Source organism: Streptomyces sp. NPDC058701 (assembly GCF_042715295.1).
Taxonomy (GTDB): Bacteria; Actinomycetota; Actinomycetes; order Streptomycetales; family Streptomycetaceae; genus Streptomyces.
Genome location: NZ_JBHXSY010000047.1, coordinates 1 through 53,271, shown reverse-complemented (window position 1 = coordinate 53,271; position 53,271 = coordinate 1). Strand labels below are relative to the sequence as shown.

51 protein-coding genes are annotated in these 53,271 nt (G+C 72.4%); 18 read left to right on the top strand and 33 right to left on the bottom strand.

Going from position 1 to position 53,271, the window contains the following annotated elements; translation table 11 throughout:
• Positions 1-69: 69 nt before the first annotated feature.
• On the bottom strand, positions 70-2,133 hold the full coding sequence (locus ACFWW8_RS32425; protein ID WP_386534737.1) for a discoidin domain-containing protein: 2,064 nt from the start codon (positions 2,131-2,133) through the stop codon (positions 70-72).
• Positions 2,134-2,361: 228 nt separating this feature from the next.
• Positions 2,362-2,862, bottom strand: a complete 501-nt coding sequence (locus ACFWW8_RS32420) for a LysR family transcriptional regulator (RefSeq protein ID WP_386534735.1) — start codon at positions 2,860-2,862, stop codon at positions 2,362-2,364.
• 107 nt (positions 2,863-2,969) lie between these two features.
• Between ACFWW8_RS32420 and ACFWW8_RS32415 the strand changes: the two genes are divergently transcribed.
• Positions 2,970-4,385: an MFS transporter gene (locus ACFWW8_RS32415; protein ID WP_386534732.1), complete on the top strand. Its 1,416-nt coding sequence runs from the start codon at positions 2,970-2,972 to the stop codon at positions 4,383-4,385.
• An 86-nt stretch (positions 4,386-4,471) separates the two neighbouring features.
• On the opposite strand, the gene ccsB is transcribed toward ACFWW8_RS32415, so the two are convergent.
• The 7 genes from ccsB to hemL form a co-directional block, all read right to left on the bottom strand.
• The gene (ccsB, locus tag ACFWW8_RS32410) at positions 4,472-5,560 is read right to left on the bottom strand and encodes a c-type cytochrome biogenesis protein CcsB (RefSeq protein ID WP_386534729.1); all 1,089 of its coding nucleotides are present in this window, start codon (positions 5,558-5,560) and stop codon (positions 4,472-4,474) included.
• Positions 5,557-7,269, bottom strand: coding sequence for a cytochrome c biogenesis protein ResB (locus tag ACFWW8_RS32405; protein ID WP_386534727.1), 1,713 nt, complete (start codon positions 7,267-7,269; stop codon positions 5,557-5,559). Before ACFWW8_RS32405 ends, ccsB begins: the two co-directional genes overlap by 4 nt.
• A gap of 13 nt (positions 7,270-7,282) precedes the next feature.
• The gene (locus ACFWW8_RS32400; protein ID WP_386534725.1) at positions 7,283-8,068 is read right to left on the bottom strand and encodes a cytochrome c biogenesis CcdA family protein; all 786 of its coding nucleotides are present in this window, start codon (positions 8,066-8,068) and stop codon (positions 7,283-7,285) included.
• A 4-nt stretch (positions 8,069-8,072) separates the two neighbouring features.
• Positions 8,073-8,717, bottom strand: a complete 645-nt coding sequence (locus ACFWW8_RS32395) for a TlpA family protein disulfide reductase (RefSeq protein ID WP_386534723.1) — start codon at positions 8,715-8,717, stop codon at positions 8,073-8,075.
• 66 nt (positions 8,718-8,783) lie between these two features.
• On the bottom strand, positions 8,784-10,007 hold the full coding sequence (locus ACFWW8_RS32390; RefSeq protein ID WP_386534720.1) for a hypothetical protein: 1,224 nt from the start codon (positions 10,005-10,007) through the stop codon (positions 8,784-8,786).
• Between the two features lie 146 nt (positions 10,008-10,153).
• Positions 10,154-10,924: a histidine phosphatase family protein gene (locus tag ACFWW8_RS32385; RefSeq protein ID WP_386534717.1), complete on the bottom strand. Its 771-nt coding sequence runs from the start codon at positions 10,922-10,924 to the stop codon at positions 10,154-10,156.
• The gene (gene hemL, locus ACFWW8_RS32380; protein ID WP_386534714.1) at positions 10,921-12,243 is read right to left on the bottom strand and encodes a glutamate-1-semialdehyde 2,1-aminomutase; all 1,323 of its coding nucleotides are present in this window, start codon (positions 12,241-12,243) and stop codon (positions 10,921-10,923) included. The genes ACFWW8_RS32385 and hemL overlap by 4 nt, the downstream gene beginning before the upstream one ends.
• Before the next feature lie 304 nt (positions 12,244-12,547).
• Here hemL and ACFWW8_RS32375 point away from each other — a divergent pair, with 304 nt between their 5' ends.
• From ACFWW8_RS32375 to ACFWW8_RS32365, 3 genes are all read left to right on the top strand, one after another.
• On the top strand, positions 12,548-12,985 hold the full coding sequence (locus ACFWW8_RS32375) for a hypothetical protein (protein ID WP_267724140.1): 438 nt from the start codon (positions 12,548-12,550) through the stop codon (positions 12,983-12,985).
• Positions 12,986-13,187: 202 nt separating this feature from the next.
• Positions 13,188-13,712 (top strand): GNAT family N-acetyltransferase, encoded by a 525-nt coding sequence (locus ACFWW8_RS32370; RefSeq protein WP_386534713.1) that lies wholly within the window; start codon positions 13,188-13,190, stop codon positions 13,710-13,712.
• Positions 13,713-13,877: 165 nt separating this feature from the next.
• Complete coding sequence (locus ACFWW8_RS32365; RefSeq protein WP_386534711.1) at positions 13,878-14,621, top strand: Mut7-C RNAse domain-containing protein; 744 nt, start codon at positions 13,878-13,880, stop codon at positions 14,619-14,621.
• A gap of 370 nt (positions 14,622-14,991) precedes the next feature.
• On the opposite strand, the gene ACFWW8_RS32360 is transcribed toward ACFWW8_RS32365, so the two are convergent.
• Complete coding sequence (locus ACFWW8_RS32360) at positions 14,992-15,471, bottom strand: hypothetical protein (RefSeq protein ID WP_386534745.1); 480 nt, start codon at positions 15,469-15,471, stop codon at positions 14,992-14,994.
• A 161-nt stretch (positions 15,472-15,632) separates the two neighbouring features.
• On the opposite strand from ACFWW8_RS32360, the gene ACFWW8_RS32355 reads away from it, so the two are divergent.
• Complete coding sequence (locus tag ACFWW8_RS32355) at positions 15,633-15,968, top strand: YnfA family protein (RefSeq protein WP_386534708.1); 336 nt, start codon at positions 15,633-15,635, stop codon at positions 15,966-15,968.
• Positions 15,969-16,053: 85 nt separating this feature from the next.
• Entirely contained in the window at positions 16,054-16,821 is a 768-nt protein-coding gene (locus ACFWW8_RS32350) for an SDR family NAD(P)-dependent oxidoreductase (protein WP_267844122.1), read from the top strand.
• 81 nt (positions 16,822-16,902) lie between these two features.
• Here the strand turns inward: ACFWW8_RS32350 and ACFWW8_RS32345 are convergent, their stop codons facing one another.
• On the bottom strand, positions 16,903-17,634 hold the full coding sequence (locus tag ACFWW8_RS32345; RefSeq protein ID WP_386534705.1) for a polysaccharide deacetylase family protein: 732 nt from the start codon (positions 17,632-17,634) through the stop codon (positions 16,903-16,905).
• A gap of 159 nt (positions 17,635-17,793) precedes the next feature.
• Complete coding sequence (locus ACFWW8_RS32340; protein ID WP_386534703.1) at positions 17,794-18,987, bottom strand: RtcB family protein; 1,194 nt, start codon at positions 18,985-18,987, stop codon at positions 17,794-17,796.
• Between the two features lie 200 nt (positions 18,988-19,187).
• On the opposite strand from ACFWW8_RS32340, the gene ACFWW8_RS32335 reads away from it, so the two are divergent.
• From ACFWW8_RS32335 to ACFWW8_RS32325, 3 genes are all read left to right on the top strand, one after another.
• A complete protein-coding gene (locus tag ACFWW8_RS32335) occupies positions 19,188-20,075 on the top strand; it encodes a DUF3558 domain-containing protein (protein WP_386534701.1) in 888 nt (295 codons plus the stop codon).
• A 114-nt stretch (positions 20,076-20,189) separates the two neighbouring features.
• Complete coding sequence (locus ACFWW8_RS32330; protein ID WP_386534698.1) at positions 20,190-20,969, top strand: DUF3558 domain-containing protein; 780 nt, start codon at positions 20,190-20,192, stop codon at positions 20,967-20,969.
• 204 nt (positions 20,970-21,173) lie between these two features.
• Positions 21,174-22,586 (top strand): DUF2637 domain-containing protein, encoded by a 1,413-nt coding sequence (locus tag ACFWW8_RS32325; protein WP_386534695.1) that lies wholly within the window; start codon positions 21,174-21,176, stop codon positions 22,584-22,586.
• A 94-nt stretch (positions 22,587-22,680) separates the two neighbouring features.
• Here ACFWW8_RS32325 and lysS read toward each other — a convergent pair whose 3' ends face one another.
• Positions 22,681-24,444, bottom strand: coding sequence for a lysine--tRNA ligase (gene lysS, locus ACFWW8_RS32320; protein ID WP_386534693.1), 1,764 nt, complete (start codon positions 24,442-24,444; stop codon positions 22,681-22,683).
• A 141-nt stretch (positions 24,445-24,585) separates the two neighbouring features.
• Between lysS and argS the strand changes: the two genes are divergently transcribed.
• Together argS and ACFWW8_RS32310 are read left to right on the top strand one after the other, a co-directional pair.
• Complete coding sequence (gene argS / locus ACFWW8_RS32315) at positions 24,586-26,355, top strand: arginine--tRNA ligase (RefSeq protein WP_386534690.1); 1,770 nt, start codon at positions 24,586-24,588, stop codon at positions 26,353-26,355.
• A 161-nt stretch (positions 26,356-26,516) separates the two neighbouring features.
• Positions 26,517-27,314 (top strand): VOC family protein, encoded by a 798-nt coding sequence (locus ACFWW8_RS32310; protein WP_386534742.1) that lies wholly within the window; start codon positions 26,517-26,519, stop codon positions 27,312-27,314.
• A 62-nt stretch (positions 27,315-27,376) separates the two neighbouring features.
• Here the strand turns inward: ACFWW8_RS32310 and ACFWW8_RS32305 are convergent, their stop codons facing one another.
• The 4 genes from ACFWW8_RS32305 to ACFWW8_RS32290 form a co-directional block, all read right to left on the bottom strand.
• The gene (locus tag ACFWW8_RS32305; RefSeq protein WP_386534687.1) at positions 27,377-28,645 is read right to left on the bottom strand and encodes an ABC transporter permease; all 1,269 of its coding nucleotides are present in this window, start codon (positions 28,643-28,645) and stop codon (positions 27,377-27,379) included.
• Entirely contained in the window at positions 28,642-29,373 is a 732-nt protein-coding gene (locus tag ACFWW8_RS32300) for an ABC transporter ATP-binding protein (protein ID WP_386534685.1), read from the bottom strand. The genes ACFWW8_RS32305 and ACFWW8_RS32300 overlap by 4 nt, the downstream gene beginning before the upstream one ends.
• Positions 29,370-30,992 (bottom strand): peptidoglycan-binding protein, encoded by a 1,623-nt coding sequence (locus ACFWW8_RS32295; RefSeq protein ID WP_386534682.1) that lies wholly within the window; start codon positions 30,990-30,992, stop codon positions 29,370-29,372. Before ACFWW8_RS32295 ends, ACFWW8_RS32300 begins: the two co-directional genes overlap by 4 nt.
• 123 nt (positions 30,993-31,115) lie before the next feature.
• Complete coding sequence (locus ACFWW8_RS32290) at positions 31,116-31,574, bottom strand: ATP-binding protein (RefSeq protein ID WP_386534679.1); 459 nt, start codon at positions 31,572-31,574, stop codon at positions 31,116-31,118.
• 113 nt (positions 31,575-31,687) lie between these two features.
• On the opposite strand from ACFWW8_RS32290, the gene ACFWW8_RS32285 reads away from it, so the two are divergent.
• Together ACFWW8_RS32285 and ACFWW8_RS32280 are read left to right on the top strand one after the other, a co-directional pair.
• Complete coding sequence (locus ACFWW8_RS32285) at positions 31,688-32,512, top strand: helix-turn-helix domain-containing protein (RefSeq protein WP_386534677.1); 825 nt, start codon at positions 31,688-31,690, stop codon at positions 32,510-32,512.
• On the top strand, positions 32,509-32,751 hold the full coding sequence (locus ACFWW8_RS32280; RefSeq protein ID WP_386534674.1) for a DUF397 domain-containing protein: 243 nt from the start codon (positions 32,509-32,511) through the stop codon (positions 32,749-32,751). Before ACFWW8_RS32285 ends, ACFWW8_RS32280 begins: the two co-directional genes overlap by 4 nt.
• On the opposite strand, the gene ACFWW8_RS32275 is transcribed toward ACFWW8_RS32280, so the two are convergent.
• Positions 32,732-33,493, bottom strand: coding sequence for a TetR/AcrR family transcriptional regulator (locus ACFWW8_RS32275; protein ID WP_386534671.1), 762 nt, complete (start codon positions 33,491-33,493; stop codon positions 32,732-32,734). The genes ACFWW8_RS32280 and ACFWW8_RS32275 overlap by 20 nt on opposite strands.
• Positions 33,494-33,598: 105 nt before the next feature.
• On the opposite strand from ACFWW8_RS32275, the gene ACFWW8_RS32270 reads away from it, so the two are divergent.
• Positions 33,599-34,525, top strand: a complete 927-nt coding sequence (locus tag ACFWW8_RS32270; protein WP_386534668.1) for an ATP-binding cassette domain-containing protein — start codon at positions 33,599-33,601, stop codon at positions 34,523-34,525.
• 65 nt (positions 34,526-34,590) lie between these two features.
• Positions 34,591-35,334, top strand: a complete 744-nt coding sequence (locus ACFWW8_RS32265) for an ABC transporter permease (RefSeq protein WP_386534739.1) — start codon at positions 34,591-34,593, stop codon at positions 35,332-35,334.
• A 73-nt stretch (positions 35,335-35,407) separates the two neighbouring features.
• Here the strand turns inward: ACFWW8_RS32265 and ACFWW8_RS32260 are convergent, their stop codons facing one another.
• From ACFWW8_RS32260 to ACFWW8_RS32230, 7 genes are all read right to left on the bottom strand, one after another.
• Positions 35,408-35,680 (bottom strand): DUF1876 domain-containing protein, encoded by a 273-nt coding sequence (locus tag ACFWW8_RS32260; protein WP_384129636.1) that lies wholly within the window; start codon positions 35,678-35,680, stop codon positions 35,408-35,410.
• A 79-nt stretch (positions 35,681-35,759) separates the two neighbouring features.
• A complete protein-coding gene (gene hemB / locus ACFWW8_RS32255; protein ID WP_386534665.1) occupies positions 35,760-36,761 on the bottom strand; it encodes a porphobilinogen synthase in 1,002 nt (333 codons plus the stop codon).
• A gap of 215 nt (positions 36,762-36,976) precedes the next feature.
• The gene (locus tag ACFWW8_RS32250; RefSeq protein ID WP_386534662.1) at positions 36,977-38,647 is read right to left on the bottom strand and encodes a uroporphyrinogen-III synthase; all 1,671 of its coding nucleotides are present in this window, start codon (positions 38,645-38,647) and stop codon (positions 36,977-36,979) included.
• The gene (gene hemC / locus ACFWW8_RS32245) at positions 38,644-39,609 is read right to left on the bottom strand and encodes a hydroxymethylbilane synthase (protein WP_386534660.1); all 966 of its coding nucleotides are present in this window, start codon (positions 39,607-39,609) and stop codon (positions 38,644-38,646) included. Before hemC ends, ACFWW8_RS32250 begins: the two co-directional genes overlap by 4 nt.
• Complete coding sequence (locus tag ACFWW8_RS32240; protein ID WP_386534659.1) at positions 39,606-41,312, bottom strand: glutamyl-tRNA reductase; 1,707 nt, start codon at positions 41,310-41,312, stop codon at positions 39,606-39,608. The genes hemC and ACFWW8_RS32240 overlap by 4 nt, the downstream gene beginning before the upstream one ends.
• Positions 41,309-42,118 (bottom strand): redox-sensing transcriptional repressor Rex, encoded by an 810-nt coding sequence (locus tag ACFWW8_RS32235; protein WP_267723936.1) that lies wholly within the window; start codon positions 42,116-42,118, stop codon positions 41,309-41,311. The genes ACFWW8_RS32240 and ACFWW8_RS32235 overlap by 4 nt, the downstream gene beginning before the upstream one ends.
• Positions 42,119-42,391: 273 nt before the next feature.
• Positions 42,392-42,670, bottom strand: a complete 279-nt coding sequence (locus ACFWW8_RS32230; RefSeq protein WP_383910457.1) for a glutaredoxin family protein — start codon at positions 42,668-42,670, stop codon at positions 42,392-42,394.
• Between the two features lie 118 nt (positions 42,671-42,788).
• Between ACFWW8_RS32230 and ACFWW8_RS32225 the strand changes: the two genes are divergently transcribed.
• The 3 genes from ACFWW8_RS32225 to ACFWW8_RS32215 all read left to right on the top strand — a co-directional run bounded on the left by ACFWW8_RS32225 (position 42,789) and on the right by ACFWW8_RS32215 (position 46,416).
• Positions 42,789-43,781 (top strand): HAD family hydrolase, encoded by a 993-nt coding sequence (locus ACFWW8_RS32225; RefSeq protein WP_386534655.1) that lies wholly within the window; start codon positions 42,789-42,791, stop codon positions 43,779-43,781.
• Between the two features lie 360 nt (positions 43,782-44,141).
• The gene (locus tag ACFWW8_RS32220; RefSeq protein WP_386534652.1) at positions 44,142-44,960 is read left to right on the top strand and encodes an ECF subfamily RNA polymerase sigma factor, BldN family; all 819 of its coding nucleotides are present in this window, start codon (positions 44,142-44,144) and stop codon (positions 44,958-44,960) included.
• 244 nt (positions 44,961-45,204) lie between these two features.
• A complete protein-coding gene (locus ACFWW8_RS32215; RefSeq protein ID WP_386534649.1) occupies positions 45,205-46,416 on the top strand; it encodes a DUF5667 domain-containing protein in 1,212 nt (403 codons plus the stop codon).
• A gap of 58 nt (positions 46,417-46,474) precedes the next feature.
• On the opposite strand, the gene ACFWW8_RS32210 is transcribed toward ACFWW8_RS32215, so the two are convergent.
• From ACFWW8_RS32210 to ACFWW8_RS32175, 8 genes are all read right to left on the bottom strand, one after another.
• On the bottom strand, positions 46,475-47,461 hold the full coding sequence (locus ACFWW8_RS32210) for a lysophospholipid acyltransferase family protein (RefSeq protein WP_386534647.1): 987 nt from the start codon (positions 47,459-47,461) through the stop codon (positions 46,475-46,477).
• Positions 47,461-48,537 (bottom strand): NAD-dependent epimerase/dehydratase family protein, encoded by a 1,077-nt coding sequence (locus ACFWW8_RS32205; RefSeq protein ID WP_386534644.1) that lies wholly within the window; start codon positions 48,535-48,537, stop codon positions 47,461-47,463. The genes ACFWW8_RS32210 and ACFWW8_RS32205 overlap by 1 nt, the downstream gene beginning before the upstream one ends.
• Before the next feature lie 102 nt (positions 48,538-48,639).
• Positions 48,640-48,738 carry a 30S ribosomal protein bS22 gene (locus ACFWW8_RS32200; RefSeq protein ID WP_003948845.1) on the bottom strand — a complete coding sequence of 33 codons (99 nt, stop codon included), beginning with the start codon at positions 48,736-48,738 and terminating at the stop codon, positions 48,640-48,642.
• 132 nt (positions 48,739-48,870) lie between these two features.
• Entirely contained in the window at positions 48,871-49,080 is a 210-nt protein-coding gene (locus tag ACFWW8_RS32195; RefSeq protein ID WP_008738568.1) for a helix-turn-helix domain-containing protein, read from the bottom strand.
• Positions 49,081-49,194: 114 nt separating this feature from the next.
• A complete protein-coding gene (locus ACFWW8_RS32190; protein ID WP_386534641.1) occupies positions 49,195-50,025 on the bottom strand; it encodes a phosphatase in 831 nt (276 codons plus the stop codon).
• Between the two features lie 78 nt (positions 50,026-50,103).
• Complete coding sequence (locus tag ACFWW8_RS32185; protein WP_386534639.1) at positions 50,104-51,273, bottom strand: acetoin utilization protein AcuC; 1,170 nt, start codon at positions 51,271-51,273, stop codon at positions 50,104-50,106.
• On the bottom strand, positions 51,224-52,450 hold the full coding sequence (locus ACFWW8_RS32180; protein ID WP_386534637.1) for an MFS transporter: 1,227 nt from the start codon (positions 52,448-52,450) through the stop codon (positions 51,224-51,226). Before ACFWW8_RS32180 ends, ACFWW8_RS32185 begins: the two co-directional genes overlap by 50 nt.
• 43 nt (positions 52,451-52,493) lie before the next feature.
• Positions 52,494-53,147: an HAD family hydrolase gene (locus tag ACFWW8_RS32175; RefSeq protein ID WP_386534634.1), complete on the bottom strand. Its 654-nt coding sequence runs from the start codon at positions 53,145-53,147 to the stop codon at positions 52,494-52,496.
• Positions 53,148-53,271 lie beyond the last annotated feature (124 nt).

Here is a 53,271-nt window from a genome sequence, read left to right as displayed (position 1 = left end):
AGCTGGCGGCGTCGCTCGGGCAACGGCGTGCGTGCCATGCGGTTCCTCCGGTGGGTCGAACCGTGCCCGTCAGCGGCTGTAGACGCCGACCTCGTGGAGCGAGTAGCCCCACTGGGTGCCGCGCCCCACGCCGTGGACGCGCACGTAGCGCGCCGGCACGCCGGTGAACTGCGCGGTGTCCAGGCCTCCGTCGCCGGCGGTGGTGGACCAGGCGGTCCGCCAGTTCGTGCCGTCGGCGGAGAGCTCGATGCGGTACGCCCGCGCGTGGGCGCGTTCCCAGTCGAGGGTGACGCGCCCGACCAGGGTCGGGGACCCGAGGTCGATCTGGAGCCACTGGTCGTCGCTCCAGTCGCTGGCCCAGCGGGTGCCCCGGTCGCCGTCCACGGCGCGGCCGGGGGCGTAGCTCGTGAACGGGTTCCACTCCGCGGAGCTGGCCGCCGCGGGCGCGCGGGCGGCGAGGTTCACGCCGGCCTTGTGCTTCTCCGAGCCTCCCCAGGTGCCGAGGTAGGACTCGGCGCCCTTGAAGAGGTCGTCCACGACGCCCTGTCCGCCGGTGATCCGGACGTCCTCGATCCAGTCGGGGACCAGGCCGTAGTGGGAGGCGCCGTCGGTGTTGAGGTCCCAGGTGCGCTGGCCGGTCGTCTGCTTGTCGATGACGGATCCGCCGTCGGTGCTGCGGAAGGGGTACCGCACCGGGTTGGGGGTGTCGGCGCCGCGGGGGCCGGGCCAGCCGCCGACGCCGTTCATGTCGGTGCCGTATCCGTAGCCGACGCCGTACTTGTCGCGCAGGGCGTCCGTGCGCTTGGCCTCGGCGCTGAACGCCTCGGAGCCGCTCATGTACTGGGCGGCGAATCCGCCGAGCTTGTAGAGGCGCTCGGTCCAGTCGATGTCCATCCAGCTGTGCGAGGAGATGACGCCGGGGTAGGACTCGGACTCCAGGATGTCGAAGGCCCGGCCCGCGGCCTTGACGCTCATGTGGTCGATCTCCAGCATCATCTTGCGTTTCATCATCCCGCGGACGGCGTACTCGCCGAGGTCGGTGAGGCCGCGGGTGTTGCACTGCGCGTCGGCGGCGTACGCGGGTACGGACACGCCCGCGGGGAGCTGCTTCTCGGCGGAGGGGGCCGCCGCCAGGCCGATCGGGTTGTCGTGCTGCGGGCCGGTGCACCGCTCGGTCTGCCAGAACGTGCCGGTCGACAGGAACTGGCCGACGTTGATGGCCGTGCCCAGGGCGCCCGAGTCGAAGCGGACCCCGCACAGCGCGTTGTCGAACTTGTGGCAGAGGAACATGCTGCGCACGCCCAGGGCGTGCAGCTCGTCCAGGCCCCGGTCCACGTCGGCGCGGCTGCACTGGGCGATGTCGAGGATCTGCTTGCAGCCGAACGGCTCGGAGGTCTCGACCCCGAGGACGACGGCCAGCTTGCCCTGTTCGATGACCTGGCGGGCCTGCGTGGAGTCGGTGACGATCCGGAACCAGCCCTTGCCGGCGCCGCCGTACATCGTGTCGATGTAGGCCTGCATGTCGTACGTCTTCCGCGCCTCCAGCCGGATGGCGGTCATCTCGTCGCAGCCGCGGTCCTTGAAGAAGTACACCGAGCAGATGACCCCGTTGGTGACGAGGTCGTTGACGAGGATGCGCTGGCCGCCGCGCCAGGCGCGCTCGACCCAGGCGTAGTAGTTCTGCTGGTGGGTCAGCGAGTCGTGGGCGGGCCAGTCCTTGAAGGTCGGCCAGCCGTCCGGGTCGTGCTTGCCGTCGCCGCCGTTGGTGATGTAGTCGAAGATCGCGAGGGTGCCGTCGGGGTAGTGCTCCGGACAGTCCTTGAGGGCGTCGGTGATGCCCTGTTCGGAGAACGGCTTGCCGCAGATCAGGCGTCCGCCGAAGCCCTCGTTCGACATCAGGTGGTCGTGGGCGTCGACGAAGCCGCGGACTTTGCCCTGGGCGTCGGTGCCCTTGAAGGGCTCGCCGGTGACGTTGATGGCGGAGTCGGGGGCGGGGCGCGCGGTCGGGTTCCACCAGCCGGGGTCGGCGGAGGAGGCGGGTGCGAGGCCGAGCAGCAGCGCCGCCACGGCGAGGCACAGCGTCAGCAGGCCGAACGGGCCCGGTCTGCGGCGGGCGGGGTGGGTCATCGTCATCACCGTGTCTCGGTCGGCGGAGCGCGCGATCCGGGGGTACCGGAACCGTCCGGGGACGCGGCCAACCCCGGACAAGGCGTTGACATGTTCCCCACAATCGGTGCGTCGAGAATGGCTACCGCCGGGTACGGAGTCAAGGGTCCGGGACGAATGACCTGACGGATCGTCGGATCTGCGGGGACGGAGACGGATCCCCGACGGATCCCCGACGCATCCCCGCACGCCCCGCTAAGCCGTCCCGCCCCCTGCGCCGCCCCGCCCCGCCGGTCCGCCGCCCGCCGCTTCGAGCGCCGCCCGCGCGAAGGCCCGTACCGCACCGGAGTTGTCGGCGGCGCGCAGCGGCACCTCGCAGACCTCGACGGCGAGCCCCGGATGGGTGGCGCGCATCGCGTCGGCGGCCTTGAGGACGAGCTCCCCGGCGGGCGGGGTGGTGAAGCCGACGTGCAGGACCCCGTCGGCGGCGCGGGCCGTCGCCGCGGCCCGCTCCAGCGCCCGCGCGATGCCCCGGTGGTGGGGTTCGAGGTCGGCGCGCAGCTGGCGGCCGAGGGCGGTGAGGGCGACACTGCGGCTGGTGCGCAGGAACAGCGGCGCGCCGACGCGCCGCTCCAGCCGCTGGACGAGCTGGCTGACGCGGGCCCGCGAGAGCAGCATGCGTTCGGCGGTCCGGCCGAAGTGCAGTTCCCCGGCGAGGATCAGGAAGCAGTCCAGCTCGTCGCGGTCGGTAAGCATGACTGAACGAACGTTGCGTTCTTCGGCGTTGTTCCCCGCGGGACGGCGGGCGAGGGTGGTCGGACCGGCAACGGTCACCCCCTCGACCCCCTTCTGTGAGGACACCCATGTCCAGTCCCATCCGCGGCCGCCGCCTGGGCGTGCTGCTCGTCCTGTGCGGCGCGATCTTCCTCGAAGGCATCGACGTCGCGATGCTGAACGTCGCCCTGCCGTCCATCCGTGCCGACCTCGGCCTCGAAACCGGCGAGCTCCAGTGGGTGATGAGCGCCTACGTCCTCGGCTACGGCGGGTTCATGCTGCTGGGCGGCCGGGCCGCCGACCTGTTCGGGCGGCGGCAGATGTTCGTCGGCTGGCTCACCGTCTTCCTGCTCTTCTCCGGCCTCGGCGGCCTCGCCACCGAGGGCTGGCAGCTGATCACCGCCCGGTTCGTGACGGGGGTCGCGGCGGCCTTCATGACCCCGGCCGGGCTGTCGGTCATCACCACCGGCTTCGACGAGGGGCCGCAGCGCGACAAGGCCCTGCTCGTCTACTCCGGCACGGCCGCCGGCGGGTTCTCCATCGGCCTGGTCGCGGGCGGGCTGCTCACCTCCGCCGGGTGGCGCTGGGTGTTCTTCGCGCCGGTGGTGCTGGCCGCGGTGATCCTGGTGGGCGCCCTGGCCCTCGTACCGAAGTCGCCGCGGCCGCGGCGGGCGACCGGGCAGCGGCTCGACCTGGCCGGCGGGCTGCTGGTGACCTCGGCGGTGGTCCTGCTGGTGCTCGGCGTGGAGCGGGCCGCGCACGCCGGGGCCGCGTGGACCGCCGCGACGGTGGGCGCGGGGCTGGCGCTGCTGGCACTGTTCGCCGCGGTCGAGCGGCGGGCCCCCGACCCGCTGGTCCGCCCCGGGGTGCTGCGGTCGCGGCCGCTGCTGCGGGCGAACGCCGCCGGGCTGCTGTTCGCGGGCGCCTTCTTCGGCTTCCAGCTCCTGGCCGTGCTGTACCTGCAGGAGCTGCGCGGCTGGTCCACGCTCCAGACCAGCCTCGCGATGGTGGTCATCGGCATCGACGCGGTGCTCTCGCCCACGGTGGTGCCGAGGCTGGTGGCCCGCTTCGGCAACGGCCGGCTGATCTTCGCCGGGCTGCTCCTCGCGGCTTTGGCGTACGGGCTGTTCCTGCCGCTCGGCGCCGACTGGAGCTACCTGGTGATGCTGCCGAGCCTGATCCTGCTGGGGCTCGCCTTCGCCCTCGTCTACGGGCCGCTGACCATCGTGGCGACCGAGGGCGTCGCGGAGGAGGACCAGGGGCTCGCCGGCGGGCTGCTGTACACCTCGTTCCAGTTCGGTGCGGCGCTCGGACTGTCCGCGGTGACCGCGGTGTCCGCCGCGTACGCCGATCCGCTCGACGGGTACCGGGCCGCGCTGCTCGTGCCGTTCGCGGCGGTGCTCCTGGCGGCCGCGGTCACCGCGTCCGGGCTGCGCCGGCCGGCCCCGGCCGGCCGCGACCTCGACGCAGCCCCCGAGCCGGCTCCGGCGGGCGCCCGGCCCTGAGCCCCGTACGCGGCGAAGCCGGTGTCCCGCCACGGGGGCGGGTCACCGGCTTCGGCGTGCGGTCGGGTGCGGCGGGGTCGGACGGGTCAGAGGCCCGCGTACGAGTGCTTGCCGCTGAGCAGGATGTTGACGCCGTAGTAGTTCCAGATCCAGCAGGCGAAGGCGAAGAGCGCGAGGTACGCGGCCTTGCGGCCCTTCCAGCCGGCGGTGGCGCGGGCGTGCAGGTAGCAGGCGTAGGCCACCCAGGTCACGAAGGACCAGACCTCCTTGGGGTCCCAGCCCCAGTAGCGACCCCAGGCGTCGCCCGCCCAGATCGCGCCCGCGATGATCGTGAAGGTCCACAGCGGGAAGACGGCGGCGTTGATCCGGTACGAGAACTTGTCGAGGGATCCGGCCGAGGGCAGCCGCTCCATGACGGAGGTGGCGAACCTGCCCGGCTTCCCGCCGGAGGCCAGCTTGGCCTCGTAGGAGTCGCGGAAGAGGTAGAGGACCGCGCCGGCCGCGCCGATGTAGAAGACCGCGCCGCAGAAGATCGCGGTGGAGACGTGGATCCACAGCCAGTACGAGTGCAGTGCCGGAACCAGCTGGTCGCTCTCGGTGTACAGCCAGGTCACGGCGATGCCGAGGTCCAGCAGCACGGTGGTGACGAGGATCAGGCCGAGCCAGCGGACGTTCTTCCCCAGGGCCAGCAGCGCCAGGTACGCGCCGACGGCCACCGTGGAGAAGGTGATCGAGAACTCGTACATGTTGCCCCAGGGGGCCCGTTCCACCGACAGCGCGCGGGCGACCACGCCGGCCGCCTCGACGAGGAAGGCGAGCACGGTCAGCGAGATCGCGATCCGCCCGTACAGGTCGCCCTTCTCGGTGCCGCCGGCCGCGCCGGGGCCGTCCGGGACGTCGCGGGTGCCCGCGGCGGAGCGCGTGACGACCGTCGGCTTGTCGAGGACGGCGGTGCCGCCCTGGCCTCGGACCTGGACGGCCGGGGCCGAGCCCCGTGCCCCTGCCCCGCCCCCGGTCAGCGCGGCGGCCGTACGGCCCACCTTGCTGCGGCTGCCGAACACCCACTCGGTGATGTGAGCGAAGAAGGCGAGGGTGTAGACCGCCATCGACGCGTAGATCAGCTTGTTGCTGATCTCAGCCAGACTCTCGTTGGCTGCGGCTGCGAGCAGCGTCATCCGCGCTCTCCTTGTTCTTCTTCTGCTTCGACAGGGTGGGGCGCCGAGGGCGCCTTCTCGTGCAACACGGCGGCCAGGTCCGCCAGCTCCTGCGGGAGCCTGGCGGACTCGCTGCGGCCGAGGCCCGCCATTTCGACGACGGTCACGCCGTCCTTGCCGGGCACCGCCCGGACCCAGATCCGGCGGCGCTGGATGAACAGCGATCCGGCCAGTCCCCCGATGGCGGCGATCGCGCCCGCGAGGGCGAGGCCGCTGCCGGGCTGGCGGGTCACGGAGAAGGTGGCCCACCGCTCGATGCCCTCGAAGGTCACGGTGCCCGCGCCGTCGGGCAGGGTCATCGTCTCCTTGGGCAGCAGCATCTGGGCGAACGGGTCGCCGTTCTCCTTCTTGAACTGCTGCATCTTGCGCGTGTCCAGCTGGTACACGTTCTGCGGCAGGCCCGAGTCCACGCCGAGGCTGCCGTGGTAGGCGTTGAGGGCGATGACGGGGAAGTTCGCGGCGGGGAACTGCGAGAGCATCGTGCCGCCGCCCTTGCCCGCGAAGGTCGGCACGAACTGGGCGGAGAAGCCGAGCTGCTCCTTCTCGCCGTTCTTGTTCCTGTAGCCGTCGGTGACCTTGATGGCGCCGGCCGAGGTGAGGTTCGCGTCCTGGGGCAGCATCGGCACGGCGTTGCGGAAGATCACCTTGCCGGTGGGGTCGGTCACCGAGATGACCGGCGCGTAGCCGTGGCCGAGCAGGTAGACCTTGGCCCCGTCGACTTCGAGCGGCTTGTTGACCTCGATCTCGGCCTTCTGCGGGGCCCCGTGGGCGCCCTTGCTGAGGGTGACGTACGCCTTGAAGTCGCGCGGGGTGCCCTTCTGCGGGCCCGTCTCCTCGTACGTGGCGTCGAACTTGTCCAGCGTGAAGCTGAAGGGCGGCAGGTCGTCGGGGGTGAAGAGGCTGCCGGACTTGAAGTCGTCGTACTGGGTGAGCGTGTTCGAGAAGCCGCTGCCCCGCAGGACGAGCTTGCCGCCCTCGGAGGTGTAGAGCTTGCCCCAGGCGAAAGCGACCAGCATCACGATCAGCGCGAGGTGGAAGACGAGGTTCCCGGTCTCGCGGAGGTAGCCCTTCTCCGCCGCGACGTGGCCCGTCCCGGCCTCGGTGCGGAACCGGCGCCGGCCCAGCAGCGTCTCGGCGTGGGCGAGGACCTCGTCGGGGGAGGCCCCGGTGCGCCAGGTGGTGTGGGCGGGGAGCCGGTCGAGGCGGCGGGGCGCGGCCGGCGGGCGGCCGCGGAGCTGGCCGACGAACTGCCAGGTGCGCGGCACGATGCAGCCGATCAGCGACACGAACAGCAGGATGTAGATCGCGGAGAACCAGAACGACGTGTAGACGTCGAAGAGCTGGAGCTTCTCGGCGAGCGGCACCCAGAACTCGTGGGTCCGCTGCCACTCGGCGACCTTCATCGCGTCGACGTCCCTCTGCGGGATCAGGGAGCCGGGGATGGCGCCCAGCGACAGCAGGAAGAGCAGGATCAGCGCCACCCGCATCGAGGTGAGCTGGCGCCAGAACCAGCGGGCCCAGCCGATCACCCCGATGCCGGCGGCCGCCGCGGCCGGCGAGTCCTCCAGCGGGGCGGTGGACAGCTGGGCGCCGGCCGCGCCGAGCGCGGGCTCGGCGGCGTCCTCGGATTGCTGCGGCGCCTCGGCGGACGCCTTGTCTGTCGTACTCATGTGCGTTAAGTCCTCAGATCCCCACCGTGAAGCCTTGGGTCCAGTCCCGCATGTCGCTGACGATGCTGTCCCACGTTCCTGTGACGAGCAGCAGGCCGGTCAGGATCAGCATGCCGCCACCGATCCGCATCACCCACGCATAGTGCTGCTTGACCCAGCTGAAAGTGCCGAGCGCCTTGCGGAAGGCGACCGCGGCGAGGAGGAAGGGCACGCCCAGGCCCAGGCAGTAGGCGACGGTCAGCAGCGCGCCGCGGCCGGCGCTCGCCTGGTCCATGGACAGCGTGGTGACGGCCGCCAGGGTCGGGCCGATGCAGGGGGCCCAGCCGACGCCGAAGAGCACGCCCAGGAGCGGCGCGCCGAGCAGCCCCGCCGTCGGCTTCCGGTGGAAGCGGAACTCCCGCATCGTCAGGCCGGGGATCGCCCCCATGAAGAAGAGCCCCATCAGGATGACGACGGCGCCCAGCACGCGGGAGATCAGCACCCGGTGCTCCTGGAGCGTGGACCCGAAGAACCCGAAGAGCGCGCCCGTGGAGACGAAGACGGCGGTGAAGCCGGCGATGAACAGGCTCGCGCCCGCCAGCATCCGGCCGCGCCGGGCCTCGGCGAGGTCGGCGCCGCTGGCCCCGGTCACGTAGGAGAGGTAGCCGGGGACCAGCGGGAGCACGCAGGGCGAGAAGAAGGAGACGAGTCCGGCCAGGACCGAGATGGGCAGCGCGAGCAGCAGCGTCCCGTTCAGGACGGTGGTGTTCACGCCCGTCGGCTCGGCGGCCAGGAGGAGGTCGGGGACGGCGGTGATCACCGGGTCACTTCTCCGCGACGAGCGGGTCGATCATCGAGCGGAGCTGCTCGTCGTTGATCGCGACCAGTGCGCGGGCGGCGATCCCGCCCTCCTTGTCGAGGACGATCGTGGAGGGGATCGCCTGCGGGTTCAGCGTGCCCTTGGGGAAGCGGAGCATCAACTTGCCGTCGGGGTCGAAGAGGCTGGGGTAGGTGATCCCGTAGGTCTCCTCGAACGCGGTCGCGTTCTGCGTGTTCGCGTCGCGGGTGTTGATCCCGACGAAGGCGACGTCCGCGCCGGCGTCGGCGTACTCCTTCGAGGCCTTCGCGAAGTACTTGGCCTCGCCGCGGCACGGCGGGCACCAGGAGCCCCACACGTTGAGGACGACGACCTTGCCCTTGAGCGTGGTGGTGTCGAGGGTCTGGCCGTCGACGGTCCCGCCGTCGAGCTTGGGCGCCGCGACGCGCTCGCCGCGGGCGACCGTCGAGATGCCGGAGGGGCCCGTGACGTAGTTGCCGCCGGACCCGCCGGAGGGCTTGCCGCCACCGTCCGCTGACGTGCAGGACGCCAGGACCAGGACGCCCGCGGCGGTCGCCGCGGTCAGCAGGAGGGCGCGACCGCTGGTCGAGCGGCTGCTGCGTCGACGGGCACGTGCGCGGCTAAGGCTCATGTGAAAAGTTTCGCATGAGCAATCCGTCGATCTACCGCGCCCCCCGGCGCCCTGTCAATGCCCTGGTCAGGCGGTACCGAGGTACGCGTTCCAGCCGCCGGCCGGCGCCCGGCCGGGGGCGAGGCCGCGCAACCGGTCGAGCACCCCGGGGTCCTGGACGTCGAGCCAGTCGGTGAACTGCCGGAAGGATACGAGCCGTACATCCCTTTTGTCCGCCATGCCTTTGAGGGCTTCCTCGACCGCGTCCATGTAGATGCCCCCGTTCCACTCCTCGAAGTGGTTGCCGATGAAGAGCGGAGCGCGGTTCGTCTCGTACGCCCGCCTGAATCCCCCGAGGTAGGTGGCCGTGGCCTGGGAGCGCCAGGCGGGGTAGTTGCCGGGGACGCCCCTGGTGGTGTTCTTCGACTGGTTGGCGAGGATGTTGTAGTCCATCGACAGCACCTCGAAGGAGTGGCCGGGGAAGGGCAGGGACTGCAGCGGCAGGTCCCAGAGCCCCGACTTCTTCACCGGCCAGGTCTGCAGGCCGCCGGGCGAGCTGGAGTCGTAGCGCCAGCCCAGGGCTGCGGCGGTGGGCAGCAGGGCCTCACGGCCGAGGAGGCAGGGGGTGCGGGAGCCGACGAGCTCCCTGCGGTAGTCGAAGGGCAGCGGCTCCAGGTCGGTGAAGCCGGTGTTCGTGCGCCAGTTGGTGACGAATGACACGGCCTGGTCGATCTCGCTGTGCCAGTCCTCGGGGCTCCAGCGGCCGACGGAGCCCGCGCCGCCGCAGAAGTGGCCGTTGAAGTGGGTGCCCACCTCGTGGCCGTCGAGCCACGCCTCGCGCACGCACGTCAGGGTGTTGCGGACGTTCTCGTCCTTGAGGTAGCCGATGTCCGAGGCGCCGACGGGGTTGTTCGGCGGCTGGTAGAGGGCCTTCTTCGACTCGGGCAGGAGGTAGAGGCCGGAGAGGAAGAAGGTCATGGCCGCGCCGTGGTCCCTGGCGAGCTTGAGGAAGCGCGGGAAGAGCCCGTTGCCGACCTCGCCCGCGCCGTCCCAGCTGAAGACGACGAACTGCGGCGGTGTCTCGCCCGGCTGGAGCGGCACGGGTTTCTCCGGCTGGTTCGGCTGCGGTCCGGTGTCGGCCGTGGAACCGTCGCCGATGGACTTGACCGGGGGTCCGCCCGGGCCGGGAGTGGAGTCCCCCCGCCCCGGGCCGCCCGAACCGGCGTCACCGGAACCGCAGCCGGCGATGCCGGCCGCCGCCACGGCGCCCAGTCCGAGTCCGAGCACTCCCCTTCGACTGAAGTCGCGCATGTCACCGTCCTCGTCGCCCCCCGCCACCCACACGTTATTGCCATATAAACGGACAATTCGATGGGTTGTGCGGTACTGGAACGGTGATTCCCATGCGACTTATATTTAATTAGGTAAAGCTGTAACGGTTCGTAACAGACCGTCGATCAGGCGCCGAACGCCTTCGACTTGCCCTTCACCGGCTTCGCACCCGCCAGCAGGTGCGCAGGGACCAGGTCCCGGGCCGGCTCGCTGTAACCCACCGACACCAGGGTGTCGCCCTGGTACGTGAAGGACGTCAGCGAGGCCAGCGTGCACTGACGTCGCCGCGGGTCGTGCCACAGCCGGCGCTTCTCCGCGAAGCTGCGCACGATCCAGATCGGCAGCTGGTGGCTGACCGCGACGGCCTCGTGGCCGCGGGCGGCGTCGCGCGCCGTCTCCAGCGCGCTCATCATCCGGACCACCTGCTCGACGTACGGCTCGCCCCAGGAGGGCTTGAACGGGTTCGTCAGGTGCTTCCAGTTGCCGGGCCTGCGCAGCGCGCCGTCGCCGACCCCGAAGGTCTTGCCCTCGAAGACGTTGCCCGCCTCCAGCAGCCGCGCGTCCGTGGCCAGGTCGAGACCGTGGCTCTTGGCGATCGGCTCGGCCGTCTCCTGCGCCCGCTCCAGCGGGGAGGCCACCACGTGGGTGATGTCACGGCCCGCCAGGTGCTCGGCGACCCGGTCGGCCATCCGCCGCCCCAGCTCGGACAGGTGGTAGCCCGCGCGACGGCCGTACAGGACGCCGTCGGGATTGTGCACCTCGCCGTGGCGCACCAGGTGCACGACGGTGAAGTCGGGCGCGTCGCCGGGCAGGCGGCTGTTGCCGCCGCCGGTACCGGCACGGGCGTCGGCGGGGCTGCCGGCGGGGTTGTCGGCGGGGTTGCCGGGGGCGCTCATGCGGTGGCCTCCGCGGCGGCCCGGGCGGCGGCCGGCAACGCGGCCGCGATCCGCTCGACCGCCTGCTCGTCGTGGGCAGTGGACACGAACCAGGACTCGAAGGCCGACGGCGGCAGGTAGACGCCCTGCGCCAGCATCGAGTGGAAGAACCCGTTGAAGCGGAAGGACTCCTGCTTCTTCGCGTCGTCGTACGTACGGACCTCGTCCTCGGTGAAGAAGACGGAGAACATGTTGGACGCGGTCTGCACCCGGTGCGCCACGCCCTCCTTGGCGAGCGCGGCCGTCACCAGGCCCTGGATCTCCCGCGACACCGCGTCGATCTTCGCGTACGCCGCGTCGTCCAGCAGCCGCAGCTGCGCGAGGCCGGCGGCGGTGGCGACGGGGTTCCCCGAGAGCGTGCCCGCCTGGTAGACGGGACCGACGGGCGCGAGGTGGCCCATGACGTCCGCCCGGCCGCCGAAGGCCGCGGCCGGGAAGCCGCCGCCCATGACCTTGCCGAAGGTCATCAGGTCGGGCCTGACCCCGTCCACGCCGTACCAGCCCGCGCGCGAGGTGCGGAATCCGGTCATCACCTCGTCGGAGATGTACAGCGCGCCGTCCGCGCGGCACAGGTCGGCGAGGCCCTGGTTGAAGCCCGCGGCCGGCGTCACGACGCCCATGTTGCCGGGCGCGGCCTCGGTGATCACACAGGCGATCTCGCCGGGGTGCGCGGCGAACGCCGCACGGACCGCTTCGAGGTCGTTGTAGGGGAGCACGATCGTGTCGCCGGCCTGCGCCCCCGTCACCCCGGGGGTGTCCGGCAGGGCGAAGGTCGCGAGGCCGGAACCGGCGGCGGCCAGCAGCGCGTCCACGTGACCGTGGTAGCAGCCGGCGAACTTCACGACCTTGGCGCGCCCGGTGAAGCCGCGTGCCAGCCGGATCGCCGACATGGTCGCCTCGGTGCCGGAGGACACCAGGCGCACCTGCTCCACGGGCTCGACGCGCGCGACGATCTCCTCCGCGAGCGCGACCTCGCCCTCACCGGGCGTACCGAAGGACGTGCCGCGGGCGACGGCCGCCTGGACGGCCGCGATCACCTCGGGGTGGGAATGGCCGAGAATCATCGGTCCCCACGAGCAGACGAGATCGACGTACTCCCGTCCGTCCGCGTCCGTGAGGTACGGACCGGTGCCGGACACCATGAACCGGGGCGTACCGCCCACGGCGCGGAAGGCGCGCACGGGGGAGTTCACGCCGCCGGGGGTCACGAGGGACGCGCGCTCGAAGAGCGTCTGCGAAACTGGGGCTTCATACGGGTACGGGTAGCTCACACCAGCCATGGTCTCAGAGGCCGCGACAGACTTGCGGACGGGCGTTTCACCGCGCCGCCGCGGGGGAGGTCACTGCCATGATGATCAGGCTGCGTGGCGGGGGTCGCGGGGCCGGGGCAGGCAATACCAGTCGGGTGGAGATATGCAACGCGGTGGTGGACCGGGCGAGGGTACCGACGGCCTCGACCCGCAGCGCGCCCGCGAGGCCCGCGAATCCCGCCGTCGCGGCAAGCACCGCCGCCGCTCCACCGAGGCGGCCGACGCCGTCCCGAACCCCCCGGACGCCCCCGACGACCTTCCCCGGGGGCGCGCCATGGGAGTGACGTACAAGTACTTCGGCGCCCCGGACGGCGCCACGGCGGCCCGCGTCCCGGTCACGATGCGGCCCGAGGAGCTCGGCGGCGACGAGCTCGGCATGGGCGGCCTCTTCAGCAAGATCAAGCCGGAGACCGTGGCCGCGATGGTCCTGACCGGCATCGAGGGCATACCCCTGCACAAGGTGCCCCCGCTGGAACTCGTCGTCCTCCACCCCGACTACGCGGTGGTCAAGCTCCCCATGACCGTGGTCGACCCGCTGCGCGGCATCGGCGAGGAGTCGGTGGGCGCCGCCGCCTTCATCTGGTCCACGGTCCCCGACCGCGGCGGCCCGCGCGACGCGTTCAACGTCTACCAGCTCCTCCACGAGTGGCAGGACTTCTCCCACCGCCTCCACGAGGCCGGCCACCAGCCGTACTGCCTGGTCTGGCCCTGACCCTCCCGTTCCACCCCGGCCGCTCGCCGCACCCCGGGCCCTCTCAGCGCCCCGGCGGCCCGCCGCGCTCTCCCGACGCTCCGTGCGCCGCCGTCCGCGCTCCGCACCGGCCGCCGTCCTCGTTCCGCACCGGCCGCCGCCGCCCGACGGCGCCGCGACAAACCGCTGTGTCCCGCCCGGCACCGGACGTAGCCTCGCGGGCATGACGCGAAGAGAGAACCCCGCCCGGGTCCGGCTCACCACCTGGGCCCCGGAGGACTTCCCGCTGCTGCTGCGCAAGAACTCGGCCGAGATGACCCGGTTCCTGGGCGGCCCGGAGAGCGAGGAGAAGCTCGCCGACCGCCAAGAGCGGTACGAAGCCCTCAGCGTGCGGGAGCCCGCGGCCGGGCGGATGTTCCGGGTCACCCTCGCGGACACCGCGGAACCGGTCGGCTCGGTGGGCTTCTGGGAACGGGACTGGCGGGGGGAGCCGGTGTACGAGGCCGGCTGGGGCATCTTCCCGGAGTACCAGGGGCGCGGACTCGCCGTGGCCGCCCTCACGGAACTGCTCGCGTACGCCCGCACCCACGGCACCCGGGCCGCCGTCCACGCCTTCCCCGGCACGGACCACGCCGCGTCCAACGCGGTGTGCCGCCGAGCGGGCTTCACCTGCCTCGGGGAGGTCGACTTCGAGTACCCGCCGGGGGTCCCCCACCCGAGCAACGACTGGCGCCACCCCCTGACGTAGCCCGCCCCCCGCCCCGGGGCACCGCACCCGCGCGGCCGGCGCCGGGGCTGCGGAGGCGGGGGCGGTGGCTGCGGAGGCGGTGGGCGGGGGCGGTGGCTGCGGAGGCGGGCGGCGGCGCCCCGTAATTCGGCCGCCGCACCGCCTCGGCAGTGGCATGCTGACCGGGTGAACGGACCCGGCATTCAGCTCACCCTCGCCCCTGAACTGCGCCTCTTCGCCCCGCCCAGCCGGCGCGCGGAACGCGTACCGACCCCGACCGACGGCGCCTCCAGCATCGGCCACGTCGTCGAATCGGCCGGCGTCCCGCTCACCGAGGTCGGCCGACTCCTCGTCGACGGACACGAGGTACCCGTGTCGTACGTCCCCCAAGACGGCCAGTCCGTCGAGGTGTTCGCGGTCGACCGCCCCCAGCACGTCCCCGGCGCCCCCCTCCGCTTCCTCCTCGACGTCCACCTCGGCACCCTCGCCCGCCGCCTGCGCCTCCTCGGCGTCGACGCCGCGTACGAGAACGAGGACATCGGCGACCCCGCCCTCGCCACCCGCTCCGCCGCCGAACAGCGCGTGCTGCTCTCCCGCGACCGCGGACTGCTGCGCCGGCGCGAGATCTTCGCCGGCGCGTACGTCTACAGCGACAACCCCGACGAGCAACTGCGCGATATCCTGGGCCGCTTCGCCCCCGCGCTCGCCCCCTGGACCCGCTGCACCGCGTGCAACGGCACGCTCCGCGAGGCCACCAAGGACAGCGTCGGCGAGCACCTGGAAGACGGCACCCACCGCACCTACGACGTCTTCGCCCAGTGCACGGACTGCGAGCGCGTCTACTGGCGCGGCGCCCACCACGCCCGCCTGGAACGCATCGTCGACGAAGCGCTCGTCGAATTCGGCACGACCTCACCCGGCCCAGCCTGACCCCGCACAGCCCGACCCGGCACAGCCCGCGCCCGCACGGCCCGACCCGGCGGCGGGTCCTGCCCGCTCCGGCCGGCCCCCGCCGCGGCCCGGTTCGGCGTGGCCGGCTCCGCGCTCCGGAGGGGGCCCGGCCGGCAGACTGCCGGAGCGTGACCGACGCGGCGGAACTGCTCGGACCGGCCCCGTCGCGCCTGCGTCCTCGTACGGCCCGACGGGTCGTCGCCCGGAGCGCCCCCGCGCCACCGCCACCGCCCCCGAGCTCGCGGCGGCCGTGGCAGCCCGGCTCCTGCCCGGGACGGCCGCCCCCGGGGGTCCGCCCCCCGGGGGCCCGGGGGGCGGGGCCGCGCGGGGGTCGCCCCCGCTCACGCCCTCAGAAGGCGTAGGCGTCACCCGTGTCCAGCGCCAGCACCACGTGCTCGTTGTTGAGGTGGTTGCGGTCCGTCGCCCCGCCGTTCCACCACGTGTCGACCCGCACCACCACCTCCGCCGCCGGCTCCCGCAGCCCCAGTTCCAGCCCGATGTGCCGGCCCCGCCCGTGCAGCGGCAGCGGCCCCGTCTCGCACACCACCTCGCGCAACCCGGCCCGCGCGCAGCCCCCGGCCAGGTCCTGCCGGTCCGCGAGGTCCGCCGACAGCCGGACCCGTACCGTCGCGTTCGCCAGCGCGGCCGGACCGTCGTTCTCCGGGACCAGCCAGATCCGCAGCTTCCCCTCGGAGAGCGCGACCCGCCCGTGGTACGCCACGTCGGCCTCCGGTCCCGCCCACGCATGGGCTCCCGCCGGCACACTCACGCCGAGCATCAGCAACCCGGCCACCACCACACTCCGTACGGCACCACGGCGCACCGCCATCACCTCCACGCGCGGAGGCTAGCCAGCACCCACCCCGTCCGGTCGGACCATCACACGAACGAGGGCGCGCCCACCCCCCATCTGCCCACGCCCCGACCGGGCCCGCGCCCACGCCCACGCCCCCGCCCCCGCCCGCGGAGCGCCCGCATACCGTGGGGGCCATGCTGATCGCCCGCTCCGCCGCCCTCTTCGCCCTCGCCGCCCTCCTGGAGATCGGCGGCGCCTGGCTCGTCTGGCAGGGCGTGCGCGAGCACAAGGGCTGGGCCTGGATCGGCGCCGGGGTCATCGCCCTCGGCCTCTACGGCTTCGTCGCCACCCTCCAGCCCCAGGGCGACTTCGCCCGCGTCCTCGCCGCCTACGGCGGGGTCTTCGTCGCCGGCTCGCTCGTCTGGGGCGCGGTCGCCGACGGCTACCGCCCCGACCGCTGGGACGTCGCCGGAGCCCTCGTCTGCCTGGCCGGCATGGCCCTGATCATGTACGCCCCGCGCGCCCGGTGAGCGGCTCCGCCCGCGCCTATGCTGGCGGGGAAGCGCCCGTACGGATGAACGAACGACCGACCGAGCAACAGCGAGGAGCCCGCACATGAGCACGGCCACCCGAACCGCCGTAGTCACCGGCGCGAGCAGCGGCATCGGCGCGGCCACCGCCCGGCAACTCGCCGCGGCCGGCTACCACGTGGTCCTCACCGCCCGCCGCAAGGACCGCATCGAGGCCCTCGCCGCCGAGATCACCGCGGCCGGCCACTCCGCCGCCGCCCACGCCCTCGACGTCACCGACCGCGCCGCCGTCGACGCCTTCGCCGCGTCCCTGGAGCGCTGCGACGTACTCGTCAACAACGCCGGCGGCGCCATCGGCGCCGAACCCGTCGCCACCGGCGACCCCGCCGACTGGCGCACGATGTACGAGGTCAACGTCATCGGCACCCTCCACGTGACCCAGGCCCTGCTCCCCGCCCTCACCGCATCCGGCGACGGCACGGTCGTCGTGCTCTCCTCCACCGCCGGGCACTCGACGTACGAGGGCGGAGCCGGCTACGTCGCCGCCAAGAACGGCGCCCGCGTCCTCGCCGAGACCCTCCGCCTGGAGATCGTCGGCCAGCCCGTACGCGTCATCGAGATCGCCCCCGGCATGGTCAAGACCGAGGAGTTCGCCACCACCCGCTTCCGCGGCGACACCGAGAAGGCGGAGAAGGTCTACGCGGGCGTCGCCGCCCCGCTCTCCGCCGACGACGTGGCCGACACCATCACCTGGGCGGTGACCCGTCCCAGCCACGTCAACATCGACCTGCTGGTGGTCCGCCCCCGCGCCCAGGCCTCGAACACGAAGGTCCACCGCGACCTGGGCCTGTAGGGCGCGAGCCGTACGGGCCGTCGCGAGCCCGTACGGCCATCGTGGCTCAGCTCGGCTCACCTCGGCTCGGCTCGGCCGGGCTCAGACCAGACCGGCCGCCTTCAGGTGCGGCATGAGGGCCGCCGGCTTCAGCCCGGCGGCCTTCGCCGCGTCCAGCGCCCGCCGCAGGTCCGCGGCCAGCGTCGGAGTGAAGTGCAGCAGCACGATGTCGCCGCTCTTGAGCTGCGGCGTCGCCGGAGTCCCGCTCCAGGTGGTGAAGTCGTGCGTCCAGGTGATCACCGCCTTCACCCCGCACGCCTTCGCCGCGAGCCGCACGTCGTCGTTCAGGACCCCGTACGGCGGCCGCAGCAGCTTCGGCTGCCTGCCGAAGGCCGCCTCCAGCTGCTCCCCCGCCCCGCACACCTCGGCGTCCTTGCCGGTCGCGTCGAGCGCGGTCAGGTCCGGGTGGTTGACGGTGTGGTTCTCGACGGTCACCCGCCCCTGCCCGGTGAGAGCGGTGAAGTACTCCGTGTCGTACGCGGTCGCTCCCGGCAGCAGGAACAGGGATGCCGGCACCCGCTTCTCCAGCAGGATCCGGGCTGCCTCCGGATCGTGGTTCCAGCCGTCGTCGATCGTGATGAAGACGACCTTCTCCTGCGTCGGTACGTGCGACACGACCGGCGGCAGCCCCACCCCGGGCCGCCCGCCCCCGTCCGCCTCGGCGCTCCCCGCCGGACCGTCCCCCTCCCCGGCCCCCGCCTGAGCGGATCCGGCGGCCCCGAGGGCGAGCGACAACGACGCGAGCGCGGCCAGAAGCACGCGAGATCTCCCCATGCGGCACACCTTGGTCTAGACCAACTCCCCCCGTCAATCCCCCGGCACCCACTTTCCGTACCAACCAACTCCCATGCGGCGCGGCCCAGTTGACGAGTAGACGGGGAGGCCCGGACCGTCCCGGTCCGGGCCTCCCCGTTTCACCATCCACCTCCGGCCTCAGCCCTTGACGCAGATGACCTGCTTCAGCTTGGCCACGACCTGCACCAGATCGGTCTGCTGGTCGATGACCTGCTCGATCGACTTGTACGCGCCCGGGATCTCGTCCACGACGCCCGAGTCCTTGCGGCATTCGACGCCCTTGGTCTGTTCCGCCAGGTCCTTCGCCGAGAACCGCTTCTTCGCCGCCGTCCGGCTCATCTTCCGGCCCGCCCCGTGCGAGGCCGAGTTGAAGGACTTCTCGTTGCCGAGCCCCTTCACGATGTACGAGCCCGTGCCCATCGAGCCCGGGATGATCCCGTAGTCACCGCTGCCGGCGCGGATCGCGCCCTTGCGGGTGACCAGCAGGTCCATGCCGTCGTAGCGCTCTTCCGACACGTAGTTGTGATGGCAGCTGATCTCCGGGTCGAAGGACACCTTCGCCTTCCGGAACTCCTTGCGGACGACCTCCTTGAAGAGGCTCATCATCGCGGCGCGGTTGTACTTCGCGTACTCCTGCGCCCAGAAGAGGTCGTTGCGGTATGCGTCCATCTCGGGCGTCGCCGCGAGGAAGACCGCGAGGTCCCGGTCGACGAGGTTCTGGTTGTGCTCAAGCCCCCGGGCCACCTCGATGTGGTGCGCCGCGAGCTCGTTGCCGATGTTCCGGGAGCCGGAGTGCAGCATCAACCACACCGCACCACCCTCATCGAGACAGAACTCGACAAAATGATTTCCGGATCCGAGCGTTCCGATCTGCTTCATGGCGCGTTCGTGACGGAATTTGACCGCATCCGTGAGGTAGTCGAAGCGCTGCCACAGGTTGTCGTACCCGTCCGCCGAAAAGCCGTACAGGCGCGACGGGTCCACGGCCTCCCTGTGCAGGCCCGCCCCCACCGGGATCGCCCGCTCGATCTTCGACCGCAGGCCCGACAGGTCCCCCGGCAGGTCGTTCGCCGTCAGGGACGTCTTGACCGCCGACATGCCGCATCCGATGTCCACGCCCACCGCCGCCGGACAGACCGCGTCCTTCATCGCGATGACCGAGCCGACCGTCGCACCCTTGCCGTAGTGGACGTCCGGCATGACGGCCAGGCCCTTGATCCACGGAAGGGTGGCGACGTTGCGGAGCTGCTGCATCGCGCTGTCCTCGACCGACGCGGGGTCGGTCCACATCCGGATCGGAACCTTCGCCCCGGGCACCTCTACGTACGACATAACGCCTCAATCCCCCGAAAACCACAGAAAAGTCTGAATACGCAAAAACCTCGCTCTTGATCCCATATACGACAGGGAACCGGCGCCGGCACCAGCGTGTGCGATAGACATTGTGTCCACCCGCGCCCGAAGCGCGGCAACGTATTTTCCTGACCGTCGGGGTCCTCGGGACGACCGTCGGTCGAAGGGAGCCATGGGACGTGCAGCGCAAGTCGGTACGGGAACTCCTGCCGGGCATCGCCATGCTGACCGCGCTCGCGGCCGGCGTCACCGGCCTCACCGGGTGCACGGGCGGGAGCGGCGCGGGGACCACGAACGACGACAAGCCCGGCGGCACCGTCGCCGCACCCGCGCAGCCCGGTAAGTACCGAAGCCTGCCCGCGCCCTGCAAGGCCGTCGACGGCAAGCAGCTCAAGGCCATGCTCCCGGCCGCCGACAGCCTGCCCCCGGCCGAGCGGGACCAGCTGTACGCGGGAGTGGCGGCCGCCTCGTACGACGGCGACCGGCGCGTCGGCTGCCGGTGGACCGCGCAGAGCGCCGAGGACACGCGGCTGCTGTCGGTCGGCTTCGAGCGCGTCGTGTCGTACGACCGGGCCACCGCGAGCGACGACGACAAGGCGCGGCAGGTCTTCGTCCGTCAGCTGACCGACGCGAAGCTGCCCTTCCCCGGACCGGCCCCGGCCCCCACGGGAAGCCCCACGGGAAGTCCCGCGGGAAGCCCGGCCGGCAATCCCGCGCCGACGCCGACCCCGACGCCGCCGGCCGCGAACCCGGCACCGTCCGGCAGCCCGGCCGGCAGCCCCGCGTCGCCCGCCGGCCCGACGCCCGGCGCGTCCCCCACCGAGCTGGGCTCCCGCGTACTGGCGGGGCTCGGCAACGAGGCGTTCCTGGACGACAAGCTGAGTGCCGCCGGGGCGACGGCGGCGCAGGCGCGCACGGTGCGGATTGTGTTCCGTACCTCGAATGTCATCGTCACCGTCGAGTACAGCGTGCAGCCGTCGCTGCCGGGCGCGGTCCCGCCCAGCACCGAAACCCAGGACAGGGCGCGGCAGTTGGCGGTCAGTCTGGCCGAGCGGTTGAACGAGTGAGAGGGGCGCGCGGCGGTGGGGCGTGACGGCGCGCACAGCAGACGAGCGCCGGGTCGGGCTACCGTTGCCCCGGTCCGCCGTCCGAAGAAGTCAGACAAACGTACTGAAGGAAACATGCACCGATCAGTCTCGCGCTTCTCCCGCGTTCTCGCCTGCGCAGCCGTCCCGGTGATCCTCACCGTCACGGGCTGTTCGTCCGATTCGGGCAAGGCCTCGGGCTCGAACGACGGCAAGAAGTCCCAGTCCTCCGCGTCCGCCCAGCCGAGCGCCAAGCCCTCGCCGACCCTGGAGAAGGCGGCCTACGCCACGCTGCCGGACCCGTGCAAGGCGGTCCAGGCGGCGACGATCGGCACGCTCGTGCCGGAGGCCAAGGACAAGAACGGTGCGGCGACGAAGTCGAACGACCTGGCCAGCCGGGCGAGCTGCTCGTGGAACGGTCTGGACGAGGACGGTCTGAAGGGCTCGCAGTACCGCTGGCTCTCGATCTCCCTCTTCCGCTACGACTCGCACGCCTCGCTCGGCTCCGCGAACAAGCGCGCGGAGGACCAGTACAACAAGCAGGTCGAGACCGCGAAGGCGGCCGAGGGCGCGCAGAACGTGAAGGCGGAGCCGGCCGGCGGGATCGGCGAGCAGGGGACGTCGGTGGTGTTCACCTCGAAGAAGGACGTCGACTTCTTCAACACCACGATCGTGGCCCGCACGCAGAACGTGGTCGTCACGATGGACTACAACGGTGCGGCGTACGAGGGCGCCGGCGCCCCGGACCAGGCGAAGCTGCTGCAGGACGCCGTCACCGCGGCGAAGGAGACGGTGGCCTCGGTCGACGCGGCCAACCAGCAGAAGGCACCGGAGCAGCAGGCGGAGCAGTCCCCGTCGGCGCCCGCCCAGCAGTAGCGGTCCCGGCGGCGCGGCCGGCGGCGGCGCTCCGCCCGGCCGACGCCCCCGGGCCGCCGGCGCGGGACCCCCGGGCTGCCGGCGCGGGGCCTACCGGAGCGCTGACATCCAGTCACCCGTACGCTGTGCCTGCCGCCGCTCGGTAAAGGCGCGGTAAGTGGTCGGTAAGTGCTCGACAAGGGGAGGGGATCGCGGGTGGCCGCGATGGAGCTGACTCGTACGCACCGGATACTCATCGGCGTCGTGGTCGCCGGAGCCGTCGTCATCGCGGGGATCGGATTCGCCGGCTCGTACTCCGCGGTGCGCACGCTGGCCCTGCAGAAGGGCTTCGGCAGCTTCTCGCTGGTGTTCCCGATCGGCATCGACGCCGGGATCTGTGTGCTGCTGGCGCTGGACCTGCTGCTGACGTGGATGCGGATACCGTTCCCGCTCCTGCGCCAGACGGCGTGGCTGCTGACGGCGGCGACGATCGCCTTCAACGGCGCGGCGTCCTGGCCCGACCCGCTCGGCGTCGGGATGCACGCCGTGATCCCGATCCTGTTCGTGGTGACGGTGGAGGCGGCCCGGCACGCGGTGGGCCGGATCGCGGACATCACCGCGGACCGGCACATGGAGGGCGTCCGCATCACGCGGTGGCTGCTCTCCCCGATCCCGACGTTCAAGCTGTGGCGCCGCATGAAGCTGTGGGAGCTGCGCTCCTACGAGCAGGCCGTCGGCATGGAGCAGGACCGCCTGATCTACCAGGCGCGGCTGCAGGCGCGGTACGGGCGCGCCTGGCGGCGCAAGGCCCCGGTGGCGGCGCTGATGCCGCTGCGGCTGGCCCGGATCGGCGTACCGCTGGCGAACACCGCCCCGGAGGGCCTGGCGGCGGCGGGCATCGATCCGGCGCTGCTGTCCCCCGCGCGGCAGCCGGCCGCGTCGCCGGCTCTGACGGCCGTGGGGGCCGGCCCCTCCGCGGAGGTCGTCCCGGCGGCGCCCGCGCACGCACTGGAGACCGCGGCCGCCCCGGCCCCGGCCCCGGCACCCGACCAGGCCCAGGGCGAGGCCCAGCCGGATCAGCAGCCCCAGCCGGACCAGCAACCCCAGCCGGGCCGGCAGCTCCAGCCGCAGCTCCCGGAGACCGCCGCGCAGGCGGCCGCCTCGGCCGCTGCCGCCGCCCCCGTACCGCCGCCGTTCGCGGTGGACCCGACGGCCATGCCGGCGGCCCACAACAGTGCCTGGTTCGCGGCGCCGCTGGCTCCGCAGGCGGCGTACGAGGGCGGTTACAACCCCCAGTACGTCGAGGGTCTGGAGCCGACCCCGGTCCTGCCCCCTATGGGCCCGGACGAGGAGCGGCCCGCGCAGCAGGATCCGCCGATCCCGGCTCCGCGCCAGGAGGAGGAACCGCAGGAGGGTCCCGAGACGCCGGACGAGGCCGAGTTCGCGGAGGTCGCGTACAAGGTGTTCTGCGCGCTGTCCGACGAGAAGCAGGACTACCCGTCGGCCGAGGTGCTCGACATACACCTGTCGGACGGTTACGGCGTGACGCACCCGCGCAGCGGTTCGCTGCTCCGCCGGATGATCCCGGCGTTCAAGCTGCGGTACAACAAGGACCGCGAGGCCGAGCACATCGCCTGACGGTGATCGCCTCACGGCGACGGACGGACATGCGGAAGGGCCCGCACCCCGAGGGGTGCGGGCCCTTCCGCATGTACCGCGAGCCCGGGCGGGCTCAGACCGCGAGCAGCTTGCGCACCCGGTCGGCGCCCACCGCCAGCAGCAGCGTGGGCAGGCGCGGCCCGGTCTCACGGGTCACGAGGAGCCGGTAGAGCAGGGCGAAGAAGGTCCGCTGCGCGACCTTGAGCTCCGGGGTCGGCTTGGCGTCGGGCTCCAGCCCGGCCATGACCTTCGGCACGCCGTAGACGAGCGTGCTGAGCCCGTCGAGCGACCAGTGCGAGTCGAGTCCCTCCAGCAGCAGCCGCAGCGACTCGCGGCCCTCGTCGTCCAGCGACGACAGCAGCTCCGTGTCGGGCTCCTCGCGCACGAGGGTCCGCTGGTCGGCCGGGACCTGGGTGGTGATCCAGTTCTCGGCGCGGTCCAGGCGCGGCCGTACCTCGTCGAGCGAGGTCAGCGGCTGCGTCGGGTCCAGGTCGGTGAGGATGCGCAGGGTCTGCTCGTCGTGCCCGGCGGTGACGTCGACGACGGACGCGAGGGTCCGGTACGGCAGCGGCCGCGGGGTGCGCGGGAGCTCCGCGGCCGCCGTGCGCACGGCGCGGGCGTGCGCGGCGGCGTCGGCGGGCAGGACGGTGCCGTCGGCGACCTTGGCCTCCAGCTTGTCCCACTCGTCGTACAGCCGCTGGATCTCCTGGTCGAAGGCGATCTTGAAGGACTGGTTCGGGCGGCGGCGCGCGTACAGCCAGCGCAGCAGCTGCGGCTCCATGATCTGCAGCGCGTCGGCCGGGGTCGGGACCCCGCCCTTGCTGGAGGACATCTTCGCCATGCCGCTGATGCCGACGAACGCGTACATCGGTCCGATCGGCTGCTCGCCGCCGAAGATGTGCACGATCTGGCCGCCGACCTGGAAGGACGAGCCGGGCGAGGAGTGGTCGACGCCGGACGGCTCGAAGACCACGCCCTCGAAGGCCCAGCGCATCGGCCAGTCGACCTTCCAGACGAGCTTGCCGCGGTTGAACTCGCTGAGCTTGACCGTCTCGGTGAACGCGTCCTCGGTGCAGACGTAGGTCATCTCGGTCGTCTCGTCGTCGTACGAGGTGACCTTGGTGAAGTCCTTGCCGCACTCGCCGCAGTACGGCTTGTACGGGAAGTACCCGCCCTCGCCGGTGCTGCCGTCGTCCTCGGCGGCCGCGCCGGAGCCCTCGGCGGCCTCCAGCTCGGCCGCGTCGGCCTGCTTCTGCTGGGGCTTCTTGCCGCCCGGCTTCTGCTTGGTGCGGTACTGGTCGAGGACGGCGTCGATGTCGCCGCGGTGCTTCATGGCGTGCAGCACCTGCTCGCGGTACGCGCCGGAGGTGTACTGCTCGGTCTGGCTGATCGGGTCGTACTCGACGCCCAGCTCGTCCAGGGCGCCGATCAGAGCGGCCTTGAAGTGCTCGGCCCAGCTGGCGTACGGGGACCCGGCCGGGGCGGGGACGGAGGTCAGCGGGCGGCCGATGTACTGGCCCCACGAGTCGTCGACGCCCGGTACGCCGGCCGGCACCTTGCGGTAGCGGTCGTAGTCGTCCCAGGAGATCAGGTGCCTGACCTCGATGCCCCGGCGGCGGATCTCGTCCGCGACCAGGTGCGGGGTCATGACCTCGCGCAGGTTGCCCAGGTGGATCGGGCCGGAGGGTGAGATTCCGGACGCGACGACGATGGGTTTGCCGGGTGCTCGGCGCTCCGCCTCGGCGATGACCTCGTCCGCGAAACGGGAGACCCAGTCGGTCTCGGTGCTGCTCTGAGCCACGACACGTCCTTCTACTCGAATGCTGGCTTCAGCCATTCTCCCAGACGGATCGGGCCGCTCCGGGGTTGCTCCCCGGCCCCATATCCAGAAGAACCGGCAGCGGCCGCGTGGGATACTCGGCACTTGTCGGAACACCCAAGTGCACCCACCGGCACCACCTCACAGGAACGGCAGCTCATGGCCTCGGTCCCTTCCCTCGCTTCTTCCGTCAACCAGCGCGTCGCCGACGCCCTCGCCTCCGCCCTGCCGGAGGCCGGTGCCGCCGATCCGCTGCTGCGACGAAGCGACCGGGCCGACTTCCAGGCCAACGGCATCCTGGCGCTCGCGAAGAAGGCCAAGGCCAACCCGCGCGAGCTCGCGACGACCGTGGTCGAGGCGATCCCCACCGGTGACCTGATCCGGGAGATCGAGGTGTCCGGCCCCGGTTTCCTCAACATCACGATCACCGACCGGGCGATCCTGGAGACCCTGGCCGCCCGGGCCCTCGACGACCGCCTCGGCGTCCCGCTCGCCGAGAACGCGGGCACCACGGTGATCGACTACGCCCAGCCGAACGTCGCGAAGGAGATGCACGTCGGCCACCTGCGCTCCGCCGTGATCGGCGCCGCGATGGTGGAGATCCTGGAGTTCACGGGAGAGAAGGTGGTCCGCCGCCACCACATCGGCGACTGGGGCACCCAGTTCGGCATGCTCATCCAGTACCTGCTGGAGCACCCGCACGAGCTGGACCACAAGTCGGACGCGGAGGTCTCCGGCGAGGAGGCCATGTCCAACCTGAACCGCCTCTACAAGGCCTCGCGCGTCCTGTTCGACTCGGACGAGGAGTTCAAGACGCGCGCCCGCGCCCGCGTGGTCGACCTCCAGGCCGGCGAGCCGGAGACCCTCGCGCTGTGGCAGCGGTTCGTCGACGAGTCGAAGATCTACTTCTACTCCGTCTTCCACAAGCTGGACATGGACATCCAGGACCCCGACGTGGTCGGCGAGTCCGGCTACAACGACATGCTCGTGGAGACCTGCGAGCTGCTGGAGAAGTCGGGCGTCGCCGTCCGCTCCAACGGCGCGCTCTGCGTGTTCTTCGACGACGTCAAGGGCCCGGACGGCAACCCGACCCCGCTGATCGTCCAGAAGTCCGACGGCGGCTTCGGCTACGCCGCGACCGACCTCTCCGCGATCCGCGACCGCGTCGGCGGCCTGAACGCGACCACGCTCCTGTACGTCGTCGACGCCCGCCAGTCCCTCCACTTCAGGATGGTCTTCGAGACCGCCCGCCGTGCCGGCTGGCTGAACGACGAGGTCAAGGCCGTCCAGCTGGCCTTCGGGACGGTCCTCGGCAAGGACGGCAAGCCGTTCAAGACCCGTGAGGGCGAGACCGTGCGGCTGGTGGACCTGCTCGACGAGGCCGTCGAGCGGGCGACGGCCGTCGTGCGCGAGAAGGCCGAGAAGGTCGGCCTGACCGAGGACGAGATCGTCGAGAACGGCCGGTACGTGGGCATCGGCGCGGTCAAGTACGCCGACCTGTCGACGTCCGCCGCCCGCGACTACAAGTTCGACCTGGACCAGATGGTCTCGCTGAACGGCGACACCTCCGTCTACCTCCAGTACGCGTACGCCCGCATCCGGTCCATCCTGCGCAAGGCGGGCGACCGCTCCCCGGCCGCCCACCCGGAACTCGAACTGGCCCCGGCCGAGCGGGCGCTGGGCCTGCACCTGGACCAGTTCGGCGAGCTGCTCGCGGAGGCGGCCGCCGACCACGCCCCGCACAAGGTGGCCGCGTACCTCTACCAGCTGTCCTCGCTGTTCACGACGTTCTACACCGAGTGCCCCGTCATCAAGCCGGAGCCGGAGCTCGTCGTCGGCGAGAACCGCCTGTTCCTGTGCGACCTGACGGCCCGCACCCTCTCCAAGGGCATGTCCCTCCTCGGCATCCGCACCCCCGAGAAGCTCTGACACCCCCGCACGACCCGCACGACCCGCGCGGAACCGTACGGCCCCGGCAGCTGCTGCCGGGGCCGTACGCGTTCACCCGGACGGGCCGGTTCGGGTCGTGGGGCCCGGGTAGGGGACGGCCCGTCCGACCCCCCACCCGACAGGAGAGCCCCGTGGCCGACATGAACGGCCCCTACAAGCCCGGCACTCCGTGCTGGATCGACCTGATGGTCCCCGACCAGCAGGCGGCCATCGACTTCTACTCCGACCTCTTCGGCTGGCAGGGCGAGATCGGCCCGCCCGAACAGGGCGGCTACTCCGTCTGCAGCCTCAAGGGCAAGCCCGTCGCCGGGATCATGAAGGCGATGAACCCCGACGGCTCCGTCCCGGACCCGATGCCGCCGACCGTGTGGACCACGTACCTGTCCACCGACGGCCTCGACACCGCCGTCCGGGCCGCCACCGATGCCGGAGGCCGGGTGCTGGCCGGGCCCATGGACGTGATGGACCTCGGGCGGATGGCCGTCGCCGCCGACCCCACCGGCGCCGTCTTCGGCCTGTGGGAGCCCGGCAGCTTCGACGGCGCGGGCATCGTCAACGAGCACGGCGCCCTCACCTGGAACGAACTGTCCACCGGGGACACCGGCGCCGCCGCGGCGTTCTACTCCGCCGTCCTGCCGGTCAGCACGGCCGCCTCCGAGATGGAGGGCGCCTCGGACTACACGGAGTTCCTGGTCGGCGGCCGCGCGGTGGCCGGGATGATGGACCTGGGCAAGCTCCCGCCCGGCACGCCCCCGAACTGGCTGCCGTACTTCCACGTGGACGACGTGGACACCATCCAGGCCGCGGCCACCCGGGCCGGCGCCGACGTCCTGGCCCCCGCTTTCGACATGGTGGCCGGCCGCATGGCGGTCCTGGCCGACCCGCAGGGCGCGCCCTTCGCGGTCATCACGGCGAACGTCGGTCAGCAGCCCGCCTGACGACGGGTACGGCCCCGGCGGGGCGCACCGCCGGGGCCGTGCCCGCCGTACGCACGCGGTCCTCAGCGCCGCAAGGCCTCCGCCGGCTGAATGCGGGCGGCGCGCCAGGCGGGGTAGAGCCCCGCCAGGAGCCCCGTGACCAGGCCCAGCAGGGGCGCGGCCGCGACGGTCGCGGGGTGCACGACGGGGGTCCAGTCGCGGACCACGGCGACACCCACCACGGTGAGCGTGCCCAGGGACGTTCCGACGAGCCCGCCGAGCGCCCCCAGGGCCCCCGACTCCGCGAGGAACTGGGTGGTGATGTGGCGCCCCCGCGCCCCCAGCGCCCGCCGCAGCCCGATCTCGCCCGTGCGCTCCAGGACCGCGACCAGCGTGGTGTTCGCGATGCCGACGGCTCCGATGACCAGGCAGATCCCGGCGAGGACCAGGAAGAGCTGCTCCAGGTCCGAGGTGACGCCGGAGCGCAGGGTGCGCGGGTCGGGCGGCGGTACGGCCCTGAGGTACTCGGGGTGGTCGGGCCGCAGCGCGGTCGGGGCGAGCCGGGCAACCTGCTGGGCGGCGCCGACGTCCGTCGCGACGAGCATGGTGGTGCCGCCGCCGTCGGGGGCGCCCCAGATCTCCTCCGCGGTCGTACGGGGTACCGCGACCGACAGCAGGAGCTCGGCCTTGCGCTCCACGTCCTCGATGATCCCGATCACGGTGAACGGTTCGGCGCCGATGAAGACGGCCGGCCGGGTCTCCAGGGTGGTGATGCCGAGGCGGGCGGCGGCCCCCGAGCCGAGGACGGCCACGCGCTGCCGGGTCCCGGAGTGGTACGCGTCGTAGAGGCGCCCCTGGGACAGCCGGGGAACGGCGGCGAGCAGCGCGCCCGGTGAGGCCGCGACCACGTCCGTGCGCTCGCCGCCGCCCGCGGCGCCGCCGACGGGTGCGGCGCGTACGGCGTCCGTGGCCGGGTCGAGGCGGACCGTGTGGAACACGCCCGCGTGCCGGACCCCGCCCAGGCGTTCGACGCGGAGGTCGGCGTCCGCCGGGAAGCCGGGGCCGGCGAAGGGGTTCTGCTCGCGGGCCACGTCCTCGACGGTCACCTCGGTCGCGGTCAGCAGGTTGAAGCGGCTGTCGATCTGGGACGAGGTCGTGGCGGTCAGGCCGAGGACGGCGACGAAGGTGCCGACGCCGAGCACCGTCCCCAGTGCGGTGAGCGCCGAGCGGGCCGGGCGCTGGAGGATCCCCGCGAGGGACTCGGAGAGGGTGTCGCGGACGGCGAAGCGTGAGGGCTCGACCCGTACGGCCGGCTCGACCCGGGCGGCCGTACGGGGCCGGCGCCACCTCACGCGGGTGCCTGTGCGCGCAGTACGCCGTCACGCAGTACGCCGTCGCGGATCGCGACGGTCCGGCCGCCGTGCGCGGCGACCTCCTGGTCGTGGGTGATGACGAGCACGGTCATCCCGTCGGCGTGGAGTTCGTCCAGCAGGGCCAGGACGGTGGCGGCGTTGGCCGAGTCGAGGTTTCCGGTGGGTTCGTCGCACAGCAGCAGGGACGGCCGGGCGACCAGCGCGCGGGCGATGGCGACCCGTTGCCGTTCGCCGCCGGACAGCCGGGAGGGGACCGCGGCGAGGCGGTGCCCGAGTCCGACGCGTACGAGCGCCTCGCGGGCGCGGCCGGTGCGTTCCCTGCGGGGCACGCCGTTGTACAGCATGGCGAGGGCGACGTTCTCCAGGGCCGAGCGGTGGGGCAGGAGGTGGAAGGACTGGAAGACGAATCCGATGCGGCGGCCGCGCAGGGCCGTCCGGTCGTGGTCGCCGAGCGAGCCGGTGTCGATGCCGTCGAGGAGGTAGCGGCCCTCGGTCGGCGCGTCGAGCAGGCCGGCGATGTTGAGGAAGGTCGACTTGCCGGAGCCCGAGGGGCCGACGACGGTGACGAACTCGCCGCGCCGGATGGTGAGGTCGCACGGTTGGAGGGCGGCTACCGGCGGCGGCCCCGGGTAGGTCAGGCCAGCCCGCCGGAACTCGATCACGGGGGGCGGGGGTTGGGGCTGTGATCGAGGTGCGGCCGCGCTCATGACCCGCCGCCGCCCTTGGCCCCGGGGGCGCGGGTTGCCTTGCCCGCGCCCTTCGCGGTGCCCGGGTTGACGCCGGTGACCACCGCGTCCCCGTCGGTCAGGATCCCGTCGCCGGTGGGGCGGACCTCCACGTAGCCGTCGCCGGTGGTGCCGGGCCGGACCTCGACCCGGCGCTGGATGCCCGTACCGTCCACGACGGTGACGGTGGTGCGGCCGTCGGCTCCGGCGGACACCGCGGACACGGGGACCACGAGCGCGTCGCCGTCCGTCGCCGCGGCCTCCACGGTGAGCCGTACGTCCTGGCCGACGAGCTTGGTGTCCAGCGGCGCGAGCGGGCGTACGAGCATCTCGTACCCGGCCGGCCCGCCCGGGGCGGGGGCCTGCTGCCCCTGCCCCTGACCGCCGCCCGACCCGGCGTTCGGCGCGGCGCGCTGGGCGGGCTGCGGGGCGTCCGCGACCGACAGCACTTCGGCCGCCGCCGTGAGCCCGCTGACCTCGGAGAGGATCTCGACCTTCTGGCCGGGCCGGACCAGGCCCCTCTGGTGGTCCTGGAGCTGCCCGCGCACGACCAGCGCCCCCGCGGACAGCGACAGCGCGACGCCGCTCACGGGAGACCCGGGGCGGACGGCGACCGAGTCGGCCCGCGCGGGGAACGACTCCAGGAAGACGACCTCGCCGGCCGGCAGCATCGGCCCGGCCGCCGCGCGGGCCTCGGCGAGGCGTTCGCGGGACTTGCGCAGGTCCTCCGCGGCGCGGTTGACCGTGCGGGCGGCGTCCTGTCCGGAGCCTCTGGCCGTCCCGGAGCCCTTGGCGCCCGGGCCGGGCGGCGCGGCACCGGGGCCCGCGGGGGCCGCCGTACCGGCGGCGGCGGTCGCGGTCGCGGCGGACCGGGCGTCCTCCAGGGCGCGCTCGCCGGAGGTGACCGCATCCTCGGCGGCCCTGACCGCCTCGCCGCGGTCGGCGACGGCGGGCAGCGGGTCGTAGCCGATCGAGCGGTAGAAGGAGCTCAGCGCCGCCTTCGTACCGGCGCCGAAGGTGCCGGTCCGGTCGGAGCCCGTGCCGTGACCGAGCCCGGACAGCGCCTTCTGGAGCTGTTTCACGTCGTCGCCGGTGGCCCCGGGCTTGAGATCCCGGTACACCGGCAGGGCGCCGGGCAGCGCGAAGACCGGGCGCCCGGACACCTCCAGGAGCATCCTGCCCGCGTCGACGGCGTCGCCCTGACGTACGGCCACCTTGGTGACCACGGGGGCGGCGGCGCCCTCCCCGCCCGCGGCCGTCGGGGTGACCTGGACCGACTGGGCCGAGGTGACCGTTCCGCGCACGATGACGGTGTCCCGCAGGACGCGCTTCTCGACCCGGGCGACGAGGACGTCCAGAGGCGGCGGCCCCGCCTCGGCCGCGGTCTGCGCCGGAGACTTGATCACCTGCGAGGCCGCGACCCCGGCGCCGGAGAGCAGCACCGCGCCCGCCGCCACGACCCCCACCCAGGCCCGCCGCCGGGACATGCCCGCGGAAACCCCGGCCCCCTCGACCGCCTCCACCGGCCCTGCCGTCGCCAGGTCCCCGGTCCGGGAGTCGGTCTCCTTGACGGCCGCGGATCGGGCCCGTCGAGATGGCACAGCAGGCCTCCCAAGCAGCTTGTATGACCGACACCCTAAGTCAACGCCCGCAATCACCCTGTGCGCAGGGACAGTTGTGAGCCACTCCCGACACACGGTCGACTTCCCGGTGCGCAGCACCGTTCATCCAGCGGAACCCCTGGCGGAGCCACCCGGCCGAGCGTCAGTCCGCCCGCCTCCCCGCCCGAGCCGGATGTCGCACCAGACGACTTTCCCCGGCGCACGCGGCAGCACCCCCCACTCCTCGGCCAGCGCCTCGACGATCACCAGCCCCCGCCCGCCCTCCCCACCGGGCGGGCGGGCCGCCATCCGCGACCGTCCGGGCCCGCTGTCGTGCACCTCGATCCGTACGGCGCCCCCGAAGGCGAGCAGCCGGAGCAGGTAGCCGCGGCCGCGCGGGACGCCGTACCGCAGCGCGTTGGTGGCCAGCTCGCTCACGCAGAGCAACACGTCGTCGTGCCGGTCGGCGACCCCCCAGGCGTGCAAGGTGTCACGTGTGAACTGGCGCGCAGCTGCGACGCTTTGGGGTGAGCGGAGGTAGAGCCGCTCGCGCACGAGGGCCGCCTGAAGGTGGGGATTCACGGAGCGATGGTCGCGCGCAGTGACTAGCGTGGTGCCGAGCACCGACCCGTACTCCTCGATGAGTACGGGTCCGCGCGGGGTCATGCACGTACACGGGTGGGGAGTTCGCAGTCATGCCACCGAGGAAGCGCACACGGCCGAACGCGACGACCATGAAGATGGTCGGCGCGCAGCTGGCCGCCGCCCGCATCGCCAAGAACCTGACCCAGAAGCAGCTCGGCGAACTCGTCCGCCTGGACGCCGAGACCATCGCCTCGATCGAGCAGGGCCGCCGCGCCCTCATGCCGAACGTCGCGGAGCTGATGGACCGCCACCTGGGCCTGCCGGGGCTCCTGGCGGTGGCGGCCAATGAAATGCCGCTGGTGGACACCATCCCGCCGTGGGCGGAGGAGTACATGGATCTGGAGCACACTGCCATCACGATCTCCTGGTTCGACAACCAGGTCGTGCCGGGGCTACTCCAGAAGGAGAGCTACGCACGAGCGGTGTTCGGCTGCCGCATCCCGGCCCACCCGGAGTCGGAGATCGAGGCCCTGACGGCATCGCGCATCGCACGCCAGGAGATCCTGAACCGTCCCACACCGCCGACGCTCAGCTTCGTCGTCTGGGAAGCGGTTCTGCGCGACCGGATCGGCGGTGACGAGGTGCATGCGGAGCAGCTGACCCACCTGCGCACCTGCGCCGATCTACCGGACGTGAGCCTCCAGGTCATGCCCTTGGGCTGTAGCTCACACGCGGCCCTCGACGGGCCGTTCACCATTCTGGAAACGCCGGACCACCAGTACCTCGGCTACGCGGAGAGCCAGCGCGGCAGCCAGCTCATCTCGCACGGAGACGAGGTCAGCATCCTCGCGCGAAGGTATGCGATGCTGCGAACCCAGGCCCTCAACACCGAGCATTCCAAGGGTCTGTTGGACCGTCTGCTAGGAGAGACATGAGCGCCACGACCGCACTCAAGTGGTTCAAGTCCAGCTACAGCGGCGAAGAGGGCGACGCCTGCGTCGAGTTCGCCACGACCTGGCGAAAGTCCTCCTACAGCGGCAGCGATGGCGGCCAGTGCGTCGAGGTGGCCCGCTGCGCGGGGACCGTCCACGTCCGGGACAGCAAGGTCAGCGGGGGGCCCGTCCTGGACCTGGCCCCCGCCGCGTGGGCCACCTTCACAGAGTGGACCCGTTGATCCGGCCCTCCAGCCCGTCCAGGATGCGGTCCAGGCCGTAGCGGAACTGGAAGTCCGGTTCGCCGGAGCCCGCGAACGCGTCGGAGTCCAGCAGCCGCGTCACGGCCGGGTGGGTGTCCGGGCCGGTCATCAGCCGTAGCGTGCGCACGTACCGGTCCATCGCCAGGGCCGGTGAGACGCCGGACTTCACGATGGCGTCCATCATGTCGGCGGCCATGACGGCCTCGTTCCGCACGAGGCCGCCGACCAGGATGATCGTCGAGATCTTCTCGCCCTCGTCCAGGCCCGTGCCGGCCAGCGCCGCGAGCCCGCGTTCCATCCAGGCGAGCTGGTTGGGGCTGACCGGGGCGCCGGTGATCGGGATGCGCAGGATCCACGCGTTGGCCATCAGGACCGCCCGCTGCGCGAACGCCCAGTGCGACAGCAGTTCCCGCCAGCCCCCGTCCCGCACCTCCGGGGGGACCGGCGGCGGGGCGCCGACCCCGACGTCCGCCATCAGGATGTACAGCTCTTCCTTCGCCGTGACGTACCGGTAGAGGGACATCGTCGAGACGCCCAGCTCCTTGGCGACCCGGCCCATGGAGACGGCGTCCACGCCCTCCGCCGCGGCGAGCGCCACAGCCGCGTCCACGATCCGGGTGAGCGTGAGCGTGGGGCGCGGGCCCTTCCCCGGGCGTTCCCGCAGGCCCCAGGCCATTTCCAGGCTCGCCGGGAGCCCGGTGCCGTCCTCCGCGTCCGTCATCGCCGTCCCTCCCTCCGCCAGTGGTCGATTGACCCACATCCTAGTTCTGTGTATTACTTACACAGAAGCGCGTAACCCATACGCAGAAGGGAGCGTGGTCCCGCGATGACCACGAACGACCTCGGTATTCAGGCCTCCGCCCTCGTCAAGTCGTACGGCGCCCTCCGCGTCCTCGACGGCATCGACCTCGCCGTCCCGCGCGGTAGCGTCCTGGCCCTGCTCGGCCCCAACGGCGCCGGGAAGACCACCACCGTCCGCATCCTGGCCACCCTCACCGAGCCCGACTCCGGCACCGCGCGCGTCGCGGGCCGCGACACCGCCGCCGAGCGGAGCCTCGTACGCCGCTCCATCAGCCTCATCGGGCAGTTCGCCGCCGTCGACGACCTCCAGACCGGCGCCGAGATGCTCCGCATGACGGCCCGGCTGCGGGGACTCTCCGCCCGCGCCGCCCGGACCCGCGCCGACGAGCTCCTGGACCGCTTCGAGCTCTCCGGGGCCGCCGACCGCACGGCCAAGACGTACTCGGGCGGCATGCGCCGGCGCCTGGACCTCGCCGCCGGCCTCGTCTCCCGGCCGGAGGTGATCTTCCTGGACGAGCCGACCGCCGGACTCGACCCGCGCAGCCGCCAGGACCTCTGGGACCTCGTACGGGAACTGCGCGACGAGGGCACCACCGTGCTGCTCACCACGCAGTACCTGGAGGAGGCCGACCAGCTCGCCGACCGCGTCGCCGTCCTGGCGGCCGGACGCATCGCCGCCGAGGGCACCCCGGCCGCGCTCAAGTCCCGCGTGGCGGGCCACCGCCTCGACCTGACCCTGACGAGCCGGTCCGCCTACGAGGCCCTGGCCGGCCGCGCCGTCCACCTGGCCCCCGACGCGCTCACCCTCGGCCTGCCCACCGACGGGAGCGCCGCCCACGTACGGGCCCTGCTCGACGAACTCGACCCCGACGGCACCGGCATCGACCGCTTCACGATCCGCGGCGCCACCCTCGACGACGTGTTCCTCACCCTGACGGGAGCCGCTCCGTGACCACCGTGACCACTGTGACCCCCTCCGCGCCGACCTCCGCCCCGGCATCCGCCCCGACGTCCGCCCTGTCCTCCGCCGTCACCCTGGCCGGACGCAGCCTGCGCATCAGCCGCCGCCAGCCGGACGTGCTGGTCACCGCCCTGATGCTGCCGGTGATGCTGATGCTGATCTTCGTGTACTTCTTCGGCGGCGCCATCGACACCGGCACCGCGTACGTGACGTACGTCGTCCCCGGCGCGATGCTGCTGTGCGCGGGCTTCGGCGCCGCGAGCACCGCCGTCAGCGTCAGCCAGGACATGAAGGACGGCGTCATCGACCGCCTCCGCTCCCTCGACGTCGGCGGCGTCCCCATCCTGGCCGGGCACGTCACCGCGTCCGTCGCCCGGAACCTGCTGTCCACCGCCCTGGTCCTCGCCGTCGCCCTCGCCATCGGATTCCGGCCGCAGGCCGGCCCCCTCGGCTACCTCGCGGCCGCCGGGCTGCTGTTCGCGTACATCACCGCGATCTCGTGGCTGGCGGCGGCGCTCGGCCTGCTCGCCGACTCGCCCGAGGCGGCCGGCGGCTTCACCTTCCTGATGATGTTCCTGCCGTACCCGTCCAGCGCGTTCGTCCCCATCGACACCATGCCCGGCTGGCTCCACGGCTTCGCCGACCACCAGCCGCTGACCCCGGTCATCGAGTCCCTGCGCGCCCTGCTCCTGGACCGGCCCGCCGGGGACGCGCCCTGGGTCGCGCTGGCCTGGTGCGCGGGCATCACGGCAGCGGCCGTGGCGCTCTCCGCGGCCCTGTTCGCCCGCCGCACCCGCTGAGCGGCGCCGGCTCCCCACGGGGGTGGGAGCCGGCCCGCGGTTCAGCGGTTCAGCGGTTCAGCGGTTCAGCGGTTCAGCGGTTCAGCGGATGGGAGTGCCGCCCGGTCGCCTGGTCGATCTCGGCGTGGGCCTTCTGCAGCATCTGCGACGCCAGGTCCATCAGCGCCCGGGCACCCGCGATCTCCTCCCCGACCCTCAGCTGCTCCGGGTCGGACGGATGGCGCATGGCGTAGCCGCGCGCCCTCATCTCGGAGCCGTCCCCGAGCCTGACCAGGGCCGCCGCACCCGTGCGGTGGCCCTCCTCGGTGAATTCGAGCTCCACGTGCCAACCGACGAGTGTGGACACGGTGCACCACCTCCAGGGGCTCGCCCTCCCCCCAGCGTGCGCCCCGCCGCCCCGCCCCGCGAGCGGGCCCGGCCGCCGGTCAGCGGGCGTCGCGGAGCCAGCCCGCGACCTCGGTCGCCCAGTACGTCAGGATCGTGTCCGCGCCCGCCCGCTTGATGCCCAGCAGGCTCTCCAGGATGGCCCGGTCGCGCTCGATCCAGCCCTTCTCGGCCGCCGCCTCGATCATCGCGAACTCGCCGCTGATCTGGTAGGCGGACACCGGCACGTCCACCGCCTGCGCCACCCGGTAGAGGACGTCCAGGTAGGGGCCGGCCGGCTTGACCATCACCATGTCGGCGCCCTCCTCCAGGTCCAGCGCCAGCTCCCGCAGCGACTCCCGCGCGTTCGCCGGGTCCTGCTGGTACGTCTTGCGGTCCCCCTGGAGCGAGGAGCCCACGGCCTCGCGGAACGGCCCGTAGAAGGCGGACGAGTACTTCACCGTGTACGCCAGGATCGACACGTCCTCGTGCCCCGTCTCGTCCAGCGCGTCGCGGACCACCCCGACCTGGCCGTCCATCATCCCGCTCGGCCCCACCATGTGGACGCCCGCGTCGGCCTGGACCTGCGCCATCTCCGCGTACCGCTCCAGCGTCGCGTCGTTGTCGACGCGCCCGTGCTCGTCCAGGACCCCGCAGTGCCCGTGGTCGGTGTACTCGTCCAGGCACAGGTCCGACATGATCACCAGGTCGTCGCCGACCTCGGACCGCACGTCGCGGATCGCGAGCTGCAGGATCCCGTCCGGCTCGGTGCCCGCCGTGCCCCGCGCGTCCTTGTTCTCGTCCGCCGGGACGCCGAACAGCATGATCCCCGAGACGCCCGCCGCGACCGCCTCCGCGGCGGCCTTGCGCAGCGTGTCGCGCGTGTGCTGGACCACGCCCGGCATCGCCGAGATCGCCAGGGGCTCGCTGATGCCCTCCCGTACGAACGCCGGCAGAATCAGGTCCGAGGGGTGCAGCCGGTTCTCCGCGACCATCCGCCGCATCGCCGGGGTGGTGCGCAGCCGGCGGGGCCGGGAGCCGGGGAAGGATCCGTACGCGCTCATAGTCAGTCGCCTCTTCGAGCATCGAGAACAGTCGGAAACCAGCGTAGGGCCCGCACGCACCGCGCCCGGGACCGCCCGTCGCCCCGCACGCAGCGCCCCTCGCCCCGCCGTCGCTCCCGGCCCGCGCCGGACCCGCGCGCGCCCGTATCCGGGCCGCGTACGGCGAAGGGCCCGGACGCGTCGCGCGTCCGGGCCCCGTCACGGCTTCCGACCGGTCAGGTCGTACGGCGCCTGCGCGCCCCCGGCCGCCGCTCGCTGGGCCGGAACACCGTCTCGCCGGCCTCCTTGGCCGCCTCGCGGCGTGCCGCGCCGTACTCGGCGAGGGCCTCCGCCAGCTTCGACACCGACGGCTCCGGCGACAGCACGTCCACGCGCAGCCCGTGCTCCTCCGCGGTCTTGGCCGTCGCCGGCCCGATACACGCGATGACGGTCACGTTGTGCGGCTTGCCCGCGATCCCGACCAGGTTGCGGACGGTGGAGGACGACGTGAACAGCACGGCGTCGAAACCGCCGCCCTTGATCGCCTCGCGCGTGTCCGCCGGCGGCGGCGACGCGCGCACGGTCCGGTAGGCCGTGACGTCGTCGACCTCCCACCCGAGCTCGATCAGCCCGGCGACCAGCGTCTCGGTCGCGATGTCGGCCCGCGGCAGGAACACCCGGTCGATCGGGTCGAAGACCGGGTCGTAGGGCGGCCAGTCCTCCAGCAGCCCGGCCGCGGACTGCTCGCCGCTCGGCACCAGGTCCGGCTTCACGCCGAACTCCACCAGGGAGGCCGCGGTCTGCTCGCCCACCGCGGCGACCTTGATGCCCGCGAAGGCCCGCGCGTCGAGCCCGTACTCCTCGAACTTCTCCCGCACCGCCTTCACGGCGTTGACCGAGGTGAAGGCGATCCACTCGTAGCGGCCGGTCACCAGGCCCTTCACGGCCCGCTCCATCTGCTGCGGAGTGCGCGGCGGCTCCACGGCGATGGTCGGCACCTCGTGCGGCACCGCTCCGTACGAACGCAGCTGGTCGGAGAGCGAGGCGGCCTGCTCCTTGGTACGCGGTACGAGCACCCGCCAGCCGAACAGCGGCTTCGACTCGAACCAGGCCAGCTCGTCGCGGCGCGCGGCCGCACCGTGCTCACCGACCACGGCTATGACCGGCCGGGCGCCCTCGGGCGAGGGCAGCACCTTGCCCTGCTTGAACACCTGCGCGATCGTTCCCAGCGTCGCGCACCAGGTGCGCTGCCGCGTGGTCGTACCGGCGACGGTCACCGTCAGCGGGGTGTCGGGCTTGCGCCCGGCCCCCACCAGCTCGGCGGCGGCCGCCGAGACGGTCTCCAGGGTCGAGGAGACGACGAGTATGCCGTCGCTCGCGCCCGCCTCGGTCCAGCAGCGCGCCGAGGCGGTCCTGGCGTCCACGAAGCGCACGCCGTTGCCGTCGCCCCGCTCCCGCAGCGGCACACCGGCGTACGCGGGCACGCCCACGGCCGTCGGGATGCCGGGCACGACCTCGAACGGGATGCCCTCGGAGGCGCAGACGAGCATCTCCTCGGCCGTGTTCCCGTCGAGCCCGGGATCACCGGTGACGGCTCGCACGACCCGCCTGCCGGAGCGTGCGGCCTCCATGACAAGATTGACCGCGTCCCGGATCACCGGGACCCCGGCGGCTGCTGACTTCTCGTCAGCTACCGTCAGCTGTGGCGTGTCGACGGTGGCGCGCGCATGCGTGCGCACGACGTCGAGCACATCGGGCTCCGCGATCAGCACGTCCGCGGCGCCGAGCGCCTCGACGGCGCGCAGCGTCAGCAGACCCGGGTCGCCGGGGCCGGCACCGAGGAAGGTGACGTGTCCGTGGGCGGCGACGCCCGGAAAAGCGGAGGTGGTGGGACGTGTGGGGCTCACGCTCGCTCCCCCATCAGACCGGCCGCGCCCTTGGCCAGCATCTCGTCCGCGAGTTCACGGCCGAGCGCCATGGCCTCGTCGTACGACTGGGGCACGGGACCGGTGGTGGACAGCTGCACCAGCGTCGAGCCGTCGAGGGTTCCGACGACGCCGCGCAGGCGCATCTCATGGACAGTCTGACCGTCGGCCAGCAGGTCGGCGAACGCCCCCACGGGGGCGCTGCAGCCGGCCTCCAGGCGGGCGAGCAGGGAACGTTCGGCGGTGACGGCGGCCCGGGTGTACGGGTCGTCGAGCTCGCCGAGCGCCGCGATCAGGTCCGTGTCGGACGCGAGGCACTCCACGGCCAGGGCTCCCTGGCCGGGCGCGGGCAGCATGCCGTCGACCGGCATCAGCTCGGTCGCCTCGCCGCCGCGGCCGATGCGGTTCAGCCCGGCGGCGGCCAGCACCACGGCATCGAGCTCGCCGTCGCGCACGAACCCGATGCGGGTGTCCACGTTGCCGCGGATCGGCACGGTCTCGATGCGCTTGCCCAGCGAGAGCGCCAGGTGGTTCAGCTGGGCCGTCCGGCGCGGCGAACCGGTGCCGATCCGGGCGCCGTCGGGCAGCTGCTCGAAGGTGAGGCCGTCGCGGGCGACGAGCGCGTCCCGGGCGTCCTGGCGCTGCGGCATCGCCGCGATCACCAGGTCGTCGGGCTGCGCGGTCGGCAGGTCCTTCAGCGAGTGCACGGCGAAGTCGACCTCGCCGCGCACCAGCGCGTCGCGCAGAGCGGTGACGAAGACCCCGGTGCCGCCGATCTGCGCGAGGTGCTCGCGCGACACGTCGCCGTAGGTCGTGATCTCCACGAGCTCGACGGTCCGCCCGGTGACCGCGCGGACCGCGTCGGCGACGTGGCCCGACTGCGACATGGCCAGCTTGCTCCGCCGCGTACCGAGCCGCAGCGGCTGGTCGGGACGTGTGTTCATGATGCCCGTCCTGGGTCGTCGTCGTTCATCGGATCGGCCGCGTCTGCCCGGCTGACGGATGCCACCGTCTGCGGGTCGAGGTCGAAGAGTTCGCGCAGTGCCTCCGCGTACCCGGCGCCGCCGGGCTCGCTGGCGAGCTGCTTGACGCGCACGGTCGGCGCGTGGAGGAGCTTGTCGACGACGCGGCGCACGGTCTGGGTGACCTCGGCCCGCTGCCGGTCGTCGAGGTCGGGCACCCGCCCGTCGAGCCGGGCCACTTCCATGGCCACGACCTCGGCCGCCATGGCCCGCAGGGCGACGACGGTGGGCGTGATGCGCGCGGCCCGCTGCGCCGCCCCGAAGGCGGCCACTTCCGCGGTCACTATCCCGCGCACGGCGTCGACGTCCGCGGCCATCGGGGCGTCGGCGGACGTCTCGGCGAGGCTCTCGATGTCGACGAGCCGTACGCCCGGCACCCGGTGGACGGCCGCGTCGATGTCGCGCGGCATGGCCAGGTCGAGCAGGGCGAGCCGTACGGCCGTCCCGTCGCCGAGCGCGCGGGCGCTCTTGCGGGGCTGCCGCTGAGCGGCGGCCTCGCCCTGGTCGGCCCAGGTGCCGTGCAGTTCGAGCGCGCTGGCGTCGACCCCGGTCAGGGCGGCCCGGCCGTCCGCGGCCGGCGCGTCCGGGCCGAGCGGGCACCCGTCGGGCTCCGGTGCGGCGGCCAGGGTCCGTACGGCTCCGGCGTCGGCCAGCCGGCCCCCGGCGCGGGCGGCGGCAGCCAGCCGCGCCACGACCTCGGCGTCCACGCCGGCGGGTCCCGGGCCCGCCGGCGCGCGCGGCGCCTGCGGCTCGGGCTCCGGCACGGCCGTCGGGGCGAAGGCCCCGCCGCCCTGGGACACCGCGGCGGCCACCTCGTCGGCGGTCAGCACCAGCCCGGTCGCGCCCGTGCACGACACGACCACGTCGACTCGTGTCAGCTCCTGCGGCACGGAGCGCATCGGGACGGCCGAAGCCCGCACCCCGGTGCCCGAGGCAACCAGAATTTCGGCGAGCCGCTCCGCCCGGTCCACGGTCCGGTTGGCCACCACGATCTCGGCGATGCCGACCCGTGCCAGCGTCGCCGCCGCGAGCGAGGACATCGACCCGGCGCCGATCACCAGCGCCCGCTTGCCGGCCGCCCACTGCGCCACCGGCGTCTTCACCGCGAGCTGCTCCAGCCCGAAGGTGACCAGCGACTGCCCGGCCCGGTCGATCCCGGTCTCCGAGTGCGCCCGCTTGCCGACGCGCAGCGCCTGCTGGAACAGGTCGTTGATCAGCCGGCCCGCGGTGTGCTGCTCCTGCCCCAGCGCCAGCGCGTCCTTGATCTGTCCGAGGATCTGGCCCTCGCCCACGACCATCGAGTCCAGTCCGCACGCCACCGAGAAGAGGTGGTGCACCGCCCGGTCCTCGTAGTGGACGTAGAGGTAGGGAGTGAGCTCCTCCAGCGCGACGCCGCTGTGCTGCGCGAGCAGCGTGGACAGCTCGGCGACGCCGGCGTGGAACTTGTCCACGTCCGCGTACAGCTCGATGCGGTTGCAGGTGGCGAGCACCGCCGCCTCCGTCGCCGGTTCGGCGGCGAGGGTGTCGTGCAGCAGCTTGACCTTGGCGTCCGCGGACAGCGAGGCCCGCTCCAGGACGCTGACGGGCGCGCTGCGGTGGCTCAGCCCTACGACGAGCAGGCTCATGCCGGCATCACCGCCGGGACGTCGCCCTCGGGGTTGCCCTTGCGGGCGACGGCGGCGGCCCGGCCGGCCGGCGGCACCACGGCCGCGGCGGGGGCGGCGCCGCCCACGGAGGACGCCTCGGCGGCCGCGGCGGCGGCAGCGCCCTCGCCGGCCTTGCGCTGCTCGTGGAACGCCAGGATCTGGAGCTCGATGGAGAGGTCGACCTTGCGCACGTCCACACCCTCGGGCACGGACAGCACGGTCGGCGCGAAGTTGAGGATCGAGGTGACGCCGGCCGCGATCAGCCGCTCGCTGACCTGCTGGGCCGCGCCGGCCGGGGTCGCGATGACCCCGATCGAGACGCCGTTGTCCTCGATGATCTTCTCCAGCTCATCGGTGTGCTGCACGGGCATCCCGGCGACCGGCTTTCCGGCCATCGCCGGGTCGGCGTCGATCAGCGCGGCCACCCGGAACCCGCGGGACGCGAAACCGCCGTAGTTGGCGAGGGCCGCGCCCAGGTTGCCGATGCCGACGATGACGACGGGCCAGTCCTGGGTCAGCCCGAGCTCGCGGGAAATCTGGTAGACGAGGTACTCGACGTCGTAGCCGACGCCGCGCGTACCGTAGGACCCCAGGTACGAGAAGTCCTTGCGCAACTTCGCGGAGTTGACTCCGGCCGCGGCCGCGAGCTCCTCGGAGGACACCGTGGGCACCGATCGCTCGGAGAGCGCGGTGAGGGCGCGCAAGTACAGCGGAAGCCGGGCGACAGTGGCCTCGGGAATACCTCGGCTGCGGGTCGCCGGTCGGTGAGTTCGGCCAGTTGCCACGATGCTCCTGCGGGATGAGCGGGGCTGCAGGCGGCCTCTTGTCCCAGGACCGCCCCGTCGACAGCAGGCTATGCCTTTGTGAACGCGTGCACAAAGATTGTGTCCGCTTTGTCCGACCAAAGTGACCGGGGTCACGCGCCCCCGGCACGGAACCCGGGAACCGGCGGCACGCCGAACCCGTTCAAATCCAGAAGGGGGCAAAACCGTACACACTCCTCACAGATACGCGCCCTAGCCCCCATAAATCGCCCACGATGGTAACCACGAAGCGGCCTAGCCCTCCAACGCCCGCCGCAGCCGGTCCGGGTTCACCCTCCAGAAGGTGTGCTGCTCGCCGTCCACCAGCACCACGGGAATCTGCTCCCAGTGCAGCCGGTAGAGCTCCTCGTCCTGCGAGATGTCCTTCTTCTCCCAGCGCGCGCCCGTCTCGGCGCACACCTTCTCCACCACCTCCTGGGCGTCGTCGCACAGATGGCACCCGGGCTTCCCGATGAGCGTCACCACCCGCTCGCCGGGGCTCTTCTTCTCCTTGCGGCGCAACAAAGGGCTCATGCCCCCATTCTCGCGCGCCGCCGCGCCCGCCCCCGCGTAACGGCGGCGCCCCGCAGAGTTCACGCCTCCGCATCCCATCGGTTCGGGAACTCCCGAACACAGTGGCTATGCTCGCGTCATGGCCGCTCTGGGATGGCTCACCCCCCGTAGGCGCTCCGCCACCGCGCGGAGCGTGCTGGCAGGCGAGGCCTCGGCTGAGGCCGCCCGCAAGACCGCTCTGGCCGACACCCCACCTCTGACCGGCCCCGAAAGGGACGCCCGCGAGGAGGCCGAGGCCCTGGCGGAAGCCGAGGCGCGGGAGCCGCAGGAGCCGGCCGAGCCCGAGTTCCCCGTCGCCGGAGACGACCTCGCCGCCGCCTTCTTCGACCTCGACAACACCGTCATGCAGGGCGCCGCCATCTTCCACTTCGGCCGCGGCCTCTACAAGCGCTCGTTCTTCCAGCGCCGCGAGCTCGCCCGCTTCGCCTGGCAGCAGGCCTGGTTCCGCCTGGCCGGCGTCGAGGACCCCGACCACATGCAGGACGCCCGCGACAGCGCCCTGTCCATCGTCAAGGGCCACAAGGTCTCCGAGCTGATGTCCATCGGCGAGGAGATCTACGACGAGTACATGGCCGAGCGGATCTGGCCGGGCACCCGCGCCCTGGCCCAGGCCCACCTCGACGCCGGCCAGAAGGTGTGGCTGGTGACCGCCGCCCCCGTGGAGACCGCCACGATCATCGCCCGCCGGCTCGGACTCACCGGCGCGCTCGGCACGGTCGCCGAGTCCGTCGACGGCATCTACACCGGCCGCCTCGTGGGAGAGCCGCTGCACGGCCCCGCCAAGGCCGAGGCGGTCCGGGCCCTGGCCGCCGCCGAGGACCTGGACCTCGCGCGCTGCGCCGCGTACAGCGATTCGCACAACGACATCCCGATGCTGTCCCTGGTCGGACATCCGTACGCGATCAATCCCGACACAAAACTGCGCAAGCATGCCCGCACCCACGACTGGCGGCTGCGCGACTATCGGACCGGCCGCAAGGCCGTGAAGGTCGGCGTCCCGGCCGCCGCCGGGGTCGGCGCGATCGCGGGCGGCGCGGCCGCCGCCATCGCCCTGCACCGCCGCCGCAGGTAACAACTCCGGGCTCCGCGCGGCCCCGCCCCGCACCCGCCGCGCCGACGGCCGGACCGGGGGCATTCGCTCACCTCTACCCGCGCCCCGGGCGCGGCACTCCGACCTGCCCGACTCGGTCGTGAGCCATGGGGGAAGCTGCCATTCCGCGCACCCAACCGATCAAGAATCGATCACCAACAGCGACCGAATATGCCCTGGACACGCAACAGAAGTGTCGGAACCGGTGATTTGAGCAACTGGGTGTAGCACTGCCTGTACGAAGCGTTATTCTCCTCAAACGCATGCCACCGCTCATCTGTCGCCACGACGGGTGAACGGTCCCGCACTGCACGTGATGGAAGCTCTGCCTCTGGGAGTCCCGTGTACCCACCTGTCGGGGTTGACGCCTCGGGCCTGGCTACGCTGCGCGCAACGGTCCTCGACCACCTGCGCGGCTTCGTCCCCACCGCGTACGCCGTTCCCGCCTTCGCCGCCGCGGTCCCTGCCGGCTCCGGCCCGGCCGGTCCTTGCTATGCCCTGACCGACGGCGGCGCGACGGTGGGCAGACGCGGCCGCGCGGCCGGGGGCTCGAACGGCGCCGCCGGCACGAGCACTCAGGCCACCACCCACCGCCGCCCCACCGCGGACAGCGACCAGGCCCGCATGATGGACCTGGTCGAACGCGCCCAGGCCGGCGAAGCCGACGCCTTCGGCCGCCTCTACGACCAGTACAGCGACACGGTCTACCGCTACATCTACTACCGCGTCGGCGGCAAGGCGACCGCGGAGGATCTCACCAGCGAGACCTTCCTGCGCGCGCTGCGCCGCATCTCCACCTTCACCTGGCAGGGCCGCGACTTCGGCGCCTGGCTCGTGACGATCGCCCGCAACCTGGTGGCGGACCACTTCAAGTCCAGCCGTTTCCGGCTGGAGGTCACCACCGGCGAGATGCTCGACGCGAACGAGGTCGAGCGCAGCCCCGAGGACTCCGTCCTGGAGTCCCTCTCCAACGCGGCCCTGCTGGAGGCCGTGAAGAAACTCAACCCCCAGCAGCAGGAGTGCGTGACCCTGCGCTTCCTGCAAGGGCTCTCGGTCGCCGAAACGGCCCGGGTGATGGGGAAGAACGAGGGCGCCATCAAGACGCTCCAGTACCGGGCGGTCCGCACCCTCGCCCGGCTCCTCCCCGACGACGCCCGCTGATTCCCTCACACGCCCACCAGTACGACACCACCTCACATACATCCGGTGACCCCTCGATGACGCTGTGGTCCGATCATCCTTCGTCCGTAACCCAAGTGCCGCGACGCTCGTTGTGCGGAATGCAGGCTCCCTGTGGACACGCCCTGCCCGAAGCCGCTCACTCGAAAGTGTGGACGTGCTCAAGGAAGGCAACCTTCCGGACACCTTGGGGAGTCGATCGTCATGACGAGAGGAGGTGCCGCCAGTGATCGCGAACGTGACCCCGCACCGGCGGGCGAACGCCTTCGCCCAGGCCCTGGAGGATCGGACTACGTCCGATGCTCCGGAACCGGACCCGGCGGCCGAGCAGTCCGAGGCACCTGCCGAACCTGCCGACCACGACCGGCTGTTGGCCCTGGCGAGTGCGCTCGGCGAAAGAATGCCGCGCCCAGTGCTGGACCCCCAGGTCAAAGTGGTGCAACGAGCCCAGCTCGTCGCCGCCATGGAGGCCATGGTGCTGGAGGAAAGGGCCGGGGGCGGTGCCGCCCCGGACCCTCTGGTGCCCGAACAGCGGACCGGCCGCGGCGCCCACCGGGCGACCTCGCTCCGGAAAATGCGGCCCCGCTCCCGCTGGTCCAAGGGCATTGCGGCAGGCGGCCTCACCGTGGGTGTGGCCGCAGGGGCCTTCAGCGGAGTGGCCGCTGCCAGCACGGACGCCCTGCCCGGTGATTCCCTGTACCCGGTCAAACGGGGCATGGAAGACCTGAAGCTGGGGATGGCCGACGAGGACTCGGACCGGGGCGAGCTCTATCTCGACCAGGCCTCGAACCGCCTCTCGGAAGCCCGCAGGCTGATGGAACGGGGCCGGACGGGCGTGCTGGACCACGAGTCCCTGGGCGAGATCCGCCGCGCACTGGCGGGCATGAAGCACGACGCGGAGCAGGGCCACCGGCTTCTCCAGGCGGCCTACCAACGGGACGGCTCGCTCGGCCCGATGCAGACGCTCTCGTCGTTCTCCCGCTCCCACCGGGACGCGTGGGGCCGGCTCCGGGAGAAGCTCCCGGCGCAGCTCACGGACGTGGGCGGTGAGGTGGAGGGCGTCTTCCAGGCCATAGACGAAGACGTCGCGCCGCTCCAGGGCCTGCTCCCCAAGCCCCCCGAGCAGAGCAGGGGATCCGGTTCGTCCGGCACCCCGGCCAAGCCCGGCACCCCCAGCGGCAAGCAGCAGTCCGACCCCACCCCGGGCACCCCGTCCGGCAGCGGCCCCGCACCGTCCCCTTCGGGGAGCAGCGCCAAGCCGCAGCCCACGGGCGGCCTCCTGGGAGGGACGGGCGACCTGCTCACCCCGCCCACGGGCCAGCCCTCCCCGCCCCCCACGGGCGGCGTTCCGGAGCACCTCAAGCCGGACATCACCCTCCCGCCCCTGCTCCCGGGCATCCTCCCGGGCCTGGGCCTCGACGCGGAGGACGCCGAGTAGCACCGTCGAACGCCGGCGGGGCACATCCTGCCCCGCCGGCGTTCGGCGTGCCCGGCCGTCAGAAGAAGACGGACCGCCGCTGCACCAGCAGGCGGTACAGCGTGTGCTGGATCTGCTCCCGCACCTGGTCCGTCAGGTTGAACATCAGCATCGGATCCTCCGCGGCCTCCGCCGCGTACCCGTCCGTCGCGATCGGCTCCCCGAACTGGATCGTCCACTTCGTCGGCAGCGGCAGCGCCCCAAGCGGTCCCAGCAACGGGAACGTGGGCGTGATCGGGAAGTACGGGATCCCCAGCAGCCGCGCCAGCGTCTTCGCGTTGCCGACCATCGGGTAGATCTCCTCCGCGCCCACGATCGAGCACGGCACGATCGGCGTCCCCGCCCGCAGCGCCGTCGACACGAAACCGCCGCGGCCGAACCGCTGCAGCTTGTACCGGTCTCCGAACGGCTTCCCTATTCCCTTGAAGCCCTCCGGCATCACGCCGACCAGTTCCCCGGCCTCCAGCAGCCGCTGCGCGTCCTCCGCGCAGGCCAGGGTGTGCCCGGCCTTGCGCGCCAGCTCGTTGACCACCGGCAGCATGAACACCAGGTCGGCCGCCAGCAGCCGCAGGTGCCGCTGCGCCGGGTGGTGGTCGTGCACCGCGACCTGGAGCATCAGCCCGTCGAGCGGCAGCGTCCCCGAGTGGTTCGCCACGATCAGCGCGCCACCCTCCTTCGGGATGTTCTCGATGCCCTTGACCTCGACCCGGAAGTACCTGTCGAACAGCGGCCGCATCAAGGACATCAGGACCTGGTCCGTCAGCTCCTTGTCGTAGCCGAACTCGTCGACCTCGTACTCCCCGGTGATCCGCCGCCGCAGGAACGACAGCCCGCCGGCGATCTTCCGGTCCCAGCCCGGCCCGGCCGGCCGCTCCGGCACCGGCTCCAGCAGCGGCGCGTGCGCGGCCGGCTCCGGCGGTACGGGCGCAGCCGCCCGTACCCGCCGCCCCGAGGGGCGCCGGCGCGACCGGTCCTCGTCGAACGGAATGACCTTGGCGTCCGCCACTATCGCCTCGCTCCTTCAGCCACGTCGGTCCCGACGTCCGAAACGTCCACGTTCAGCATCCCAGCCACCCGGTCCACGGCACGCGCCACCCGCTCCGGTGGCAGCAGCCCGCTCCCCCGGCTCCGGGCGAAGTCGGCGAAGGCCTCGGCGGTCGTGTACATCGGCTCGAAGCCGAGCACCTCCCGCATCTGCGTGGTCTCCACGACCCGGCCGTGCGTCAGGAGCCTTATCTGCTCCGGGGAGAAGTCGGTCACCCCGACCGCCCTCAGCGCCGATCCCACCCACGTCACCGCGGGCAGCAGCAGCGGCAGCGTCGGCCGCCCCAGCCGTCGTGAGCACTGCGAGAGCAGCAGCACCCCGTCGCCCGCGATGTTGAAGGTGCCGCTGTTCAGCGTCCCCCGCCTCGGCTCCTGCGCCGCCAGCCGCAACACGTCGAGGACGTCGTCCTCGTGGACGAACTGGAGCCGCGGGTCGTAGCCCAGCACGGTCGGCATCACCGGAATGGAGAAGTACTCGGCCAGCGCCGAGTCCGCGAAGGGCCCCAGGATGTTCGCGAAGCGCAGCACGCACACCGCGACGTCCGGCCGCCGGCGCGCGAAGCCCCGTACGTACCCCTCGACCTCGGCCGCGTCCTTGGCGAAGCCGCCCGCGGGCAGCGACTTGGGCTCCGTGGTCTCGGTGAAGACGGCCGGGTCCCGCGAGGTGCCCCCGTACACGCTGGTACTGGACTTCACCACGAGCCGCCGGACCGTCGGGGACTTCTGGCAGGCCCCGAGGAGCTGCATCGTCCCGATGACGTTCGTTTCCTTGACGGTGCTGTGCGCGCCGCCCGTTCCCGCCCTGCCGCCTGTGACCGCCAGGTGGACCACCGTGTCCACGGCGTGCTCGGCGAGCACGCGGGCGATCGCCGACTGCCTGATGTCCGTACGGACGAACTCGGCCGACCCGAGCCGGTGCGACGGAGCCACGGCATCCACCGCGATCACCCGCTCGACCTCCGGGTCACGCTGGATGCGGCGCACGAAGCGGCCCCCCAGCTGCCGAGACGCCCCGGTGACCAGTACGACCTTCCCCACGAGCTCAGCGCCTCCCTAGACGGAACAACCTGCCCCCGGCTGCACCGCAGCCCCCCCACCAGGATGGTGGGGGGGCTGCGGAAATACACGTACAGCTACCGTTTACTTCTTGTTACGGCGCTGGACGCGGGTGCGCTTGAGCAGCTTGCGGTGCTTCTTCTTAGCCATCCGCTTGCGCCGCTTCTTGATAACAGAGCCCACGACTACCCTCGCTCACTTCTCTTCACTCGGTGCGGGGCGTCTGGGCCCACACGACCTACGTCGGCTTAGCCTACCCGCCCGAGCTCTGAGCCTGTAATCCACCTGCCTGAGAGGGGGTCCGGGGCTTCAGTCTCAGGCCGACTCCACCCCCACATAGGACTCTCGGAGGTACTCGTGAACCGCGTTCTCGGGGACCCGGAAGGACCGGCCCACCCGGATTGCGGGCAGATGACCGTTGTGCACCAGGCGGTACACGGTCATCTTCGACACTCGCATCACCGAGGCGACCTCCGCCACGGTCAGGAACTGAACCTCACTGAGAGGCCTCTCGCCAGCAGCCATGACACACCTTGACCTTCCGCGCATGACGGGCACCGGCTTCCCCTCCGGTTACTCCTCGTCGTCGCACGCTCACTCCCCAGAGTAGGGGCGCGTGATACGAGTGGGGAAGAGGAGCTACAGCCACTCCTGGCGCATCGGCAGCCCCGCCCGGTCCAGCACGTACCGGCTGAGCGGTCCGTAGTAGTCCGCGCGCACCGCGTCATCCAGCGGGACCGCCACCGAGACCCGCCCCTCGGCCTCCCCCACGAACAGCGCGGGATCGTCCGTATCGGCCAGCCCGATCGCCTCCACACCCAGCTGACCTGCACCGCAGACCCACCCGTGGTCCCCCACCACCAGCTCCGGCAACGGCCCTCCCGCCTCCGCCAGGGCCCCCAGAGCGATCCGGACCGGCAGGGGTGAATGCGAGTGCGCGCCGGGCGCACTCCCGGACTCCCGCACGCCGGGGTCCCGCACCAATGCGACCCCTCGTACGTAATCGATGCAGTGCGTACGTACCCCGAACCGGGTCGCCATGTCGACACTCACCCCCCGCGCCGGACTGAGGACAACACAGCCCGCCGCCGACACCGCCGCCGCCAAGGTGGCGTAGAAACCCAGGAGCCGGTGCGGGTGCCCCGTCCCGAACAGCACCGGGGACCCCGCCCGCGCCGCCTCCCGCAACCTCCCCGCGAAGGCCTCCAGGGCCGCCAGCGTCCGCTCCGGATCGATGACGTCCGGCCCGCTGACGTGTGCCGGGTCCGCCGAGACCCCGCACTTCTCCGCCATCAGCCCCAGCAGGTCACCCTCGCCCCACCCCCGCTCCGGATCCAGCCCCAGCGTCACCCGCGGATCGCGCGCCGCGAACAGCCGGTAACTGCGCAGGCTCTCCTCCCTCGGGGTGGCGACGGGCCCGGCCAACCGGGCGGCCAGCAGATGCGCACGCAGCGCGCCGGTGCTCAACACCCTCCGATGCTCCCCCAACCCATCTGGCGGTTCATCAATTCCGGCGTTCAGCCCCACAGTTGGCGTAACCATGCCTCGTCAGGTCAGCATCCCCCGCAGCGGGAACACCGCCCGCCGCGTCGCCAGCACCGCCTGGTCGATCCGGTCCGCGGGGTCGTACCCGCCCTCCCAGTCCCGCCACACGGCCTCCCGCCCGTCCGTCATCCGCGCCGGCGCCAGCTGCCGCGTCCGCGCGTACACCTCGTCCCGCCACGACGCCGGGACCGCCGACTCCGGGTCGACCGGCCGGTGCCCGGCGATCGCCACCAGGTGGGTCCACGACCGCGGTACGACGTCCACCACCGCGTACCCGCCGCCGCCCAGCGCCAGCCACCGCCCGCCCGCGTGCTCGTGGGCGAGCCGGTGGCAGGCCTCCTGAACCGCCCGCTGCGCGTCCAGGGACACCGCCAGGTGAGCGAGCGGGTCCTCGAAGTGCGTGTCGGCGCCGTGCTGCGTCACCAGCACCTGCGGCCGGAAGTCCTCCAGCAGCTCCGGCACCGTCGCGTGGAAGGCCCGCAGCCACCCCTCGTCCCCGGTACCCGCCGGCAGCGCCACGTTCACCGCCGACCCCTCGGCGGCGGCGCCACCGGTCTCCTCCGGCCAGCCCGTCTGCGGGAACAGCGTCCGGGGGTGCTCGTGCAGCGAGACGGTCAGCACCCGCGGGTCCTCCCAGAACGCCGCCTGCACGCCGTCCCCGTGGTGGACGTCCACGTCCACGTACGCGACCCGCTCGGCCCCCAGCTCCAGCAGCCGGGCCACGGCCAGCGCCGCGTCGTTGTACACGCAGAACCCGGCCGCCGCACCCGGCATCGCGTGGTGCAGTCCGCCCGCGAAGTTCACCGCGTGCTCCGCCTCCCCGCGCCACACGGCCTCCGCACCCGCCACCGACTGCCCGGCGATCAGCGCCGACGCCTCGTGCATCCCGGCGAACGCGGGGTCGTCCATGGTCCCCAGCCCGAAGGACCCGTCGGCCGACCCGGGGTCCGCCGACACCTCCCGCACCGCGGCGACGTACTCCTCCCGGTGCACCAGCCGCAGCGTCGAGTCACCGGCCGCCCGGGCCGCCCGTACGTCCATCACCCGGTCCAGCCCGAAGGCCCGCACCAGCCCCATGGTCAGCGCCAGGCGCACCGGATCCATCGGATGGCTCGGTCCGAAGTCATACTTCGTTACCGCCTCGTCCCACATCAACAACCCGCGGCCGCTCATGCCCGACACCGTATCGGGCGTCGCCGGAGCCGAAGGAGCGGGCGTAGAAGAGTGTCACCAGGACCAGCACCATCGGCACGAGCATCGCCCCGCGGTAGCTCCAGGCGTCCCCCACCGCCCCGACGAGCGGGGACCCGATCAGGAAGCCCACGTAGTTGAAGATGTTGAGCCGCGCGATCGCCGAGTCCGAACCCCCCGGGAACAGCCGGCCCGCGGCCGCGAACGTCTGCGGCACGATCACGCACAGCCCGAGTCCCAGCATCGTGAACCCCAGCATGCCCACCCACGGCCCCGGCGCGGCGGCCACCACCGCGAACCCGCCGGCCGCCACCACGGTCCCCGCCCGCACCACGGCCGCGGCACCGAAGCGCCGTACGCCCAGGTCACCCACGGCCCGCCCGATCAGCGTGGTCACCATGTAGACGTTGTACGGAACGGTCGCCAGCTGCTCGGAGCTGCCGAGCACGTCCTGGAGGTACTTGGCACTCCAGTTCGCCACCGTCGAGTCACCGATGTACGCACACGCCATCACCAGACAGAGCGGCAGCAGCAGCTTCTTCCCCGCGTTCGCCGAGCCCCCCTCCTCCTCACCGGGGGCACCCGGGGCCCCGGGCAGCGCGTCCACGTAACGACGGCTCACCAGCAGGACCAGCGGCAGCAGCACGACGACGGCCGGCAGGTAGCTCACGAACAGGCCCAGGTGCCAGTGCGCCCCGGCCCACGCCGCGGAGGCGCCGACGATCCCGCCCAGGCTGTACGCGGCGTGGAACCCCAGCATGATGCTGCGCCCGTACGTCCGCTGAAGGCTGACGCCGAGCATGTTCATCGAGGCGTCCAGCGCACCCACCGCCAGCCCGAACACCGCCAGGGCCACCGCCACGTGCCACAGCTGCGTCCCCGTCCCGACCCCCAGGAGGGAGAGGAGCACCACGGGCTGCGCCCACCGGAGCACCACGCTGGGCGCGACCCGCTTCACCACGTGCTCGGTGGCGACGCTCGCCGCCCCGGCCAGGATCGGAACGGCGGCCAGGAAGGCGGGCAGCAGCCCGTCGGATATGCCGTACCGGTCCTGAATGCCGGGAATCCGGGTCACGAGCAGGGCGAAGGCGACGCCTTGCGCGAAGAAGCTGAACCCCAGGGCGCTGCGCCCGCGCCGCAGCCGTACGTCAACCGTCATGGCGGCACAGCGTAGGCCCAGGTACTACCCGTGGGTAGAGCGATCACACGGGCAGTTGCAGAAGCCCCGGGAGCTGCTTCATGTCACCGAAGTACCCGGTCGCGCCGGCCAGCCGCTCGGCGGGCACCATCCCGGTGAACCCGTACACCTCCATGCCCGCGGCGAGCGCGGCCCGCACGCCGAGCGGGCTGTCCTCGACGACGACGCAGCGCGCCGGCTCGACGCCCATGGTGCGCGCGGCGTGCAGGAACAGGTCGGGGGCGGGCTTGCCCTGACCGACGTCCTGCGAGCTGAAGAGCCATTCGTCTTCGAACCACTCGTCGAGGCCGGTCACCCGGTGCCCGACCCTGATCCGGTCGTGGCTCCCGGACGAGGCCACGCAGTAGCTGATCCCCTGCTCGACGAGGGCGCCCAGCACCTCTTCCACGCCGGGTACGGGCCTGAGGTCCCGCTCGAACGCGGCGAAGGTCCGTGTGGACAACGTCTCGTCGAAGTCGTCGGGGAGCCGCCGGCCGGTCCGCTCGAGCACGAGGTCGTGCACGCGGTGCACGGCGCCGCCCATGTAGTCGTGGAGCGATTCCTCGTAGGAGGTCGGGTGCCCCAGTTCGGTCAGGTACCCGGCGAGGATGCTGTTGGCGAGCGGCTCGCTGTCCACCAGCACGCCGTCGTTGTCGAAGATGACGAGGTCGTAGCCCATACCCCAACCCTACGAGCCGTCAGCACGGATCGGCCTCGACCCCATGCCGGGCATCCGGTGGAGTCTGGCCCGGAACGCAGAAAAGCCCCGCACCATAAGGTGCGGGGCTTTCCCACAATAATTG

Excerpts from the sequence above, each read along its gene's own strand:
- ACFWW8_RS32425 (WP_386534737.1), bottom strand. The coding sequence starts at position 2,133 with ATGACGATGACCCACCCCGCCCGCCGCAGACCGGGCCCGTTCGGCCTG.
- ACFWW8_RS32420 (WP_386534735.1), bottom strand. The coding sequence starts at position 2,862 with ATGCTTACCGACCGCGACGAGCTGGACTGCTTCCTGATCCTCGCCGGG.
- ACFWW8_RS32415 (WP_386534732.1), top strand. The coding sequence starts at position 2,970 with ATGTCCAGTCCCATCCGCGGCCGCCGCCTGGGCGTGCTGCTCGTCCTG.
- ccsB (WP_386534729.1), bottom strand. The coding sequence starts at position 5,560 with ATGACGCTGCTCGCAGCCGCAGCCAACGAGAGTCTGGCTGAGATCAGC.
- ACFWW8_RS32405 (WP_386534727.1), bottom strand. The coding sequence starts at position 7,269 with ATGAGTACGACAGACAAGGCGTCCGCCGAGGCGCCGCAGCAATCCGAG.
- ACFWW8_RS32395 (WP_386534723.1), bottom strand. The coding sequence starts at position 8,717 with ATGAGCCTTAGCCGCGCACGTGCCCGTCGACGCAGCAGCCGCTCGACC.
- ACFWW8_RS32390 (WP_386534720.1), bottom strand. The coding sequence starts at position 10,007 with ATGCGCGACTTCAGTCGAAGGGGAGTGCTCGGACTCGGACTGGGCGCC.
- ACFWW8_RS32385 (WP_386534717.1), bottom strand. The coding sequence starts at position 10,924 with ATGAGCGCCCCCGGCAACCCCGCCGACAACCCCGCCGGCAGCCCCGCC.
- hemL (WP_386534714.1), bottom strand. The coding sequence starts at position 12,243 with ATGGCTGGTGTGAGCTACCCGTACCCGTATGAAGCCCCAGTTTCGCAG.
- ACFWW8_RS32375 (WP_267724140.1), top strand. The coding sequence starts at position 12,548 with ATGGGAGTGACGTACAAGTACTTCGGCGCCCCGGACGGCGCCACGGCG.
- ACFWW8_RS32370 (WP_386534713.1), top strand. The coding sequence starts at position 13,188 with ATGACGCGAAGAGAGAACCCCGCCCGGGTCCGGCTCACCACCTGGGCC.
- ACFWW8_RS32360 (WP_386534745.1), bottom strand. The coding sequence starts at position 15,471 with ATGGCGGTGCGCCGTGGTGCCGTACGGAGTGTGGTGGTGGCCGGGTTG.
- ACFWW8_RS32355 (WP_386534708.1), top strand. The coding sequence starts at position 15,633 with ATGCTGATCGCCCGCTCCGCCGCCCTCTTCGCCCTCGCCGCCCTCCTG.
- ACFWW8_RS32350 (WP_267844122.1), top strand. The coding sequence starts at position 16,054 with ATGAGCACGGCCACCCGAACCGCCGTAGTCACCGGCGCGAGCAGCGGC.
- ACFWW8_RS32345 (WP_386534705.1), bottom strand. The coding sequence starts at position 17,634 with ATGGGGAGATCTCGCGTGCTTCTGGCCGCGCTCGCGTCGTTGTCGCTC.
- ACFWW8_RS32340 (WP_386534703.1), bottom strand. The coding sequence starts at position 18,987 with ATGTCGTACGTAGAGGTGCCCGGGGCGAAGGTTCCGATCCGGATGTGG.
- ACFWW8_RS32330 (WP_386534698.1), top strand. The coding sequence starts at position 20,190 with ATGCACCGATCAGTCTCGCGCTTCTCCCGCGTTCTCGCCTGCGCAGCC.
- ACFWW8_RS32325 (WP_386534695.1), top strand. The coding sequence starts at position 21,174 with ATGGAGCTGACTCGTACGCACCGGATACTCATCGGCGTCGTGGTCGCC.
- lysS (WP_386534693.1), bottom strand. The coding sequence starts at position 24,444 with ATGGCTGAAGCCAGCATTCGAGTAGAAGGACGTGTCGTGGCTCAGAGC.
- argS (WP_386534690.1), top strand. The coding sequence starts at position 24,586 with ATGGCCTCGGTCCCTTCCCTCGCTTCTTCCGTCAACCAGCGCGTCGCC.
- ACFWW8_RS32310 (WP_386534742.1), top strand. The coding sequence starts at position 26,517 with ATGAACGGCCCCTACAAGCCCGGCACTCCGTGCTGGATCGACCTGATG.
- ACFWW8_RS32300 (WP_386534685.1), bottom strand. The coding sequence starts at position 29,373 with ATGAGCGCGGCCGCACCTCGATCACAGCCCCAACCCCCGCCCCCCGTG.
- ACFWW8_RS32285 (WP_386534677.1), top strand. The coding sequence starts at position 31,688 with ATGCCACCGAGGAAGCGCACACGGCCGAACGCGACGACCATGAAGATG.
- ACFWW8_RS32280 (WP_386534674.1), top strand. The coding sequence starts at position 32,509 with ATGAGCGCCACGACCGCACTCAAGTGGTTCAAGTCCAGCTACAGCGGC.
- ACFWW8_RS32275 (WP_386534671.1), bottom strand. The coding sequence starts at position 33,493 with ATGACGGACGCGGAGGACGGCACCGGGCTCCCGGCGAGCCTGGAAATG.
- ACFWW8_RS32270 (WP_386534668.1), top strand. The coding sequence starts at position 33,599 with ATGACCACGAACGACCTCGGTATTCAGGCCTCCGCCCTCGTCAAGTCG.
- hemB (WP_386534665.1), bottom strand. The coding sequence starts at position 36,761 with ATGAGCGCGTACGGATCCTTCCCCGGCTCCCGGCCCCGCCGGCTGCGC.
- hemC (WP_386534660.1), bottom strand. The coding sequence starts at position 39,609 with ATGAACACACGTCCCGACCAGCCGCTGCGGCTCGGTACGCGGCGGAGC.
- ACFWW8_RS32240 (WP_386534659.1), bottom strand. The coding sequence starts at position 41,312 with ATGAGCCTGCTCGTCGTAGGGCTGAGCCACCGCAGCGCGCCCGTCAGC.
- ACFWW8_RS32230 (WP_383910457.1), bottom strand. The coding sequence starts at position 42,670 with ATGAGCCCTTTGTTGCGCCGCAAGGAGAAGAAGAGCCCCGGCGAGCGG.
- ACFWW8_RS32225 (WP_386534655.1), top strand. The coding sequence starts at position 42,789 with ATGGCCGCTCTGGGATGGCTCACCCCCCGTAGGCGCTCCGCCACCGCG.
- ACFWW8_RS32195 (WP_008738568.1), bottom strand. The coding sequence starts at position 49,080 with ATGGCTGCTGGCGAGAGGCCTCTCAGTGAGGTTCAGTTCCTGACCGTG.
- ACFWW8_RS32185 (WP_386534639.1), bottom strand. The coding sequence starts at position 51,273 with ATGAGCGGCCGCGGGTTGTTGATGTGGGACGAGGCGGTAACGAAGTAT.
- ACFWW8_RS32180 (WP_386534637.1), bottom strand. The coding sequence starts at position 52,450 with ATGACGGTTGACGTACGGCTGCGGCGCGGGCGCAGCGCCCTGGGGTTC.
- ACFWW8_RS32175 (WP_386534634.1), bottom strand. The coding sequence starts at position 53,147 with ATGGGCTACGACCTCGTCATCTTCGACAACGACGGCGTGCTGGTGGAC.